The following is a 57,671-nucleotide window of genomic DNA, read 5'->3' on the forward strand; positions in this document are numbered from 1 at the left end:
AGCGTCGTCACCCTGGTCACCCCGAACCAGCGCCGCGACATGACCCGCCTCATGGCCGCCGCCGGGATCACCCCGCAGACCACCCAGGTCCGCTCGGGTGAGGAGGCACTGAGCCGGATCACCGGCGCCCAGGCCCCCTCCGGCATCCCGGTCACCATCACCGCCCCGGCGGCGGAGCGGCGTGAGCGCGGCGGCCCCTCCGCGCGCAACCGGCGCCGCCCCGCCGCGGCTGCCGCCCGGCGCAGGCCGGCAGGGCGGTCCGCCGCCGACGCCGTAGCGTGAACCCCATTCTTCTTCCCCTTGTGAGGCAACATGCGCGTCGTCATCGCCAGATTCCCCTTCGACCTGACCAAGAGCGGGGTGCTGGAGTCGATGAAGGGCGTCAAGCCCGAGCCCGTCGACGGTGAGTCCGTGATCATCGGACGCCGGCACTACCCGGTCAAGCAGGTCGGCCAGGTCATCACCCGCCAGGACCGCCGCGACTTCAGCGCCGCGGAGGTCGTACGGGCGATGACCCTGCTCGGCTTCACGTGCCGCGGCCTGCCCCAGGCACCCGCCACGCCCGCGTCCACGCCCGGCCTCACCCCGTTCCAGCGGGCCTCGGCGCTGCTCGGCGAGCCCGAGCCCGTATCGGTCTCCGTCTGACCGCACAGCACCATCGGCACACCATGTGAGGGCCCGACCGGCACGTCCGGTCGGGCCCTCACGTGTTGTTCGAGGGAAGATCTCTCATCATCGAACAAAGAAAATCTATCTCCGTCACGGTAGACATCTGGTTCTGAGGTGCCTAAGGTTTTTCGCATACCGATGATCGAAGAAATGGAGGAGGCAGACGCCATCAGGATCGCCCGGGCAGCAGCACAGGGCCCGGGTACCGCACGACCCCCGAATGGCAGGTGGTCCCCGGTCAGGTATCCGCGATCCCCGCACTCCCGCCCGTCTCCCGGGCGCGACCGCGGAAACAGAGGTCGGCGCAGCGCTGAGGCCGACAGATGGTGTTGAATTCCCTTCAGGGCCTTGGTGCCGTACGGCACCAAGGCCCTTCGACGCGTTCTAAGAAGAGGTGCAGATGACAGCGGATGACTCGCTCGGCGGCCGGCTGGACGACGATGACTACCCCGCCTACACGATGGGCCGGGCCGCCGAACTCCTCGGCACGACCCCCGGCTTCCTGCGCGCCATCGGCGAGGCCCGTCTGATCACACCGTTGCGCTCCCCGGGCGGGCACCGCCGCTACTCCCGCTACCAGCTGCGGATCGCGGCCCGCGCCCGGGAGCTCGTCGACCAGGGCACCCCGGTCGAAGCGGCCTGCCGCATCGTCATCCTGGAGGACCAGCTCGAAGAAGCCCAGCGCATCAACGCCGAGTTCCGCCGCGCCGCGACCGCCGCGCCCGACGACTCCCGCTGAGCGCCGACCGCTCCTCGTCCCACCCCCCGGCACCTTTCCGGTCCGCGCCTGCGCGCAGCGGCTCTCGACACCCGCGGCCCGACCGCTCGCGCGCCGAACTGCGCCGGAGTCACAGGCGGGATATCAAGGAGCGTGAAGGCGAGCGCGAGGTCCGACGCACGCCGCCCCGCGGTGAGGAGAACGTCTCGTGGAGTTCGAGGTCAATGGCACCCGGCACGCGGTGGACGTGGACGACGACCCGGCCGCCGTGGACGTGGTGCGGGACCGGCTGGGTCTGACCGGCACCAAACTGGTCTGTGCGGGCGGGGTGTGCGGGGCCTGCACGATCCAGGTCGACGGCGAACCCCGGGTCTCCTGCCTGACCCCGGCGGTCGCGCTCGCCGGCCGGCAGGTGACGACCGTGGAGGGCCTGTCCGGCCACCCGGTCGGGCGAGCCTTCGCCGGCGAGGACGCCCTCCAGTGCGGCTACTGCACCCCGGGGTTCGTGGTCGGGGCGGCGGCGTTCTTCGAACGGTGGCGAGCCGCCCACGGCCGCACCCGGCCCGGCCGGGAACAGATCGCGGACGCGCTCGCGGGCCACCTGTGCCGGTGCGGGGCGTACGAGGGGATCTTCAGCGCGGTGGCCGCGGCCTGCGCCGGCGGCTACGACGCGGCCCCGCCCGGCGGGGAGGCGCCGTCGGTCCCGCGCGTCGAGGCTCCGCAGAAGACGGACGGATCGGCCCGGTACACCACGGACCTGCGCCCCGAAGGCCTGCTGGAAGGCGTGATCATCCGCTCGCCGCACGCGCATGCCCACGTACGCTCCCTCGAAGCCGGGGACCTGCCCCTGGTACCGCTGCTGCCCCCGGACGGCGTGGTGCGGTACGTCGGGCAGCCCGTGGCCGCGGTCGCGGCGCCGGACCGGGCCTCCGCACGGGCGGCTGCCGTGCGCGTCAGGGTGGACTACGAGGTGCTGCCGGCGGCCCTGGACGTACGCCAGGCCCGCACCGGCGAGGGCCCGCCGGTCTACGCGGACAAGGTGGCACGCAAGCGGGCACCGGGTTCCGGCGAGACCCCGCAGCTGGTGCCCGCCCGCTGGCGCGGCAACCTCCGGGGCCCGTCCGCCATGAGCAAACGCCCCGCCACGGCCGTGCGCCGTATCACCGAGGCCCGCAGCCGCAACCCCGAGCGAGTGGTGGAGGGCGTGTTCACGACCGCCGCGCAGACGCACACCCCGCTCGAACCGCACGCCTGCCTGGCCGAGTGGGTCGACGGCACCCTCCACCTGGAGGTGTCCACCCAGTCCGTGAGACGCACGGCAGAGCTCGCCGCCGAACGCTTCGGCGTGCCCGTCGAACGGGTGGTGGCCCGGGCCGTCCACGTAGGCGGCGGTTTCGGCTGCAAGATGGGACTGACCTCCGACGTCGTCGCCGCGGCCGAGCTGGCCCGGCTGCACGGCGCCCCGGTACGGGTGGTGCTCGACAGGGACGAGGAACTCACCGACGGCGGATACCGGCCCGGCACCCGGATCCGGCTGGCGATGGTCGCGGACGAGGCCGGCGAGCTGAGCGCGCTGGCCATGGACGCGGACAACGACGGCGGTGTCTCGGTCGGCGGCACCGTGGCGGCACTGGCCCGGTTCATGTACGGCAAGGCCCCCCGCCGGCTCCGCGACTTCGACACCGTCACCCACCGTCCGCCGGGCGCCCCGTTCCGCGGCCCCGGCGGACCCACCATGTGCTGGGCCCTGGAGCAGGCCGTCGACGAGATGGCCCACCGGCTCGGCCAGGACCCGATCGCCCTGCGCCGCCGCTGGGACGGCAACTCCAAGCGGCACGCCCTGTACGACCGGGCGGCCGCGCTCCCGGTCTGGTCGGGCTCCCGCGGCGGCACCGGCCGCTTCCGCCGGGGCGTCGGGGTCGCGGCCGCCAACTGGATGTACTTCCTCGATCCCGTCACCGAGGTCGAACTCACCGTCGAGGACGGGGTCGTCGTCGCCCGCTGCGCCGTGCAGGACATGGGCACGGGCTCACGCACCGTGCTGCGCCGGGCCGTCGCCGCGGGGCTCGGCCTGCCGGAGGACAGGGTGCGCGCCGAGGTCGGCCGGAGCGATGCCGTACACGGCCCCACCTCCGGCGGCAGCCGCACCACACCCTCGCTCGTGCCCGCCGCCGCGGACGCCGCCGCCCGGCTGCGCGACGCACTCGGCGGTGGCGGCGACGTCGCCGCCCGGCTTGCCATGGCGCACGGCGTACGGGTGACCGGCCGCCGCCCCCGCGACCGCCGCGGCTACGTGATCCCCTTCACCATGGGCGGTGTCGCGATCGGCCGCGGCTTCACCGGATCGGTGCAGGTCGCCGAGGTCGAGGTGGACACCCGGCTCGGCCGCGTACGCCCGCTGAGCGTGTGGAGCGGCATCACCGCAGGCCGGATCCACGAGGAGCGCCTCGCCCGCAGCCAGTGCCAGGGCGCTGTCGTCCAGGGCGTCGGCTACGCCCTGTACGAGGAGCGGCGCACCGACCCGGCCACCGGGCGGGTGCTGACCGAGAACCTGGAGGACTACCGCATCCCCGGCATCGGGGACACCCCCGAGATCACCGTCCACTTCCATCAGGAGGGCTTCGACCACGTGCCTGGTGGCGGGGTCGGCCTCGGCGAGATCGCGACCCTGCCCACCGCGGCCTGCCTGGCCAACGCGGTCCACGACGCCACCGGCTGGCGCCCGTACGACATGCCCATCCGACCCGACCGGCTCCTGGAAGGACTGCGTCCGTGAGCACCGAGACCGCCCTCACCGACCTCTCGGCCGCCGTCCAGGCCCGCGGTGGGGAGCTGCGCGCCGGTGGCACCGACACCACCGCCCGGCAGCGCAGCGGCGTCTCCCCGGGGCCGTTCACCGACCTCGGCGGCGCCGGCCGCCTGCGCGGCTGCACGCCGCTGCCCGGCGGCGGGCTGCGGATCGGCGCCCTGACCACCCTCGCCGAGCTGGCCGCCGATCCGCGCGTACGCGCCGGCTGGCCGGCCCTGGCCCTGTCGGCCGGGACCGCGGCCACACCGCAGATCCGCTCCGCCGGCACCGTGGGCGGTAATCTGCTGCAGCGCAACCGCTGTTGGTACTTCCGCAATCCTCACTTCAGCTGCCTCCAGAAGGGCGGCACCGGCTGCCCCGCGCGCGAGGGCGACCACCACTTCGGCGTGGTCAGCGGCAACGGACCGTGCGTCGCCCCGCACCCGTCCACCCTCGCGATGGCCCTGCTCACCTACGACGCCGAGGCCCACGTCCACGGCGAATCCCCGCGCCGTGTCGCCGACTTGTACGGGGACGGCGACCGGCTCTCGCACGCCGACCACCTGTTGCGGCCGGACCGTATCCTCACCGCGGTCGACCTGCCCGCGCCCCTGCCCGGCGAACGCGCCGCCTGCCACCGGGCCATCAGCCGGGCCCACGCCGAATGGCCCCTGGTCGAGGCCACCGCCCGGCTGGTGCTCGACGGCTCAACCGTCACGCACGCCGCTGTCGCGGCGGGCGGGGTGGCGCGCGTACCGCTGCGGCTCACGGAGGTGGAGGCCGCCCTGATCGGCCGCGAGGCCACCCCCGACGTCCTCGCCGCGGCCGCGGCGACGGTCCAGGGCCGCTGCCGGCCGCTGCCGCAGACCGGCTACAAGACCGAGTTGTTCGCCAACACCGTCCTGGAAGTCCTGGAACAGGCCCTCGACGGCCCGGACATGGCCAAGTAGGCCTGGAGCGCTCGGGATGCGGCAGGGCAAGATGGAGGCATGACGATCCGGCGCCCGCTCCGCCATCGGTTCCTCAGGCATCCTGCTGGTCAATTCGCCGTGGTCACCGTGCTGATGCTCATCCTCTTCGTGCTGGTCAGCCTGGGAGTGACCTTCGTCCTCGATGTCCTCTTCGGCGGCCCCTGGATGGTCTACTGACCTGAGCACCCTGGCGCTCGTCGTCATCGGCACTGCGCAGGTCCCGCTCGGACACCTCGCTCCACGTACTGGGCTTCGTGCCTTCAGCCGGTGCGGAGGATCCGGAAGCGATCAGGATCTGCCGGGTCACGATCGACGACCTGCGTCGGAGCCCAGGTCCACTGCCGAACGCCGATGCCGGGCGTGCGGGAGAACCGGATCTGCCCGCGGGTGCCTTCGACCGCCACGCGCGACCAGGGCTCGGCGGCGCCCGCCTCGTCCGCGACGTGAGCACGCAGCACCTCGGCGAGGACGAGGACCGTGTCGTAACCCTCGAAGGCGACGAAGGAGGGTGCCCGGCCCAGCCGCTCGCGGAGGGCCGTCCCGACGCGTGCACCGAGCGGGCCGAGGCGTTCCGGCAGGTAGCGCAGGAACGGGACCGCGGCGCCGTCGCCGCCCAGCAGCGCCGCCCATTCCGGGAACTCCGGTTGCCCGGCCGGAGCGCCGATCAGGGTCCCGGCGAGGCGCCGGTCACGGCGGACGGCCCGGACGATCGGCACCGCCGGGTCTGGGTGGCCGACCAGAAGGAGGAGGGCCGTCGCACGGTGACCGGCGAGCCCGTCGCACACCGCGGCGGGGTCGAGGTCGCGCACGTCGAGTTCGACGACGGCGCCGCCGCGCGGAGCGAGGTACTCCCGCAGGATGCGGACCCCGGAAGCCCAGTAGACACTCGGCTGGGTCACCACGGCGATACGGCTGTGGCCCGCGCCGAGGAGGAAGTCCGCGTAGATCTGCCAGCCGTGGGACTGTGCCGGGGCGAGGCGCGCGACCCATTCCGTCGGCCGCTCGGTGAGCGCGTCGAGAACCGCTGACGAGCAGAGGAACGGCAGGCCGAGGGCATCGGCCCGGGCGGCAGCGGCGCGGGCGACGACGCTGTGATACTCACCCGCCACGGCAGCCACGCCCAGTCGAGCCAGCTCGTCCACGGCCGCCGCGGCCCTCCTGGGATCGGCCGCGGTGTCCCGGACCACCAGCTCCAGCGGCCTTCCGCCGATCCCGCCGGCGTCGTTGACCTCACGCACGGCCAGCTCGAGGCCGGCGAGCAGGTGTTGGCCCGCCTCGACCCAGCCGGGCCGGGTCAGCGGAACGAGAGCGCCGATCCGGACGGACGATCCGTCAGTACGTTCCGCCCCAGGCAGCGATGGTGGCGTATGCATGCTTCGGCGTCTCCCGAGGGGCGGTCCGGACGCGGTGTGCCCGGACCGCGCAGTGATCGTCAGTGGCGCCGAGCGTAGCCGAGCCGGACCTGGCCGGCTCCGGCGCCCTGCGCCCCGTAGACGCCCTGGGCTCGCGGCCGGGTGGGTGCGCGGGCCATCCGGGCGGGGCACACGGTGCGTACGGCATGGCACCCGGGGCCGCGGCGTCCCGCCGCGCATGCTGAGTCACCCCGCCCCGCAGGAGAGGCCCGTGAGTGATCCCAGACCGCGAGTGACGACGAGGCCGGCCACCCCCGCGGCGGCCGATGGCAGTCCCGCTCCCGGGGTCATCGGCATCGGACTTGCCGCGGTGCTGACGTTCGCGCTCGCCCAGGGTTCCTGGCAGTGGTTCGCCACGTTCATCGGGGTGACGCTGCTCGCGGTGATGCTCGCCTTCCAGCGACGGGCGCAGTGGACCCCCGACCTCCGCTCGGCGTACATGCGGGGTCTGGTCGCGTACTCGCTGGTCGTCGGCCTGTGCGTGGCGATCGCACTGGCCCCCCTGCTGCAGCGCCGGGCCTGGCTGTTCCCGATGCCGGGCACGCGCAGCGACTGCGTGCTGGTGGGCAGGTACGCGGCCCTCCAGGCGGAGGCCGTGCTCGGGAACCTGGCCGCGGGTGACGGCCCGGCCGTGGCGTTCGCGCGGGAGGACCAGGCCCGTAAGGCCGTTGCCGAGTGCCTGGCGGCCACGACGACCCTGTGGCTGCCGGTGTACGGGGTCGGCGTGGCGGTGCTGGTGGGGGTGTGCGCATGGTTCCGCGACCGGGCCCGCGCCCGTTCGGGAAGTGTCGGCCGGACGGATGCCTCGGCCGCGAGCTGATCCCTACGGCTCATCGGGAGAGGGACGAGCCCGAGCCGGCGGACACCCCCTTCTGGCGGTCCGGCAGGGGTCGTCCGGCGGTGTCGAGGCGGCCGAATCCATTGACAGAAGTTGAACGCAGGCCGAGGCTGAGAGCGCTCTCGGCCGTCAACTCATAGGCATGGAGCGCCGCACCTCCCCCCATCGCCAGGTGCCCCCACAAGGAGGATCATCGTGTTCCGTTTATCGAAAGTGCTGGCATCAGGTCTCTCGGCCCTGGTGGTCGCCGCCGGTCTGATGGCTCTCGGTCCGCTGACATCGGCGGCAGAGGCCGTACCTGCGACCATCCCGCTCACGATCAAGAACAGCTCGGGACGCAGCGAGCCGGTCTATGTGTACAACCTGGGCACACAGCTGACGACCGGCCGGCAGGGCTGGGCCGACGCCAACGGCGGGTTCCACCCTTGGCCCGTGGGAGGCAATCCACCCACCCCCGCGCCCGACGCCTCGATCACGGGTCCGGCCGACGGGCAGACCAAGACGATCCGCATGCCCAAATTCTCCGGACGCGTCTACTTCTCCATAGGCCAGAAGATCGTCTTCAAGCTCAGCACCGGCGGCCTCGTACAGCCTGCCGTGCAGAACCCGTCCGACCCCAACCGCACCGTCCTGTTCAACTGGTCCGAGTACACGCTCAACGATGCCGGGCTGTGGATCAACAGCACCCAGGTCGACATGTTCTCGGCCCCGTACGCGGTGGGCGTGAAGGCGGCGGACGGCACAGTCACGAACACGGGCCGGCTCAAGCCGGGCGGCTACAACGCCGTCTTCGGCCAACTGCGTTCGGCCGGCTGGGGCGGACTGATCCAGACCCGCCCCGACGGCACGCCGCTGCGCGCGCTCTCGCCCGGTCACGGCATCGAGGCGGGCGGAATCCCCGCCGGCGTGATGAACGACTACATCAACCGGGTCTGGAGCAGGTACAGCTCCTCCACGCTCACCGTGACGCCCTTCGTGAACCAGCCGAACACCAAGTACTACGGCCGGGTCTCGGGCGACGTCATGAACTTCACCAACGGCTCGGGAGCGGTGGTCACCAGCTTCCAGAAGCCGGACTCCGACAGCGTCTTCGGCTGCTACAAACTCCTGGACGCCCCCAACGACCAGGTCCGCGGCCCGATCTCCCGCACCCTGTGCGCGGGCTTCAACCGGTCGACGCTGCTCACCAACCCGGCCCAGCCCGACCCGAACGCCGCCAACTTCTACCGTGACGCCGTCACCAACCACTACTCCCGCGTCATCCACGGACAGATGGCCGACGGCAAGGCGTACGGCTTCGCCTTCGACGACGTAGGCGCCCACGAGTCGCTGGTGCACGACGGCAACCCACAGGAGGCCTTCATGACGCTGGAACCGTTCAACTAGAGGGCGGTCCCGTGGGTGCTCCCTGAGCGGATGCGGGGGTGGCGCTCCGCTGCGCGGCCCGCGCGCCGATGGGGTGACCAGCAGCTCTGGCCAGTCCTTCAGCTGCCGCTCAGGGGCGATCCCCAAGCGGGATCGTGGCGCGATCTTCTCGTCAGGTGGGTGAGCAGACGCTCCGCCGTACTCCAGGCGGTGTCCTGTGGCGCTCCGGCCGAAATCAGGGCGGCGCTCAGCCTCGCCGGCGCCGACGCCGGCACGTCGGAGTCGGTGAGGAGGGGCAGGCCCAGCAGGAGGCGGACGGCCGTGTCCTCGACACCTTCGGCCGCGGGGGACGGGCTGTCGGCGATGCGGACCAGTTCATGCCAGGTCAGCCCGGTCCCCGACAGATCCCTTGTTTACTTGCCCGCGAAACTAAATTGACCGTCAGCCCCCGCTTGCGCAGGGCGAGTACGAGCGTTCGAATGGATTGTAGGTGGACCTCGCACGGGCTGAGAGCCGAAACGGCGAGGTGGCTCGGCGTTTCTTGGTACTCCTGGTACCGACCGCTCGCGGATGGGGGCAATGTCATGTTTTTCTACAACAGAAGCACTCAGGTTGCTGCTTCCGGAAAACTCGACGCAGCCGGTGATTACATCCATCTCAAGACGTTCCCCGCTGGGCAATTCAAAGGGTGGAGGCAGATCGTGCCGCTCGGCTGCGGCATGCTTTTCTTCTATGACGAAGAGACGGGGAGCGCGGCAACGGGAAGGCTCGACGCGGTCGGCCAGTACACCAATCTCAAGGATTTCCCGTCCACGCAATTCGGAAAATCATTCACGGTCATACCGGTCGACGGTGGTCGACTCTTTCTCTACAACGGGGTCACAGGCGCCGCGAAGACGGGTCGAATCGATGCGACCGGCAACTACACCAACCTGAAGGACTTCCCTGCCGGACAGTTCGGATCGTGGACGAGCGTCGTCTCCCTGGACGGCGGCTCGATGTTCTTCTACAACGCCGACTGGAACGATGAAACCGGAACCCTGGCCGCGTACGGACAGATCGATGCCGCCGGCAACTACGCCCACCTGAAGGACTTCACACCCGGGCAGTTCGGAAAATGGTCTCTCGTCACCTCCCTCGTCGGTCGCTGGCTCCTCTTCTACACCTTCGACGGGCTCTCGTTCTTCGCCGGGACCGGAAAACTCGGCGCCGACGGCAATTACACCCACGTGAAGGACGTCAACCCGGGTATGTCGTGGCAGAACATCGTTCCGGTCGACGGCCATCACCTCTTCTTCTACCGGGACGGCGCCGACAAGAAGGTGGCATCGGGCAGAATCGATGCCACCGGCGATGTGAAGCGCAGGGATCTGGGCACCTCATTCGCCAGCTGGTCCGTCATCGCGGGCTGACCATGGGGTGCTTGCCGAACGGTCAAGCACCTGAATCGGCCCCGCCGTGCACCTGCTGAGGAGACAGCACATGGGTACCTCCGGTCTGGATACCGACGGGTCGGTGCCGGTGGCCAACCGTGCCGAGACACTTGCCGGTCTTCACGCGTATGCGGAAAAGAGTGTGACCGCCGGAAGCACGGTCAACTTCCGGGTCAGCAGCACCGAACCGTACGAGCTTTCGATCGTGCGCCTGGGCTGGGACACCGACGGCCCTTCGAAGGATTGGGTGCTGCATACCTTTCCTGCCGTCCTGGACGCCGCACCCCAGGTGATACGACCGGGGTCCTGCGTGCACATCGCGGAAGGTCCCCCGTGGGAACAGGCTCTGCCTGCGCTCACTCTCGAGTGCTGGGTCCGCCCATTCCTTCGCGATGCGTGGCAGGGACTCGTCACCAAATACACCTACCCGGATCGCTGCGGTTTCGGCCTCTTCCTCGGTGACGACGGGCGGGTGAGCGTCTACTACGGCGACGGGGAGTCGTTCCGTGCAAGCTGGCTCAAGCCGGGAACCAGCGTGCTCGAATTGGAGCGATGGCACCATCTCGTAGCGGTCTTCGATCACGGCACCGCGCGACTGTGGGTCGATGGCGCGCTCGACCTCCAGGCCGAAGACCTGCCCGCGACCGTGGACGCAGGCTCGGCCCCCCTTCGCCTCGCGGCGTACGGAACCGAGCAGGAAACCGGCAGCTTCCTCGATGGCGATCTCGCCATGCCGGTGATCTACGGGCGGGCGCTGCAGGAGGACGAGATCCACGGGAGGCACGAAACGACCCCGCCGAGGCCGCCCCCCTCCGACGCATTGCTCGGCTGCTGGCCACTGACGGAAGAAGGGGGAACACGGGTCGCCGACATCGGCCCCGCAGGACGGCACGGAGTGATCGTAAACCGGGCCACGTGGATGATCGGCGGCCCTGGATTCGACGCGGACGCCGTTCCCCGCTTCACGCCCTATGAACCGGAGACAGACCCCGAACGGGGTCACGGGCTGCGGTTCTCATCGGAAGATCTCTACGACTGTGGCTGGCAGGTCACCCACCAGTACCCCGTTTCCCCCGACCTTCCACCGGGGATCTACGTCGGACGGTTCGTCCACGGGGAGGGCCATCGCTACGACGTGACGTTCGTCGTCGGACGGGCACCTGACCGGCCTCCCGCTCCGGTGCTCCTCCTGTGCAACACGAACACCTGGCTCGCCTACAACGGTGAGTTCACGTTCAGCGGGTTTCCCCGGAAATGTGCGTACACCGATGACAAGACCGGTCGGCCGGCCTTCCAGAACGGCATGGCGATGCCATGGCCCTCCGCCGCCCCCTACCTGCTGTACGCCGCCCCCGACTACAGCCATCTCGTCCGCGCCGAGCGCTTCATGCACGTGTGGCTCGAGCGGAACGGCTACGACTACGACGTATGCGCCGACAGCGATCTCGACGCGAACCCGAGCCTGCTCGGCGACCACCGCGTGCTCGTCATCGCCGGACACAGCGAATACTGGTCCGCGCCCGCCTACGAGGCGGTGCGCGCCTTCCTCTCCCAAGGCGGCAAAGTCGTCATGGCCTCCGGCAACACGATGTACTGGCGGGTGAGCCTGGACGGCGAAGTCCTCGAATGCCGCAAACTGCCGGTTTCCATAGGCGGTCGCCCGGGCACCAAGGTCGGAGAGCTCTACCACACGCACGATCACCGCCGTGGCGGGCTCATGCGGGAGGCGGGTTACCCCGCCTGGATGCTCACGGGCCTCGAATGCGTGGGCTACGACGGATCTTTCGTGCCGTTCACGGTGAAGGATCCGCAGCATCCGTTCTTCCGGAATCCGGAGCCGGTCCCCGTGAGCGCGGGAAGCCCGCTGGGCGAACCCTTCGGCATGGGCCATGAGTACGACGTCCGGCCCTCGCGGATCCCGGGGCCCTTCACCCCCGCTCCTCCGGCCGGCTTCGCGCCCTCGCTCCTGGCGGACGCGCGGATCAGCGACGGCAGATACTTCGACTACCGCGGCAATGTGATGCCGGCCCAGAATGCGGTCGTCAGTGAGATCGTGGACCACAAGGGGCCGGACGGCGGGCGGGTGTTCGCCGTCGGTTCGATCGCCGCAGCCGCCGCCCTGCACACCGATCCCCATCTCAGCACGCTGTTCCGTAACGCCCTGCACCACCTGGGTGTGGGCTTCTCCCTCGACGCGCTGGCGGTCGACGAGGCAGGAAAGCTTCTGGTCAAGCGGTTCGACGGGCAGGAATGGAACCCGTCGGCCACCGGGTGGGACGAGTTGGGCAGCGGTTTCCACGGCCCGGCCGTGGGCGTCCAGTCCGCACCGGACGAGCTCACGATCATGGCGGTCACCGAAGCGCGGACGCTGCGGTACCGGACGTGGTCGGGCTCGGCCTGGAGCGACTGGGGAGATCTCGGCGGCTCCGTCCCGGGCAGGCCGGCCCCGGTGGCATGGGGACGGAACCGGCTGGACGTCTTCGCCGCCGATGCCGGTGGCCGGCTGCAGCACAACGCGTGGACCGGGCAGGAATGGAGCGGCTGGCAGCCCGGCATCGAGGGAGTCACCAGCGATCCCGCCACGCTCGTACGGGAGGGGGAACAGCTCGGCGTCGCCGTACTGGGTGCGCACGGCAGCCTCCGGTACGCGAACTGGTCGGCAGGCAACGGATCGCTGCCCGACGGGCCGGGCTGGGTCGATCTGGGCGGTGAATTCGTCCACGCCCCGTCGATGATCCGCTGGGGCGGCAATCACCTCAGCATCTTCGCCGTCGACGCAGCCGGCCGCCTGTTCACCAAGTGGTGGGACGGCGCGGCATGGCGTCCGTCCCTCTCGGACTGGGTCGACCTGGGCGGCACCCTCGCCGGTCCCGTAGCGGTCGTCGTACGCGGCGGCACCCAGCTGAACGTCTTCGGCATCGCTCAGAACGGCCGTATGAAGACCAAGGGGTTCGACGGGCACAACTGGGGGCCGTCGCAGACCGCCTGGGCCGATCTGGGAGGCCAGTTCGCCGGCGAGCCGACGGCGGCGGCCTTCCGTGGACAGCACGTCTCCCTGATGGCTGTGGACGTCCACGGCCGCCTCCAGCACAAGCTGTGGGACGGGACGGCATGGTCGCCGCCGGCCACCGCCTGGCAGGACATGGGCGGCACCCTGCGCCCCGGCCCGGCGCTCTTCGCCTGGGTCGCCGCCCGCTAGTGCTGGGGATCACCTGGGGGATCACCGCACGGTCGTCACCGTCCGCACCCGCCCGGTCGCTCACCTCGGTCGGCCAGCGCGCCGGCGCGCAGGCGGCGTAATCTGGCTGAACCGCCATAGAACGCGCGTGTGAGTGCCGCGGTGCGCGGGCCGCGCACCCTCCCGCGCCCACGATCCAGGGAGGCGGCGCGTGACCGATCCGTTCGGCTTCCTCAGGATCCCCCGCGAGGCCGTGCCGGCCCGCCCCGTCGAGCAACGGCTCGGCGACTGGCGCGAGGTCTACGCGGGCCAGGCGCAGCTGCCGCTCGTCTCCCGGCAGGCGGACCGCTGCATGGACTGCGGCATACCGTTCTGCCACACCGGCTGCCCCCTGGGGAACCTCATCCCCGAGTGGAACGCGTACGCCGCCCACGGCGACTGGCGTGCGGCGTACGAGCGGCTCCACGCGACCAACAACTTCCCGGAGGTCACGGGCAGGCTCTGCCCGGCCCCCTGCGAGGACGCCTGTGTCCTCACGATCAACGCCGACCCGGTGACCATCAAGAACGTCGAGCAGACGATCGCGGACGAGGGGCTGCGGCTCGGCTACATGGTGCCCAGACCGCCGGAGAAGCGCAGCGGCAGGACGGTGGCCGTCATAGGCTCCGGTCCCGCCGGACTGGCCGCGGCGCAGCAGCTGACCCGGGCCGGGCACCGCGTCACGGTCCACGAGCGGGCCGACCGGATCGGCGGACTGCTGCGCTACGGCATTCCCGAGTTCAAGATGGAGAAGGCCCACCTGGACCGCCGCATCGAGCAGATGCGGGCCGAGGGCACGGTCTTCGCCACGGGGGCGGACATCGGCGGCGCGACCGGTACCGGGGCGGACGAGCTGCGGAGCCGGTACGACGCCCTCGTCGTGGCGATCGGAGCCGGCGAGCGCCGGGAGCTGCCGGTCCCCGGCCGTTCGCTGGACGGCATCCACCAGGCCATGGACTACCTGACCTGCGCCAACCGCGTGCGGGAGGGCGACTACCCGGTCTCCCCCCTCACCGCCGAGGGCCGACACGTGGTCATCGTGGGCGGCGGTGACACCGGCTCCGACTGCCTCGGGACAGCCCTGCGGCAGGGCGCTGTCTCCGCGCTCCAGCTCGACATCAATCCCGAGCCCGGCGCGGGCCGGACCGACGACGAGCCCTGGCCGGTGTACCCGAGGACGTACCGCATCTCCCACGCCCACGAAGAGGCCCGCGGGCGCGAGGGGCGGGACCCCAGGCTGTTCGCCTGCGCCACCCTGCGCTTCGAGGGGGACTCCGCGGGCCGGGTAGGGGCGCTGCACCTGACCGCCGTCGAGCCGGTGGCCCGCAGCCCGCTGGCCGGCACCGAGCAGGTCATACCGGCCGGCCTGGTCCTGCTGGCCCTCGGCTTCTCGGGCCCCGAGCGGGCCGGTGGCCTGCGCGACCAGTTGGGCCTGGACCTCGACGAGCGCGGCAACTTCGCGCGCGACGCCGGCTTCGCGGCGGTCGGCGGGCGGGCGCCCGGGGTGTTCGTCGCGGGCGACGCGGGCCGGGGGCAGTCGCTGGTGGTGTGGGCCATCGCGGAGGGCCGCGCGGCGGCCGCCGCAGTGGACCGCTACCTGACCGGCTCCACCTGCCTCCCGGCTCCGGTCGCCGCGCATGACCGGCCGATGACGGCCTTGGGCCGCATGCGGTACGGACTCTGAGGAGTCACCCGCGCGGTGGCGCCTGCGGTTCCCAGCGCCCGCTGTCAGTGCTCGCTGTCAGTGCTCACGCCCGGGCCGGCGCCTTTCGCGCGCGGACTCGCTGTCTTCGCCCGGCCGGTCCAGACGGCTGGCCTCGTCCGTGTCCGCCGCCCGTACGGCTGGTTCGCCCGTGCGGGAAGCCGTGGAGCGGGGCTCGACGTGCGGTGCCCTGCGTCGGCTCTGCTCGTCGTCGTGGTCGTGGAGCGGGGCGCCGCCAGCGCCTCCCTGGTCGTCCATGGCGGATCCTTCCTGTACGTCCCTGTACGTCGGAACCCCCCAGTCGGCGCGTGCCCGGAGGCCGGCCCCGGAAACCAGTGGATCCGGAGAAAACGGAGGAAATCGGTACCGCCGTCGACACGTGCGGAGCGGGCCGTGGCGCCACCGTAGGCTGACCGGGTCGTTTCTGCTCGTCGCTGATCGGAGCTGCCGTCATGCTGACCGCCCTGACGGGTGTTTTCGGGGATCGCGCGGACGCTGTGAGCGTCGCGGGTCGCACTGCTTCCTACGAGGAACTTCTGGGTGCGGCCGGTGCGGTGGCCGCCGACCTGGCCGCCCTCGGCCCGGTGCGCGCGTTCGCGGTGACGGCCACCGCCTCGCTCGAGACCGTCGCCGCGGTGGTCGGAGGATTGCTTGCCGGAGTGCCGTGCGTGCCGCTGCCCCCCGACGCCGGACCCGCCGAACGTGATCACATTCTGCGGGACTCCGGCGCCCGCCCCATCGAGGTGGACTTCGCCCGACGGGCAGCCGCCGCGTCGGCCGTACCCACCGTGCCGACGGCACTGAGCGAGGATCCCGCGCTGATCCTCTACACGTCCGGGACCACCGGCGCCCCCAAGGGCGTGGTCCTCGGCACTGCCGCGATCACCGCCGACCTCGATGCGCTCGCCGATGCCTGGGAGTGGACCGCGCAGGACACGCTCGTCCACGGGCTGCCCCTGTTCCACGTCCATGGGCTGGTCCTCGGTGTCCTCGGGGCGTTGCGGACGGGGAGCCGCCTGGTCCATACGGGACGGCCGACGCCGGAGGCGTACGCGGAGGCAGCGGAGGCCGGGGGGAGCCTGTACTTCGGGGTGCCGACCGTGTGGTCGCGCATCGCGGCCGCTCCGCAGGCGGCGGCCGCGCTGTCGGGGGCCCGGTTGCTGGTGTCGGGGAGCGCGGCCCTGCCCACGCCGGTCTTCCGCGATCTGGAACGGCTGACCGGGCACCGGCCGGTGGAGCGGTACGGGATGACGGAGACCCTGATCACCGTGAGCGGGCGGGCGGGCGGTGAGGTCCGCCCCGGCGCGGTGGGCACCCCGCTCACGGGAATCCGTACGCGTATCGCCGCCGAGCCGGGCGCCGAGATCGGTGAGCTCCAGTTGGTGGGGCCGACCCTGTTCTCGGGGTATCTGGGCCGGCCGGAGGCCACGGCCGCCGCCTTCACGCAGGACGGGTGGTTCCGCACGGGTGACATCGCGGCCGTCGACGGGGACGGTGTACACCGGATCGTGGGCCGCGCGTCCACGGACATGATCAAGTCGGGTGGCTACCGCATCGGGGCGGGTGAGATCGAGAACGCGCTGCTGGACCATCCGCGCGTCAGGGAGGCGGCGGTGATCGGTGTGCCGGATGCAGACCTGGGCGAGCGGATCGTCGCGTTCGTCGTCGCCGACGGGGTCACGGGCGCCGAGTTGACCGACTTCGTCGCCACGTATCTGTCGGTGCACAAGCGACCGCGCGAGGTCCGCTTCATCGCTGCGGTTCCGCGCAACGCGATGGGCAAACCGCAGAAGCGGCTCCTGCTGGAAGGGGAGTAGCGGGGCGGGAGCGGGCTCGGCGGGCGGGGCATGCGCAGCACCTCGGTGGGGCAGGTGGGAGTCATGACCGCTTCCTCTTCCGCTGCCTCACCCGCCGCCGACGACCCGGCGCACTACACAGGGCTCCACGCCGACGAGGCGGAACGCCGGGCACTGGCGCGCTGCTGGACGACGGTGCGCAGGGTCGCGCCCGGCGCGATGCTGACCATGGAACACCTCGAAGGCAGGCTGAACTTCGAGGTCGAGGACGGCCGAGTGCGCAGGGCCTGGAGCGGCTGACCCCGAGCGGGTGGCGAACGGCGCCGTGTCCGGTTTCCTGCCCCACCACGGGGAGGGGCTGTGCCGCATCGCCCCTCGCCGCCACGGTTGGTCCCCCGGATCCGCAACCGCCTTCCCCCGGGCCGGGGAAGGCGGCGCAAGATCTCCGTTGTCGTCACCGGAGGTGCTTGCCATGCCCGGCATTGCCGTGTTCTCCCGTCCGTACGGTGTTCCCTCCGCGTCCCCGTTGCACCTGCTGACGGCGGTGAACGCCCGCAAGGGCGCAGGCAGTAGCCCCACCGGAGTCGTCGGCCGACGCCTCGCGCGGTGCCTGCTCACGGCCGGTGACCGCGTCCGCGTCCTCGCCGAACCCGAGCAGGCGGCGGACCGGCCCCTGGGCACGGAGGTGGTCGAGGGCTCCGTCACCCGCCCCGCCGAACAGGCCAGGGCCTTCGCCGGGACCGACACCCTCTTCCTCGCCGACGCGGTACCCGCCACGGTCCGGGCAGTCCCGGACGGCGGCTACCGCCTGCACCTGCAGATCCCCCGACGCGCGACGAGCAGCCTGCCGGCGGCCGACGCCCCCCGGCCCCGGTCCGCAGTGACCGCCGGCCGAACAGGGACCGTCTACACGGTGGCCGGCAGGACGTGGTCGCCGGCCTTGTCGGTGCTCAGGCACAGCGAGCAGACGACCGCGTCGTGGGTGACACATGCGGTGAGGTCGGGGCGCTCGTACGGCTGGCGGCAGACATGGCAGTCGAAGGCGGCCGCGCTCGGGTTCCCGTCGGCGTCCAGCAGCGGCACGCCGATGCCGTCGTCGCTGCGGCGCAGGTAGTAGCGGCCCCTGGTGACCACGGCCATCAGCGGTGTGACGACGAAGGCGATGACGGCCGCGGCCACGGGCGAGTACGGCTGGAGGGCGTCGCCGAGGAGGCCGAAGTACATGGCGATCGACAGGCCGGAGGCGGCGACGAACGCCACGACGCCGACCGGATTGACCGCGTGGAGCATCCCCCGGCGGAACTCCGGCTGGAGCGGGGACAGCTTCAGCACGTACTTGTTGACGCCGATGTCGGTGGCCACGGTGACCACCCAGGCGATCGCGCAGTTCGAGTAGAAGCCCAGGATGCTGCCCAGGAAGCTGAACATGTCGGCTTCCATCAGGGCGAGGGCGAAGGCCAGGTTGACCAGGACGAAGACCATGCGGCCCGGGTAGTGCCGGGTGACGCGGGTGAAGGAGTTCGTCCAGGCCAGCGAGCCGGAGTACGCGTTCGTCACGTTGATCTTGATCTGGCTGATGACCACCAGGACCACGGCCAGCGGGACCACCGACCAGGCCGGCATCATCGCGTCGAAGGCGCTGCGGAACTGCTGGATGGGCTCGGGCGCGGCCGCCGGTCCGACCTCGGCGAGGATGTAGACGGCGAGGAAGACACCGATGGCCTGCTTCAGCGCGCCGAGCACCACCCATCCGGGGCCGGCCATGACCACGGCGGTCCACCAGGAGCGCTTGTTCGCCTCGGTCTTGGGCGGCATGAAGCGCAGGTAGTCGATCTGCTCGCCGATCTGCGCGATCAAGGACAGGCACACCCCCGCTCCGAGCATGACGGAGGCGGTGTTGACGGCGCCGCCGCCGTCCGTGCCGGGGTAGGCCAGGAAGCGGTCCACCGTGCCGGGGTCGTCGGCGATCAGATAGACCAGCGGACCGACCATGAGCAGCAGCCAGATCGGGGTGGTCCACACCTGGAGCTTGCTGAGCGCCTTCATGCCGTAGACGACCAGCGGGATCACCATGAGGGTGGAGACGGCGTACCCCAGCCACAGCGGCAGTCCCAGGCCGAGTTCGAGGCCCTGGGCCATGATCGAGCCTTCGAGGGCGAAGAAGATGAAGGTGAAGCTGGCGAAGATGATGCTGGTGAGGACCGAGCCGTAGTAGCCGAAGCCGGAGCCGCGCGTGATCAGGTCGAGGTCGATGTTGTAGCGCGCGCCGTAGTAGGCCAGCGGGAAGCCGGTGAGGAAGATGACGGCGGCGGCCACGGTGATGGCCACGAGCGCGTTGCCGGTGCCGTGGGCCAGGCCGATGCCGGCGCCGATGGAGAAGTCGGCCATGTAGGCGATGCCGCCGAGGGCCGTGGTGGCCACGACCATGGGGGTCCAGCGGCGGTAACTACGGGGTGCGAATCGGAGGGTGTAGTCCTCCAGCGTCTCCTTGACCGCCTGGTCGGCAGCGGTCTTCGGCACGTGTGCCGTGGTCTGTCGCGACTCGGTGGTGCTCATGCCACGCCTCCCGGTGGGGCTGGGTGCAGGTGAAGGTGCGGCGCCGCCGGCAGGACGGGAAGCGATGGACCGTCATGAGTGTTCTCCGGCAACGCCGTTCATGCCTGGGGTCCCACGTCGGTCACGCTAGAAAGCGGTTGTTACCCCGGGTGCGCGATGTGGTGAACACCATGTTGCTGCGGGCGCGGCGCCGCCGCGTACGCACGCCACACGCGCGCGGGCCCCGCCACGGCCGGGACGGGTGGGGCCCGCGCTCCTGCGCGTGCGGCGCGGGACCCTCAGGCGCTGAGGGTCTCCAGCAGGGCTGCGATGACCGCGCGTTGGCCCGACGGGGTGAGGTGGAGGCCGTCGGCCTCATGGTGGCCGCGCGCCGCCGGGCGCGTGTCGACCACCGGCTCCGGGCGGCCCAGCAGGAAGTCGGCCACGGCGTCCAGGTCCGCGTCCGACCAGCTCAACCCGGCCCGCCGGAAGTGCTCGTACCGTTCCACGCGGCCGGGGTCCGTGCGCGTCGGGGTGAGCCAGACCCACCGGGCCCCCGTCCGGGCCACCGCCAGGTCGTGCAGGGCGACCAGGTTGCGGCGGATCTCGGCGAAACCCACGAGCGGGGTGCGGTCGATGCGCTGTACGTCGTTCGCGCCGAGCATGCACAACACCCAGTCGGGCCGCAGGAAACCCAGCGCCGGCAACTGCTGTGCCAGAGCCTGGGTGGTGGTGCTCCCCGACACGGCCAGGTTGGTGCACCGTACGCCGTCGGGGAGCAGGTGCCGCAGGATCTCGAACCAGGAGAGCCGGTCGGCGGTGGTGCTCTCGCCCAGGGCCACGACGTGCTCACCCGGCCGGAACGGCAGTGCGGCGATCCGAGCGGTCGCGCCCGGTCCGGCCGACAGGGCGGCCGCCGCTTCCCGGTTGCGGTCCCCGAACTGCTCGAGCCGGCCCCGGTAGTCCCCGGCGTCGGTCCCGAAGAGGGCGGCCAGCACCGGCTCGTCGAGCGGGCCCAGATGGCGCAGGAGCTTCTCGGGCTGGTGGAACCTCAGCAGGCGCTGCGTCTGGGCGGTGTTCGGGTCAGTGGTGGTCATGTCAGCCCTCCTCGGAGGCGCGGACGCGGATACGGGCACGGTTGCGCGGCAGCAGGAAGCCCGCCGCGATCAGCCAGGCCAGCCCGGTGAAGCGGGCGACCGGCAGGAGCAGGGCGGCGTCCTCGGTCAGCAGGACGAGGGTGGCCAGCTCGGCCACGGCGGCCACGACGAGCCCCGCGACGGCCAGTGCCCGCGGCAGGAGCCCGGCCAGCAGCCCGGGTACGGCGATGCCCGCGACGAGCAGGCCCAGCAGGACCACGTGTCCGGGGCCGCCCAGGCCGAACGCCAGGTACTGCAGGGCCCGTACGAGCTCGGGCCGTTGCGTCACCTCGGCGTGGGACAGGACCCAGGTGACCAGGCCGGAGCAGGCCAGGAACGCGGCGGCGAGCACACCGCCCGCGAGGGCGATGGTGGCGCCGGGCGCCCGCACCCCCAGCCGGTTCAGGCGGGCGGAGACGGTCGCGGCGTAGATGGCCAGGGGGACGGAAGCGGCGAACTGCAGGGCCCCCGACACCCGGACCGCGTCCCCGTGGTCGTGGAAGTACGCGGTGATCGCGTCCGGGTCGCCGAACGGCGACGGGAACGGATCGCCGCCGGCGAGCACGGTGCTGAGGGCGAGGCCGCCGATGAACAGGGCGGTGAAGACCACGGCGAGGACACCGGGCGGCGGCCCGGACTGCGGGGCGGTGGTGCGGGTGTCGTGCGGGACACGGCTCTCGATCGTTTCCACGGCACAATCCGTTCTAGAGGAGAACGATTCACTGCGGTGAATCATTTCGTGTCGCGTACGATAGCCGCGTGAACACCGCCCGGCAACCAGATCCCTCCGCGGGCCCGGCCCCGGCCCCGGCCCCGGCCCGAGCGCAGGCCCGAGCGCAGGCCCAGGCTCCGCGCGGAGCGGCCTTCCTCCTCGCTCAGATCGGTGCTCACGCCGCGGGTCGGTTCGCGGCACGCGTCGCCACCCTGGGGCTCACCCCCGCCGACGTCGGCCTGCTGCGGATGGTGGCCGGGCAGCCCGGCCGCAGCCAGCGCGCGCTCGCGGAGGACCTGGGAGTCGTACCCAGTCGCGTCGTCGCCCTGATCGACGTCCTGGAGGAGAAGCGGCTGGTCGAGCGGCGGCGCAGCGCCGAGGACCGCCGGAATTACGAACTGCACCTCACCCCCGAGGGGCGGCGGGCCCTCGGCGCGGTCTCCCGGGCGGCGGCCGCCCACGAGGACGACCTGTTGGCCGCCCTCGACCCCGACGGGCGGGCGCGGCTGCTGGAACTCCTCGAACGCGTCGCGGAGCAGCAGGAACTGACGCCGGGTGTGCACCCCGGCTATCGAACACTCGCGAAGCCGGCGGCGAAACGGAAGGACTGAGGGCCGACGGGGGCCGCGTCACGGCCCGGGCCGCGGCTGTGCGGCCATCCCGGACGGCGTCGTCCGGTTCGTGGGCGGAGAGCCGCGCCGGAACGTGGTCGGCTGCGGGCCTCGGCCACCGCCCCGGCGGGGTCAGGCGCGGCCGGCCGCGGCCTCCTCCAGCAGGCGGGTCGCCATCTCACGCATCTCGATCTTGCGGATCTTCCCGGTGACGGTCATCGGGAACTCCTCCACGACGTGGACGTAGCGGGGGATCTTGAAGTGGGCGAGCCGCCCCGCGCAGTACGCGCGCACGGCCTGCGCGGTCAGCGGCTCGGCCCCCTCACGCATCCGCACCCACGCCATCAGCTCCTCCCCGTACTTCTGGTCGGGCACCCCGATGACCTGTACGTCCATCACGTCGGGGTGGGCGTGGAGGAATTCCTCGATCTCGCGGGGGTACAGGTTCTCGCCTCCCCGGATCACCATGTCCTTGATGCGGCCGGTGATGCTCAGATAGCCGTCACCGTCCATGACCGCCAGGTCGCCGGTGTGCATCCACCCCTCCGGATCGACGGCCTCGGCGGTCTTCTCCGGCTCGCCCCAGTAGCCGAGCATCACCGAGTAGCCCCGGGTGCACAGTTCACCCGGGGTGCCGCGCGGGACGGTGCGGCCGGACTGCGGATCGACCACCTTGACCTCCAGGTGCGGGCCGACCCGGCCCACCGTGGAGACCCGGCGTTCGACCGAGTCGTCCACACGGGTCTGCGTGGACACGGGAGAGGTCTCCGTCATGCCGTAACAGATGGAGACCTCGGTCATCCCCATCCGCTCGATGACCTCGGTCATGACCTCCACCGGGCAGGGCGAGCCCGCCATGATCCCGGTGCGCAGGCTCGACAGGTCGTACCCGCCGAACCCGGGGTCGGCCAGTTCGGCGATGAACATGGTGGGGACCCCGTACAGGGAGGTGCAGGACTCCGCCTCCACCGCCGCCAGCGTCGCCGCCGGGTCGAAGGCGGGCGCGGGGATCACCATCGCCGCACCGTGGCTGGTGCAGGCCAGGGCGCCCATCACCATCCCGAAACAGTGGTAGAAGGGGACCGGGACGCACACCCGGTCGCGCTCGTCGTACCCGCACAGCTCGCCCACGAAGAAGCCGTTGTTGAGGATGTTGTGGTGCGAGAGGGTGGCTCCCTTGGGGAAGCCCGTGGTGCCCGACGTGTACTGGATGTTGATCGGGTCGTCCGGGCCCAGCGCGGCCTGCGCCCGCGCCAGCGCGGCCGGATCGGCCCCGCGCCCGCGCTCCAGCAGCTCGTCCCAGCGCGGCCCGTCGAACAGAACGGTGAACTCCAGGGCCGGGCAGCGCGGCCGGACCTCCTCGATCATCGCCGCGTAGTCGGAGGTCTTGAAGCGCTCCGCCGCGACCAGCAGCCTGATGCCGGACTGCCCGAGCACGTACTCCAGCTCGTGGGAGCGGTACGCCGGGTTCACGGTGACCAGGATCGCCCCGATCTTCGCGGTGGCGTACTGCACCAGCGTCCACTCGGCGCGGTTGGGCGCCCACATACCGACCCGGTCGCCCCGGACGATCCCGAGGTCCAGCAGCCCCAGGGCGAGGGCGTCCACGTCGGCGGCCAGCTCCGCGTACGTCCACCGCCGGCCGGCGGCCACGTCCACGAGGGCGTCCCGGCCGGGGAAGCGCCGTACGGTCCGGTCGAGGTTGTCCCCGATCGTCTCGCGGAACAGGGGGACTTCGGAACTCCCGGACGCACGACTCGACGCTACGGACACACGTACCTCCTGCACTCGCTGCGGCGATGACGGCCAACGCGCACCGCCCATGATCCCCTCCGGGCGGGCCGCGGCACCAGAGGTACGGGGGAGTGGCCCGGCGGCGACCGCCGGCGCAACTGAGAATTGGCTGTGAGTCGGGCCGACGGTATTCACGACCCTTGCGTGAAAAGCGAACAACAGCAAAAGTGAGCGTGAACAAGGTATCCATCGTTGCCGCTGAGCGCGCCGCTCCTGCCCGGGACGCTCGGTCGGCCGGCTGCAGCGCACCGGCACCCCACACCGAGGTCGTACATGCAGGGTGTCCATCGCCTTCTGGTACCCGCCGGGCTGCGCAGACTCGCCCGGACGCTGCGCCGACCCGGTGGCGTTCCGCCGCAGCCCGGTCCCGCAGGGCGGGAGCGCATCGGCGGCAGGACCCCTCCGGCCAGCGGGCTCACCTCCCGTGAGGAGGAGCTGCTGGCGACCGTGCCGGGGCTGAGCCGGCACCGCGGCCGACTGGTGACCGTACGCGACGACCTCCTCCCCGCCGACGCCCGTGCCGCGAGTCTCCGGTCGGTCGCCGGGGCCCTGGAGGCTGCGGCCGTCCCCTACGGGCTGGTCCCGGACGGGGGGCTCAACCACCGGGTGGCCATCGTGCCCGGCGACCGGGCCGCGGCTCTGAAAGCGTGCGCCGCCGCCTTCACGGGGCTCCCCGTCTACGCGCGCCTGCTGACCGCCGACGGTGAAGCCGGGGACGTACTCGCCGAGGACCTCCCGGCGGCGGTCGAGTCCGTCGAGAGCGGGAAGGACGGCAGGGACGGAAAGGAGCCGGCGCACACCGCCCGCGTGCGGGCCGTACGCGTCCACCGGCCGGTCATCACCTCCGGCCGGACCCTGAGGTACGGGCCCGAGACCGGCTGCGACCTGGAGTTCTGGGAGGTCCCCGAGTCCGGCGAGGGCGCCCTCGCCGTGCTGCGCGAGACCCCGTACGGCTGGTGGGTCCCCTCCCTGGCCGCCTCCACCACCCGCCGCATCGACGACCGGGAGTACCCCGTCGTCGACTGCTTCTCGAGCCGGTTCCCCGACGACATCGACTTCCCGATCGACGCGGTGATCACCTGGGTGGACGCCGCCGACCCCGCCTGGCGCCGGCGCCGGGACCGGGCCGCCGAGGCGGAGGCAGGATCGGGCCACCCCTCCGGGAGCGGCGGGAGCGACGGGACCGGCGGGACCGGCGGGATCGACCTCGCCGAGAACCGCTACCGCGACCGCGGCGAGCTCCGCTACTGCCTGCGCTCCATCGCCGCCTACGCACCCTGGGTCCGGCGCGTCTTCCTCGTCACCGACGACCAGGCCCCCGCCTGGCTCGCGGCCGGCCATCCCCGCATCACGGTCATCGACCATCGCGAGCTGTCCACGGAACCGTCGGCTCCCGCGGTGTTCAACTCCCACGCCATCGAGAGCCGACTGCACCGCATCCCCGGCCTCGCCGAGCACTTCCTCTACTTCAACGACGACATCTTCCTCGGCAGGCCCCAGCGCCCGCAGAACTACTTCCTGCCCTCCGGGCTGCCCAAGGTCTTCCACGACCGGCGCGCGGTGGACCCGGGGAGCCGGGTCGGCGACGACGTGTTCACCTCGTCCCAGAAGGTCACCCGGCAGGCCGTCGAGGAGGCGGTCGGCCGCACCTATCCCCACATCCTGGCGCACACGCCGTACCCCCTGACCCGGTCCGCCTTCGCCCGTGTCGAGGAGCTGCTGCCCGGTCGGCTCGCCGCCACCGCCCGTTCCGTCTTCCGCAGCGCCGACGATGTCGCCCCTGTCACCCTCGCCGCCCACCTGGCGCTCGCCGAGGGGCACGCCGTCGAAGGCGACCTCGCGCACACGTACGTCAGCACCGCGCGCCGCTCCGAGATCGAGCGGCTGCCGGATCTGGCGGCCGAGCGCGGCCACGACGCCTTCTGCCTCGCCGACGACGAGGAGCCGGGGCGACCCGGCGAGGGCGGAGCCGGGGGCGGTCTGTCGGCGACGCAGCAGCACAACGTCGTCACGGCCTTCCTGGAGGCCTACTTCCCGGTGCCCTCCCCGTTCGAGCAACAGCGGCCGGCCCCGTCCGGGACCGAACCCTCCCGGCCCATCGGCTGACCGCCACGCCTCGGGGTGACCCTTCGTGCACACGTGCCCGTGGGGGCCGGGGCGATCACCGACCTATAGTGACGCGCTGCCGCCCCCGGTCAGCGGTGGGCGGCAGTGCACCACGGTTCGGTTCGGCGTCGAGGGAGGCCACTCGTGGCCAACGCGTTTCAGGAGCGCAAGCTCAGGGGGATGTTCGACGTGGACGGCGACGGCTACCTGCGCGACGACCCCGCGGACCCGGGCAACCTGCTCTGCGGCCGGATCCCCGGCCCCCGCTGAGGAGCCCCCGCGCCCCCCACCTGCTGTTCTGCAGCCCCCGGGCCCGTCGGCTCCCCCTTGCGCATATCCACGGCGGGCCCGGGCAGACGGTGGCGACCGATCGGTGAACAGGAAGACGAGGAGAGGGGCGATCGCATGCGAAGCGTCGGCGTGGAGGAAGAGCTGCTGCTGGCCGACGCGGACAGCGGGGAGCCGCTGGCCGTGTCAGGAGCGGTGCTCGCCGCTGCCGACCGCGCCGCGACCGCCGGCGCGGCGGACGGGAAGGACTCCGGCCACACCTTCGAGGCGGAGCTCCAGGAGGAGCAGGTCGAGTTCGGCACCAGACCGGTGACGGAGATGGGCGAGCTGCGGGAGGAGATCCTCCGGTGGCGCGCCGAGGCCGCCCGGCACGCCGCGGCGGCCGGTGCCGTCGTGGCGGCGATCGGCACCTCACCGCTGGCCGTCCGCCCCTCGATGTCCCCCGGACACCGCTACGAGTGGGTGTCGCGGCAGTTCGGCATGACCGCGCAGGAGCAGCTGACCTGCGGCTGCCACGTCCACGTGTCGGTGGAGTCGGACGAGGAGGGCGTGGCCGTGCTGGACCGCATCCGGCTCTGGCTGCCCGTGCTGACCGCGATGAGCGCGAATTCCCCGTTCTGGCAGGGCGAGGACACCGGGTACGGGAGCTATCGCAGCCGGGTGTGGAACCGGCTGCCCGCGGCCGGGCCGGTGGACGTCTTCGGCTCTGCGGACCGCTACCACGCGGAGGTGCGGGCCATGGTCGAGTCGGGCGTGCTGCGCGACAAGGGGATGATCTGGTTCGACGCGCGGCTGTCCGCCTCCTACCCGACGGTCGAGGTCAGGGTGGCGGACGTGTGCCTCGACGCGTCGACCCCCGTCCTGCTGGCCGCCCTCGTACGCGCCCTGGTGGAGACCGCGGCCCGGGAGTGGCGAGCCGGCGAACCCCCGGCCAGGGTCAGCACCGGGCTGCTGCGGCTCGCGTCGTGGCAGGCGGGCCGCTCGGGACTCGACGGCCCGCTGCTGCACCCCGAGACGCTGCGGGAGACCGCGCCCGAGGCCGCGGTCGACGCGCTGTACCGGCACGTCGGCGACGCGCTGGCCGACTCCGGCGACGAGGAACTCGTACGGGCCGGCATCGCGGGCCTCCTGGAGCACGGCAACGGCGCGCGCGTCCAGCGGAGCCTGCTGCGTGCGGAGGGGGACCTGGGCTCGGTCGTCCGGCACTGCGCGCGCCGGACCACGGCCGGGGGCGCCGACCGGGCGGGTGGCGACACGCGGGGCTGACGAGGAGCCGTCGGGGCGTCATAGCGGACGGAACAGGTGCTTCCGCGGGAGCGTGATCATGGGTGCGTCTTTTCGGTCAGAATGGAACCCGTTACTCAGGGTAAGAGGAGCCGCTGGGCGCCTCCTTGTGCTCCCTGTCCTCCCTTGCCCCACCTGTCCCGCATTGCATGCACACCGGCAGGAATTCACGCGGCCGTACCCCGTGTGGCGCGAAGGATTTCCTGATCGATGTCCGCAACAGCGCAAAACAAGTCCGAAAGTGACAGGTTTACTTTGACTGTTGAGCGATGGATCGGTGAATGTCGTTCACATGTCCGACACATCCCGAGCCACTGCTGGTGGCCCTCTGCGCTTGCGCGACTTCCGACTGTTACTCGCGGGAGCTGCCACCGGACAGCTCGGTGCACAGGTGACACTGGTGGCGCTGCCCCTCGTGGCCGTCCTCGAACTCGACGCCCCCGCCTTCCAGGTGGGCCTCCTGACCGCCGCCGAGACCGCGGCCTTCCTGCTCGTCGGACTGCCCGCCGGGGCGCTCACCGACCGCATGCGCAAGCGGCCCCTGATGATCCGCGCGGACCTGGTGCGCGCCGTGGCCATGGCCAGCATCCCCGCCGCCGCGCTCGCCGGCGTCCTGACCATGGCCCAGCTCTACGTCGTCGCCCTCGTGACCGGGGTGGCGACCGTGTTCTTCGACGTCGCCCATCAGAGCTACCTGCCGCAGATCCTGCCCCGTGAGCAACTCGTGGCCGGCAACGGCGCCCTGGAGACCGTCCGTTCCACCGCCCAGGTGACCGGCCCCGGTATCGGCGGCGGACTGGTCCAGCTCGTCGGGGCGCAGTTCGCGGTCATCGTCGACGCCATCGGCTACGTGCTCTCCGCCTTCTTCCTCCTGCGCGTCGAGCGGACCGAGGAAGCGCCCGGACCCGCCGCCGCCGGAGGCTCCCTGCGCAAGGAGATCGGAGAGGGTGTCCGCTTCGTCTTCGGCCACCCGCTGCTCCGGGTCATCGCCCTCACGACCGGCCTCGCCAACTTCTCCACGGCCGTCCTGATGGCGACGCAGACCGTACATCTCGTCCGTGTCGTCGGCCTGGAGGCCGGCGGGCTCGGACTGGTGCTGTCCGCGTCGGCCGTGGGAGGTCTCCTGGGCGCGCTGTGCGCCGGGCGCCTCGCCGCCGGGCTGGGGCAGGCCCGGGTCATGCTCCTGTCCGTCCTCGTGACCGGCCCGTTCGCGCTGCTGTGGCCCCTGTCCGGGCACGGTGTCCCCGGAGCGGTCCTCTTCGCCGCCGGATCGGCGGTCGTCTCCTTCGGCGCCGTCGTCTACAACGTCGCCCAGGTCAGCTTCCGCCAGGGCATGTGCCCACCGCGGCTGCTCGGCCGGATGAACGCCACCCTGCGCTTCCTCATGTGGGGCACCCTGCCACTGGGCGCGCTCCTCGGCGGAGCCCTCGCCCAGTCCTACGGTTCGCGTACGGCACTCGCCTGGTGCGCCGTCGGCATCCTCGCCGTACCGCTGCCGCTCGTGCTCTCCCCGCTGCGCCGGATGCGGGACCTGCCCGGTCCGCAGGACGACGGCGGCGCCGGTGGCACGGGCGCCGACCACGAGGCACCCCGGGACACGTCCCCCGCCGGCGGCGACGAACGGCCGGCCCCCGCACCCACCGTCTGACCTTCGACCGACCACCGTACGGCGACCGGGGACGCCCCCGGCGCGGGCACCGCCCGCCGCGCCACCCGTTCCGCGCGACCGCGGCCACGACGAAGAGGACCACGTGCCCAGCATCACGACTCAGTACCTGGCCCGCTACCGGCGTCTCACCGACGACCGGTCCGACACCCTGCTGCCGGTCACCGGAGCACAGCGCCGCTTCCTGCTGGTGCGTTCCCTGGACCCGTCGGGACGCCCCGACGTGGTGCCGATGTTCTTCGCGTTCCCGCACGGGAGCATCGACCCCGAACGCCTGCGGGCAGCGGCATCCCGGCTCGCCGCACGGCACACCGCCCTGCGCTCACGGCCCGGAGTCATCCGCGGCACACCCGTCCTGCGCATCGCCGGTCCGGACGTCACTCTGACCCGGCCGGACCCCGTACCGGGGGAGACGCCCGCCGACGCGCTCCGCCGCGCGCTGGACTCCTGGGATGCGCAGGGTCCCCCGTTGCGCCTCTTCCTCGTCCACGACGCGGAGCGGGCGCAGGACATTCTGGCCGTCGCCCTGGACCACGCCGTCTGCGACGGACGTTCGCTGGCGCGGATCGTCGACGAACTCGGCGCCGCCTACAGCGAGGAGCCCGACGCATCCCGTGCGGCACCGGGGGAGACGGCAGCCGAACTCGCCGCCTACCAGGACGCGGTCCTGCGCCAGCTCGCCGCCGAGGAACGGGCGGAGACGCCCGAAGCGGCCGCGTACTGGGCGGACCGGCTGCGCGCGCTGCATGCCCACGCTCCGGCGCCCCGTCCGGCCCGCGTGCCGGAGGGCGCACGGCCCAGCGGCGCCGCTCAGGCCCGGCTGCCCGCGCACGACGGCGGGGTGTCCTTCCCCGGACTGCTCGACGCCTGCCGCTCCGCGGTCCGCGAGCTGTACGGCCCCGGCCGCGCCGTCCCGCTCGGCTACCCGTGGGGCGGCCGGCCCCCGGGAGCGGAGCCGGTCGTCGGATGCTTCCTCAACACCCTCGTCTTCCCGGCCGACACCGGCACCGGACCCGGCCACGGGCCCGGCCCGGAGGCGACGGCCGACGCGTGGTGGGACGACCTCGACCGGGCCGACGTACCGTTCGACGCGGTCGTGGCCGCGGTGCGGGCCTCCGGCTCGGGCTGGACCGGAGGCCTCGACGGCCTGCTCACCGTGGACGACGACAGCCGTCGCCCGCCCCTGGTGCTCGCCGGCGCCGAGGGACGGGAGGTCCACGTCGACGGCCGACCGGTACGCGGACCCTTCGCCGTCTCCGTCACCCAGGGCGCGGAGATCCGCCTGCGGATGGTCTGGGACCGGGCGGTACTCGACGACGAGACCGCGCACCGGGCCTTCGACGCGCTCACCCACGCGCTGCGCCCCTCGGAGCACACCGTGCAGTGACCCCGCCCCCGCGCCCAGGACGCGGCCGCAGGTCCGCCGGCCACGGCATCACCACCCGCATCCCCCGGGAACGACGCGGACGCGTCCGCTCCCGCAGCGCACCCCGAGCTTCCCCCACGGCATCCCCCCCACGAAGTCAGCGGCACCGCGCGACCCGCGTAGCCGCCCGCACGACCACCGGACACGACCGTGGCCGGCACCGGAGACCGACCCGACAACCTCAGGGATCGCCCATGCTTCCCCTCTCCTCCTCGCAGGAGATCGTCTGGCTGCACGAGCAGATGCAGCCCGGCAGTCGCGCCTACAACTTCACCGCCTCACTGGACCTGTGGGGCACGCTCGACACCGAGGCGCTGCGCCGCGGACTCGCCGCCACCTTGGCACGCCACCCCGGCCTGCGGCTCGAACTCCTCGCCTCCACCGGCTCCGTACCGGCCCAGCGGGTCGCGTCGCAGTGTGCGCCGAGGCTGCACACGGTCGACCTCGCCGCCGACGAGGACCCCGAGGCGGCCTTCGCCCGCCTCCTGCGCACCGAGGCCGAGACACCGCTCGACACCTTCGAGGCACCGCTCATCCGCTGGACGCTCGTGCGACTGGCCGAGCGCCACCACCGGCTGATCCACGTCGAGCACCACCTGATCCACGACGGGCACTCCTTCGCGATCCTGCTCGACGACGTCTTCCGCGTCTACCGCGCGCACGTCCTCGGCGAGACCCTGGAGCTCCCGACCGCCTCCTCGTACGCGGACCACGTCCGGGAGCGGGCCGAGGCCGCGTACGCCCCCGAATCGCTCGACTTCTGGCGGGCCGAACTCCGCGACCAGCAGCACGACCTGCCGCTGCCGGGCCTGACCCGCCCCGGTGCCCGCCGCAAGCACCACGGCGGACAGCTGCGCCAGACGATCGGTGCCGATCTCACCGAACGCCTGCGCGCGCACGCCCGTACCCGCGGTCTCACCCCCTTCTCCACGCTCCTCGGCCTGTTCGCCGAACTCCTGCGCCGGCACAGCGGCCGCTCCCGGATGGTCATCGGCACCGCCGTCGGCAACCGCCCCCTCGGCTACGAGGACGCCGTCGGCATGTTCGTCAACACCATCCCGCTGCCGCTCGCCCTGGACGGCGCCGCCCCCGCCCAGGACGTCATGGACGAGGTCACCGACACCCTCATCCGGGCTCTGCCGCACCAGGACGTACCGGTCCAGGAGCTGACCCGGGCGCTCGGCATGCACACCTCCGGCGCCGACAACCCGCTCTTCTCCGTCATGTTCAGCGCCCACGACGCACCGCTGCCCGAGATCGACGTGCCCGGCCTCGACATCACCCTCTTCGAGGGCTTCAACACCGGCACCACCCGCTTCGACCTCGACGTGGTCCTGCTCCCGGACGACCGGCGCGGCGTCACCCCGCGCCACGGCTCGCCCGGCATGACGCTGGTCTGGGACTACGACATGGACCTCTTCGGCGAAGACGTCGCCCGGCTGCTCTCCGGCCGTTTCCTGGACCTGCTGCGCGCCTATCTCGACAGCCCCGAGACCCCGCTGGCCGACCTGGTGCCGACCGCCGTGGAGCCGGCCGCCGAGCCCGTGCCCGTCCCGGCCGACCGCGATCCGCTGGATCCCGTCGCCGCGCACCACCCGTCGCAGCCGGCCCTGCTGTGCGGCGCCCGCCGTCTCACCTACGGCGAACTCGACGAACGCGTCGGATCGCTCGCCGAGCGACTGCGCGCCGCCGGGGTGACGCCCGGCCGGCCGGTGGCCGTGGTCCTGCCCAGGGGGACCGACTCGGTCGTCGCCCTCCTCGCCTGCCTGCGGACCGGCGCCGTCTACTGCCCGCTGTCCCCCTCCGATCCGCCCGCCCGGCTCGGTCTGCTGCTGGAGCGCCTCGCCCCGGCGCTGGTCCTCACCGGTGACGGCACCCCGGCCCTGCCGGAAGCACTGCCGACCGCCCGGATCGACGCCCAGGTCCTGCCTCCCGCGCGTGGCACCGCCGCACTTCCCGGCACCGCGTACGTCATCCACACCTCCGGCTCGACCGGGCTGCCGAAGCCGGTCGCCGTCGGCCCCGCGGCGCTCGTGCACCATCTGACCGCGGCCGCCGACCGGTTCGGCCTCACCACCTCGGACCGCGTCCTGATGTTCGCCCAGCCGTCCTTCGACGTGGCGCTCGAAGAGGTCCTGCCGACCCTGCACGCCGGCGCTTGCCTGGTCCTGCCCGAGCACGAGGTGCCCACGGGTGCGGAGCTCGCCGAACTGCTGGGATCCGCCCGGGTCACCGTCGCCAACCTGCCCACCAGCTACTTCCTCGCCACCCGGGAGGACCTGCGTCCCGCACTGCGTGACGGGAGCTGGGCGCCCAGGCTCCTGGTCCTCGGCGGCGAGCGCCTTCCCGTGGAGGCCCTGCGCGGCGTCCTCGCCGACACCGACGCCACCGTGCTCAACGTGTACGGCGTCACGGAGGCCGCCGTCAGCTCGACCGTCCACGAAGTCTCCCGCGACGCCCTCGCCGAGGGATCCGAGATCCCCCTGGGCACGGAGCTCCCGGGCGAGCGGGTCCACGTCCTGGACGCCCACCACCGCCCGCTGCCGTCCGGCGCGGTCGGTGAACTCGCCGTCGCCGGACCCGGTCTCGCCGAGGGCTACGCGGGCAACGAGGAGGCGACGGCCGCCCGGTTCGTGACCGTCGACGCACTCGGCGGACAGCGCGTCTACCTCACCGGCGACCTCGGCTACCGCGGCCCGGACGGCCTGCTGTACTTCCTCGGGCGGCGCGACAACCAGATCAAGCTGCGCGGTCACCGCATCGAGCTGGAGGAGATCGAGGCGGCCGCGTCCGCGGTACTGGGCGGCCGGTTCTGCGCCGTCGTACTGGACCGGGAGAACCCCGGCGGGCCCCGGCTCGTCGGTTTCCTCGAGGACGGGGCCGACGGCGCGTCCTTCGACGAGAAGGCGCTGCACGCCGAGCTGAGCCGCCGCCTGCCCGGCCCCCTCGTGCCCGCCCGCTGGGCACGGCTGGAGATCATGCCGACCCTCGCCGGCGGCAAGCCCGACCGTACGGCACTGTCCCGCCGGGCGGCGGAGCTCGACCCCGACGACGCCGCGACGCCCGAGCCCGGAACCGGCTCTGCGCCCGAGCCCGCGGCCACCGCCGTGTCCGCCGTGTCCGCCGTGTCCGACGATCCGATGACGGCTCTGCTCACGGAAGGCTGGCGCAAGGTCCTCGGCCACAGCCGTTTCGACGACCGCTCCCACTTCTTCCACAGCGGGGGCCATTCCCTGCTGGCCGCCGAGCTGGCCGCCTGGCTGGAGCCCCGGCTGGGCACGCGCCCGCCGCTGAAGGTGCTCTTCCGCAACCCCGTGCTCGCCGACCAGGCCGCAGCCCTCGCCACCACCGCCCTTTCCACGGAGTCGTGATGATCCAGTCCCCGACCTCGCCCGCCGCTACCGCCACGTCCCTCGACACGGGGTCCACGCCGAGCGTCGCCCATGGCCCCGCCGCCGAACCGACCCGTGTGCTCGCCCGCTTCGAGGACTGGGCCCGGCGTACCCCGCAGGCCCCGGCAGTGATCGACCGTACGGAGACCTGGACCTACCAGGACCTCGACGCGGCGGCCGCGCTGGTCGCCGCCGATCTGGCCGGCCGCGTCCGGCCCGGCGACCTGGTCGGCGTCTGCCTCGACCGGTCCACCGCCCTGGTGGTGACCGCCGTCGCGCTCGCCCGGCTCGGCGCCGTCTACCTGCCGCTCGGCCCGCGCCCCGGCGAGCGCCGCATCCAGGCCGTCACCGAGGACCTCGACGTCGCCTGCCTCATCGGCGACCCCGCCGTCCTGCCCGCGGAACACCGCGGCGGGGAGCACGCCCTGCTGCCGCTGCCCACCGGCGGTGTCAACGCCCCCGCCACCGCGGTGGCCGCCTTCACCGACTCCGTCCGTGGCACCCGGCGCGCCCCCGACGGCGCCCTGTACGCCGTCCTCACCTCCGGTTCCACCGGCCGCCCCAAGGCGGTCGCCGTGGCCGAGTCCTCGCTCTCCGTCGCCCTCGACTGGTACCGGGCCGAGACCGGCCTCGCGCCGGGCGACCGCCAGTCCCTGCTCATCGGTGTCGCGTTCGACCCGCACCTGCTGGAACTGTGGGCCGCCCTGACCTCGGGTGCCGCCCTCGTCCCGGCCCCGGACGACACCCGCTGGGACTCGCACGTACTCACCGACTGGTGGCGTGACACCGCCCTCACCCACGCCGTGGCGGCCACTCCCACCGTCGAACCGCTCCTGGACCGGCCCTGGCCGCAGGACCTGAAGCTGCGTCACCTCGTCGTCGGCGGCGACCGCATGCGCCGCCGCCCCGGCACCGACGTCACCGCGACCGTCCACAACGCGTACGGCCCCGCGGAAGCCACCGTCGTCACCACCACCCACACCATGCGCGGCACCGACCCGGAGGCCGGCGACCCGACCCCGCCGCCCATCGGCACCGCGCTGCCGGGCGTCAGCCTCGTCGTCACGGACGACGAGGGCCGCCCCGTCGCCCGCGGGCAGGAGGGCGAACTGCGCGTCGGCGGCCACTGCCTGGCGCTCGGCTACCTCGACTCCGAACTCACCGCACGCCGGTTCACCGCGCCTCCGGCGGACCTGGAGCTGCCCGCGATCCACCGCCTCTACCGCACCGGCGACCGGGTACGGATGAACGCCGACGGCAGCCTGGACTTCCTCGGCCGCCTCGACGACCAGGTGAAGATCAGCGGGGTGCGGATCGAACCGGTCGAGGTGGAAGCCGCCTTCGAGCAGGACCCCCGGGTGCGCACCGCCGTCGTCACCGTGCTGCGCGACAGCTCCGGCCACGGCCGCCTCGTCGCACACGTCAGGCCCGCCGACGGCGCCGAACCCGCGCCTGGCGACCTCCTCGACGCGGTCCGGTCCTGGCTCCCCGAGCAAGCCGTCCCCACCGCCGTACGGATCGTCGACGGCTTCCCGCTCGATGCCAACGGCAAGGTGGACCGGCCCGCCCTGGCAGCCCAGGCCCAGGCCCAGGCCTCGGCCTCGGCCCCCGTGCCGCCCCGCACCACCGCCACGGACGACCTCGCCGACGCCACCGCCACCGTCACCGCCTCCGAGCGGCTCGTGCTGGCGACCGTACGCGACCTCCTCGGCCGGCCCGGCATCGGTCTCGGTGACAACTTCACCGATGCCGGCGGCACCTCCGTCGTCGCCGCACGGCTGCTGGCAACCGTCGAGCGCGAGGCAGGAGTACGCCTGCGCGCCCCCGAGCTGCTGCGCAGCACCGACCTGCGGGCCTTCGCCGCCCTCCTCGACCAGCGCCGGACCCCGCGCCCGGAAGGAGCCTGACATGACCGCCACCACCTCGCAGCCCACCGCCGCGCAGCCCATCGCCCCGCAGTCCGCCGACCCGGCGACCGCCCTGCCGGCGCTCGTCGCGCGGCACGCCGAACTCACCCCCGACGCCCTCGCCGTCGTGGACGGCGACACCACCCTCACGTACAGCCGTCTCCTCCAGGCCGGCCACGCCCTCGCGGCCCACCTGCGGGCACACGAGGTGGCGCGCGGCGACCGCGTGGCGCTGCTGACGGCGCGGTCGTCCCGCACGGTCGTCGCGCAGCTCGGGCTGTGGCTGGCGGGAGCCGTGTGCGTGCCGCTCGATCCCGCCCAGCCCCGCCCGCGCACCGAGGCGATGATCGCCGACGCGGAGGTGAAGCTCACCGTCGGCGACGCGAAGCTGCTGGACGCGGCCGTCCTCCCCGGCCCCGTCCTCGCCCTGCCCGAGCAGCCGCTCCCGACCGGTCGGCCGGTCGACGAGTCCGACCCGGACAGCCCGGCGTTCATCATGTTCACCTCCGGTTCCACCGGCCGCCCCAAGGGCGTCCTCGTGCCGCACGGGGCCATCGCCGAGCTGGTCACCGCACCCGACTACGTCACCCTCACCGGCCGCGACCGCGTCCTGTTCCACTCGCCCATGACCTTCGACGCCTCGACGTTCGAAGTCTGGGCCGCGCTCGCCAACGGCGCCGCGGTCGTCGTCTGCACCGAGCAGCGGCCCTCCCTGGAGGACCTGGCCCGGCACGTCGAGCGGCACGGCGTGACGGTGGCGTTCTTCACCACGGCCCTCTTCCACCAGCTCGCCGCACGCCGCTCCCGCGTCTTCGCCCAGCTCCGCTCGGTCGTCGTGGGCGGCGAGGCGATGGCCGCCGCACAGGCCCGTGAGGTGCTCACCGCCTTCCCCTGGCTGGAGCTCGTCAACGGCTACGGGCCGACCGAGACGACCACCTTCGCCACCGCCCACCGGGTCACCGAGCAGGACTGCGAGGGGCGGATACCGATCGGCAGGCCCATCTCCGGCGCCACGGCACACGTCCTGGACGCCGCCGGCCACCCGGCGGCCGACGGCGACCGGGGCGAACTGTGGATCGGCGGCAGCAGGCTCGCCCACGGATACACGGGCCTGCCCGCACTCACCGCCGAACGGTTCGTCGATCATCCCGCAGCCGGCGGGCGGCTCTACCGCACGGGCGACATCGTCTCGCTGCGGCCCGACGGCATCCTCCAGTTCCACGGCCGCAACGACGACCAGGTGAAGGTCCGCGGCTTCCGCATCGAACCCGCCGAGGTCGAACACGCCCTCCGCGAGCAGCCGGACGTCGACGACGCCGCCGTCACGGTCGACGGCCCCGGCACCCCCGAGGCACGCCTCGTCGCGTTCGTCGTCGCCGCGCCCGGCCCCGTACCGCATGGCGCGGCACTGCGCGAGCGGCTCACCGCGGTCCTGCCCGCCCACCTGGTGCCCGACACCGTCACTGTGCTGGAGCGGCTGCCCCTCACCCCGGCCGGCAAGGTCGACCGGCGCGCACTCACCGCACGCGCGCACGCTGCCGAGGATCGGCCCGCCGGCGAGCCGGCGGCGCGGATGACACCGCTGGAACAGGCCGTCGCCGAGGTGTGGAGCCAGGCACTGGGAAACGAGGTCACCCGCGCCGACGACGAGTTCCTCCTCCTCGGCGGCCATTCCCTCCTCGCCCTCGCCGTCACCGACGACCTGCGCGAGGAACTCGGCGTAGAACTGTCCCTCGCCGAGTTCTTCGCCGCCCCGACCGTCGCCGCGCAGGCCGCGCTGGTCGAACGCGCCCTCCTGGCCGCCCACGCGGACCTCCACCCCGAGACCCCGGAGCACAGCGATGTCCACTGACACCGACTCCGCGGCCCGCGACCGCAAGCGGCAACTCCAGCAGGAGCTGCTGCGCCGGGCCCGCGCCGGAACCGCCCGGCGCGCGACGGCCGAGCCCGCCCCCGGGGCGAGCGCCGGTCAGGACGGCCACGCACCACCGGACACCACCCCCTCCGGTACGGCCACCACCGCCCCGCAGGCCGCAGGCGTCCCCCTGTCCCGCGCTCAGCGCCGCATGTGGCTGATGGAGCGGCTCGGCGGCGCGGGCGACTCCTACCACGTACCGTTCGCCACCCGTGTGCGCGGACCGTTCGATGTCGCCGCGTTCTCCACCGCCCTCACCCAGCTGGTGGCCCGGCACGCCATCCTGCGCACCCGCTACACGGAGCACGACGGCGAGCCCTGCCAGGAGGTGCTCCCGACGCCCCGGACGGTCCCCGTCCACGTCGTCGACACCGCGCCGGCGGACGCCGCGGAGCTGCTGCGGCGCGAGACGGGCCGGCCGTTCGACCTCGCGGCCGGCGACGCGGTACGGGCGCTCGTCGTGCGTCACGGCCCGCAGGACCACACCGTGCTGCTGACGTTCCACCACATCGCGGTGGACGGCGCCTCACTGGAGACCGTGGCCACCGAACTCGCCGTCCTCTACACGGCGGCCACCGGCGGAACGAGGCAGACTCTCGCCGCACCGCCCCGGTACGCCGACCACGCGCGCCGCGAGCACGACGCCCTGCCCGGCCTCGAAGCAGAACTGAACGGCTGGAGCGACCTGCTGGCCGACGCCGCCCCGCCGCGCCTGCCCAAGCCGGCGGCGGCCGCCCCGCACACGGCCGCACGCCCCGGGGCCGCGCACACCGTGCCCCTGGCGCCGACCGTGCCCGACGCCCTGCGGGCGCTCGGTGCACAGCGGCAGGCCACGCTCTTCGCCGTGTCACTCACCGCTGCCTTCGCCGCACTGCACCGCCTCACCGGCGACGACGACCTCGTCATCGGCGTGGCCGGCACCCACCGCAGCGGAACCGCCATGCGCGGTCTGGTCGGCCTCTGCGTCAACACCCTGCCCGTACGGGTGGACGTCTCGGGCGACCCGTCCTTCGCCCAACTGCTGGGCCGCGTGAGCGACGCGCTCCTCGAAGCACAGCGCCACCGGCACATCCCCTTCGACCTGGTCCTCGAACGCCTCGGCGCCGGCGCGCGCGGCGCCGACGGCACCGCACTGGTCCGCGTCACCTCCGACGTCCTCGGCGAGCCGACCGTGCTCCGGCTCCCGGGTACGTCGGCCGAGTACGTCGACATCCCCTCCGACAGTGCCAAGTTCACGCTGTCCTACGGCCTCCTGCCGGGCGGCACCGCACAGCCCCGGGCGCTCGTCCAGTACGACCCGAACGCGCTCGACGACACCGTCGCGGAGGCGACCGTACGGGACTACGCGGCCCTGCTCCACGCGGTCACCGCCGACCCGGAACTCGCCCTGAGCAAGCTGCCCCTCCCCGGCCCGGGCGACACCTCGGGATCCCGGGACGGCGCAGACCCGGGCGACGGCGCAGACCCGGGCGACCGACACCCGGCCGCCCAGGCCCTGCGCGCCCACCCGAGCGTCGCCGACGCCACGGTGGTCCGGCCCGAGCAAGGGCCGCCCGTGGCCTATGCCGTCCTGCACGACAGCGTCGGCCCGTCCGGTCACGAACTGCTGGGCCTGCTGCGCCGGTCGCTCGCGCCCGAGGCCGTGCCCGCCACGGTCACGCTGCTCGACGCGCTGCCGCGCTCGGCCGCCGGGCCGCTCGACCACGCCCGGCTGCCCGGGGCGTCCTCGCCGAACGCCCCGTCCGGCCCCCGGGCCGCAGCGGTCAAGGAGACCTTCACCGCCGTGCTCGGCGTCTCCCCGTCACCGGACGACGACTTCTTCGCCCTCGGCGGCCACTCCCTGAAAGCCGTACAGCTCGCCGAACGCCTGCGTGCGGACCTCGGACTGCCGCTCACGGGCCTCGACGTGCTCCAGGCCCGTACGCCCCGGGCGCTGACCGCGCTCCTCGACGAACGGGCGGCGCAGCAGAGCGCCGCGAAGACCGCGAGCAGGCCGGCCCCCCGCTCCCGGGACATCCGCCCCGGCACGGTGCTGGTCACCGGCGCCACGGGCGGCGTGGGCGCGTTCGTCGTGCGTGAACTCGCCGCGCGGGGCCGCCCCGTGCTGGCGCTGGCCCGGCCCGAGTCCGCCCATCTCATCGCCCCCGAGGGCGTCGACGTCATCGAAGGCGACCTCTCCGACCTGGCCGGGCTGCGGGACGCCGTCGCGCAGGCCGACGCGGTCGTCCACGCCGCCTGTACCTTCACCCGGCACGACGTGGACCTGGCGGCGATGGAGGCGATGGTCGACGCCTGGCGGCGCGGACCGTTCGTCTTCGTCAGCAGCGTCGACGCCTACGGGCACCCCGGGACCGACCGGGTCGCCGAGGAGGCGCCGCCCCACGAGCCCGTCAGCCCGTACGGGCGGGCCAAGCTCGACTGCGAGGCCATGCTGCTGCGCGCCGCGGGGACCGAGGGACGCGGGGGCGCGAGCGCGGTGCGGTCACCGCTCGTCTGGGGCGCGCACGACCGGCTGCGCGAACAGCTGCGCTGGGGCGCCATCGGCACGCTCTACCAGTCCGCCCGCGAAGGCCGGCCGATCGACCTGCCCCGCCCCGGTACCGGCGGACACGGCTGGTACGGAGCCGCCTGGGTGCACGCAGCCGCCCTGGCCCGCGCGGTGGCCGAGAGCCTGGACCGGCCCGTGCACGGAGTCGCGAACGCGTGCAGCGGCCACGTGTCCTGGCACGACCTGGCACAGGACCTCACGGAACTGCTCGGTACCCGCGCGGACTTCCGCACGACCGAGGCAGTTCCCCGGGACCTCGATCACCGCTGGCACTACGACAGCGCACGCCTGGCCCGTCCCCTCCGCGCACGCCCGGGAGAGGACCGGCGGACCGTCCTGGCAGAGATGATCGGCGCCACGCCACCCGACATCGGCTGACCCGCGGCCTGCGCCCGGAGCACCCCGAGCGGACTCCGGGCGCACCGCGCCCTACGCGTGAGCCGACCCTGCCGAGGCAGTATCGACCACACCCCCGGCATGCCGGCCCCACGCCGCCGCCCCCACGCTCACCGCTGCTCCCAGTCGTAGGGGAGTTCGTCCAGCAGCTCTCTCCGCGGCGGCCGCCGGTACTGCTCCGGAACGTCGAGCCGGTCGATCCACGGGTGCGCCCCGTACGTGGCGAGGACGGCCTCGGCGAGCCAGATCCGCTGCGCCGGCGCGAGGTACGGAAGGACTGCGGCGAGATCGGCCTCGTCCCTGGGGCGGGGCTCCTTGGCCTTGTAGTAGAGCTGCACTTCGGGGGTCAGGTAGGGGATGCCGCCCGCACCGATCGCTCCGAGTTCTGTCACGGGACGGTGCACGGCGATGTCACGGCGGGACACCCACAGGCCGTCCTGCGCTTCGTCCAGCATGATCTGGATGCGCCACGGCGCTGCGGGCCCGGGGCGGCACCAGATGTCGTGGACACCCGGATACAGGTACTCACCGGGCTGCCAGGGGCGCAAGCTGCCGGGCGGGTCGGCAGCCCACCACTCCCATCCGGCGAGCACGCGCTGTACGGCGAGCTGGTCATCGCGCAGGACCAGGACGTCGATGTCGTCGTGTTCGCGGACGGGGTGGCCGACGGCGAGTTCGATGGCGTGTCCGCCCGCGATCCACCAGGGCGCTCCGGCCCGGCGGAACATGCCGGCGACCTCGTGCAGGGGCGCGGGCTCCCACGCTGGTCCGGTGGTCATTGCGGGAGCGTAGCGGGCCCTGAGCTCCTTTACCGCCCAGGCCAACTGTTGCGGCGGCGTGGGTCAAAGAGAGCCCTGGAGGTACACGCGACGGTGGACGACCTCGGACGTGGCGGCCGAGAAGGTCATGGAGCGGTTGTCGCTGATCACCGAGACGTGCTGCCGACCGGCGCCGGTCGCGATGACCCGTACGGTGCGGTCGCGCCGGTCCGGATGCTCCGCAGCGATGCCCGTGAGGCGCAGCTCGTCCACACCGGTGAACGTGACGAAGAAGCGCAGCGTGTTGTACTCCGTCTCCTCCCACTCCGGCTCGGGATGGTCCGGTAGTTGTGGGGTCTCGAAGCCGAGGGTGACCGAGGTGTCCCGCTCGTCCACGTGCACGTAGTACAGCGGGCAGGAGGAGAGGTCAGGCGGGGTCTCGTAGAGCGCCGCCAGCTCGGTCCAGAGGCCAAGGTCCACATCAGAGGTGCTCATAGAAGGTGTTCACATGGGTCTCGGGGACGGTGGGGGAGGGCTTGCGTTGCACGACGGTCGTGAAGGGGTGGTCGTCACCGGCGGCCGCCTCCCCGTCCTCTCGAAGTCCGACGTCCGATGCCCGAACCAGCGGCCCAGCTGGCACGACCCCTCAAGGTAGTGGATCGGGCGGTCGGGCGACCAAGACCGCGCTCCCCCTTCCGAACGAACGCATACCTGCACCGCGTGCGGAACCTCGTCCCCCAGGGACGAGGGCTCCGCCCGCGTGATGCTCGTCCGGGCTGGTCTCAACCCGGCTGGCACTGATCTTGTAAGGCCTGCCGCCTGCTAGGGGCCGGGCGAAGTGAGCTAAGAATCCTCTCCCTTCAGGGAGGGGAGGTTTCAACGTTGGTACTGCAGAGCGTCGGCACCCGCAGCGATGACTTCGGCGAGCCGGTTGGCGAAGTCCGCGTTGCATCCACCGAGCCGGACGAAACCGTGGCTGGCCACCGGCCCGTCGTTGCACAGGGAGGGAAGGGTCATGCCGGCGAGCGCGAGTGCCGCCTGCAGCTTGGTGACTGCGTCTTCGCCGTCCTGGTAGGCGGCGTCCTGACGCCGCTTGTACTGCATCCGCTCGGCGTGGGTCAGTTCGTACACCATGGTTCTTGCCTTTCGTGTCAGGTGTGGCACGTGTGGGAGGTGAGGCGCCGGAGCGCGTCGTGAATTCGTCGGGTCTGTTCGGCAGGTTAGGCAGTTTCGGTCGTCGAGGTGCGCTCCCCGGCCCGGCCCACCGCCGCTGGGCACACGGCTGCCACGGGCGCCGCGGCATTGATCGCACGGCAGGCCAGGGGTGCGAGCCACAGCCTGGGCCGCAGCCCGGTGATCAGGGTCCGGACCTGGGCACGGACCGTCGGGTTGAGTCTGCGCACGGCCCGTTACTATCGGTTTCGATCTTCGTTTCAAAGGTGCAGGCGAGGACCCTTCTGACGCGTGGGGAGGACCGGGATGTCCAGGAAGTCGGCGGCTGTCAGCCGCCCCCGCTCATCGCGGTCGCCGCGCACGGGGCGTACGGCACTCTTATGTCGTGGCCCGGCAGCGCCGTTCCCGCCGGCCCGCTTGCGCGGGAACCTCACGGCCGGTTCCCCGTATGCGGCATCAGCACCTCGGTTCGTCGGCACCGGGACTGCCGGCCGGTCGGACTCCACCGCCGGTGCGAAGGTGAGCGCCCGGGCCTCCTGCGGGAGCGCGCCGTCCGTTGCCGACCGGGGAGCCGGAGATCGCCGCGGTTGCCCCCGAGACGCCGGCACGACACCGGTCGTCCCTCCGAGGCCCGAGCCGAGAGCCGTAGCCGCGGCCTGCGTACGAGGCACCGCCACACACGTACGACCGTCATGCGCCGTACCCGAATCTGCGCCCGCTGGACGGAGAGCGGCCCGTCCTTCTGTCGGCGGCGGAGTAGCCGGTACGGACATCGTCCGGGCGGCTGCGAGCCGTGGCCGGCTGCCCGGAACCCAGCACGGAGGCCGACCGGTTCCGGTGTCGTGGAGCGGCCTGGCGGGGCGGCCGCGTGAGCGTGATCTGGCGGACCAGCTGCTGGAAGCAGGCCAGCGCGGCGATGGCGGGAAGCGCGGACGACGTCTCGGCGGCGAGTGTTCTGGGTGCCTGGGCCACGCACAGGAGCGTCGCCAAGGTGGAGAACAGCAGAACGATCGCCCAGGAATGAAGCGCGCGGCGCTGGTGCAACGCGGACCTGAGGATGGACAGGGAGGCGACCGTCCACGGCCCGTAGATCAGCAGGGGCCACCAGCTCACCACATCGCGGGCCGTGTGGAGTCCGGCGCTGTGACGCAGGGCGTCGCAGATGGCCATGCCGCTGAGGACGCTCACCACGGCGGCGATGACGGCGACCAGTACGGCGGTGAACAGGCTGCCCGTTTGCAGCAGGGTCGCCACCGGCGTCCTCGGTGCGTTCCGGCGGTGCCCGCTGGAAGCTCGTTTCGTCGGCCGCTCGGCGGGGGTGTGGGCCTGCCTCAGCCCGGCGACGAGGCCGAATGCGCTGACCGTGTCACCGGTGTCGTCGTAGCCGACGCGGGTGAAGGACTCCGGCTGTCCCGGTGCCGGGCTCTCCTGGAGCAGGCTCGCGAGCTCTTCCACCGGATCCCACGACAGATGCGTCTCACCGGACCCGCCCAGCGCTTCCCCATGTCCTGGGTGTTCCGGCCGATGCCAGGACCCGGTGGTGGCCGACTGGGGGTGGAGGCCATGGACGTCCGCGTATCCGTACGGCTCATGCACGGGAACTGCCGCCCGGGCGCTCGTCGACAGTCGTGGACGATGCGGTGCTCCCCGACCTCCGGTCGAACTCGACCTGGATCATGCTCATCGTACGGAGGAAGTCCTCGAGGACCGAGGACGAGTAACGCAGATCGATTTCGAGGCCCCCGTCTTGCAGCCTTGCGTTCCTGATCTCGCTGGATCCGGCTGATCCTGGAGTGAAAGTCCACTTTCCGATCCGGGTAGTCCCGGTGTGAAAACCACCTCCCCCTTCTTCTTCTAGAGGCCTGCGGAAGAAGAAGGGGGGCTTTGCTGTTGTCATATTCCATAAACGCTGCCGATGTTGGTCAGGGTATGCGCCATCCGGGTGATGGTGGCGGATGAGCAAGTGTTGACCCTGCCCCTTGTCGATTCCGGTAACACGGCAGGAGCTCACCAGTCACGTCCTTCCGCGCGGCCAATCCGCAGCTCAGGGTAGACGATGAGGGCCGGTCGAAGCGGTCCTACGGCGGCTGCTGCGCACAGCGCGCCCGCCCGACGGTGCCGCCATGTATGACCAAATGCGTTTCCACCGTGTTGCCGACTCGCCATATTTTCATCCCTCCATGCTGATGCGTCGGCCCCGGACGCCGCCGCCGCACCTGAGCACGCCGATCCGCGACCTAAGCCCCGACGCGCCGACTGATCATCGGTAAAAGGGCTGAGATGCCAGGGGCGGCGGATTGCTGCGCATGGCTGCATCAGAGGGTCGGGCCGCAACTCTGCATATGCCTCTGCGTTATGCCGGACGATCGACGGGGCTCAGATCGTGTGCCCCCTTGAGCTTCAGCCTTCGAAAGGACCAGCTGTGGGACACCTCCTCCTGTGGATCGTGCTGCTCTCTGCCGCACTGGGCACGGGTTGCACCGCGTTCACCTCGTCGGGGACCGGCCGTCTGTGGCGCGTGGACGCCCTTGAGCTGAGGCGGCAACAACGCTTCAAGCACGTCCTGTCCTGTCATGTGGACGCCATCCGGCTGTCTCGCCGGCAAGCCGCCGTAGAGGTGGAGCAGCCTGCGGGCGTCTGGGCCTGCCCGAGTGCGGAGCCGCTCCAAGCCGCCCAGGAGCTGTGCTGGCCCCTGGGTACCACGGTGGGTCGGGGCGATGCCGACCCTCGGTGACGAGGGACCCGGCTCGCGGTAGGCCTTCGATGCTACTGACATATGACGATGCGCCGATGATCTCGGACGGAATACTGCGTAATTCCTCCCACCGGCGGGCCGTCCGTCCGACCGAAAGGGCGGTCGATGGCGTCGAATCCCTTGAAAACCCCGGCAATATGCCATCGCCGACTGGGTAAAAACCCCGGCAATCCGCGCATTGCCGGTTACGCAAAAACCCCGGCAATTCGTACATTGCCGGATCTCGGAGTCATGGCATCAGTCCCGAATCCGGCGATTGTCTGTGCAATTCTCGTTCGACGCGCCTCCGTGCTAATTGTTGGCGGTAGGGGTGGGATATATTCAAAACAAAAAAAGTATCATCCGTTTATTCGTATTCCGTGCGACCAAGGAGTGGCTGATCTCGTGAAGGAGCATGAGCGTGAGGCCTGTGGGGACTTACGTGAGGCCTGTGGGGACTTATCGGATCGCGACTCATCGCCGGCCGTGCCCCGCTTTTTCCGGTGGGCGGCGGCATGGACGGCGAGTGCGGTCCGGGCTGCACTGATGCGCTTGACGCGCCGCCTCGCCGGAACGGGCATGACCGGCACGATCACCCCGCCCGGACCGAAAAGAAGAGCGACACAAGTACTCCATGACGAATACCGGGCGGGCTTCCCCCTGCCCTTGCCTCACCAAGCGAGCGCCACGAGCGACCCCCACGGATGCCCGTGGTGCCTCTCCCTGGGAAACCCCGCCCCTCCCGCCCGGCCCGACCCCGAGCACTGAACGCAGTACGTCGCGACTCCCACCCCCACCGCGATGAGCCACACCTGCAGGTGGTCGCTCGTATCTACGTTTCGGGACAAGAGGCCGTGCGGAATCGGACACACCGCCCAGGGGGCGGGGTGAGCATGCCGGCAGGGATGACTCCCTGCTGGTATGCGAATTCCTGTTCGGATCAAGGTGGTTGCGGCAGTCACGTTCTCCCCCGCGACACTCGCGGTCGGCGGTGCGGCGCAGGCCGCCGCCCCCGCCCCCGCGCCCTCGGCCGGGGCCCTCCCGGCCATCACGGTCGAGCAGTCCAAGTCCAGGCCGGGAGGGGCGACCGCGTTCGTCGGGCCGGCCGCGGCCGGCCTCGTCTCGCTGACCGGCATCGCCCCGTCACCGCCGCCTGTCGTTGAACACCGGCAGGCTCCCACCGACACTCCTGGAGCCATGTCGCCCGAGGAACTGGCGGACGCCTTCCGGAACGGGGAACGCGGCGAGCCCGGCGGACCCCTGCGGATCGGGCCGGACGGAACGATCCTTCCCTGACGAACGAGCGTCCTGGGCCGACGCGATCGGCTCGCAGCCGACGGACATGCTCAAGCGGTCTTTGCCGGTCGGCTACCGAGCCTCACCGGCTTCGCACCGCAGGATTCCTTCCGCATACGGTCTGCGCATGGTTGATCCGAAACCTCCCATGCCCTCTTCGATACGAGACTTCGCTACGTGGGAGCCCGTACTGCGGCTCCTTCGGGCCGGCGACAGGGAGAGGCATACCGGCCGGACCGTCCGTGGAGCGGGACGTGTGGGCCAGGACAGCTGGAGCCTGCCCCTGAGGGGACGCCTGTCGCCGGCCTGCCGACGCGCCGTGGATCAGGTGCGCGGGACACTCGCGCGTGCGGGAGCCGGCGAGATCGCCTTCACGGCGGAGATCCGGTCGACCGGGAGGACCACGCTCCGGCTGACCGAGCGTGGCCCTGCCGTGGAAGCTGCCTTCGGCAGAGCGGACCTGGGGGTGCTCGTCCTGGTCGAGGGCGCGCTGCCCGAGCCCTGGCGCCGCCTGCCCGCTCCGAGCCCCGATGCGGGGCCAGCCCCCTCGGCGGACCCGGCGGTGCTGGAACGCACGCTTCGCGAGCGATTGGCCGACGCCACCGGGGCGACGGAGGACCAGATCACCGCCGCGGAAGCGCGCCTCGGAGTCACGCTTCCCGAAGAGCTCAAGGTCCTCTACCGGGTGACACCGGCGCACGGGGAGGAAGGGTGGGATGCCTTCGGGGCGGTCGGCTGTGAGCTACTTCCTCTGGACGGTCTCTGCGTGGTCGACGGGGCGAGCCGTCATCCGCGCTGGGAGTTCGCGGCGAGGGAGACGGTCGTCACCCGGCCCGACGCCGCGGTGCAGGGCCTGGCCGGTTCACCCGGCTGGATCGTTTTCGGGGACAACGGCGGGGGAGACCGGCTGGCGGTGGACCTGACACCCGGCCCGCGCGGACACACAGGGCAGGTCATCCTGCTCGATCATGAGAAGAGCATCGGTGCCGAGATCATGGCCGACTCCCTCACCGGCCTGGCCCTGGGACAGTTGAGGGAGGACACCCCCGACCGGTCCGGGGAACGGCTGCCGGTCCTGGCCGCGGTGGGAAGCGGCGGCCTGCGGACCATCCAGGCCGCCGCTCACCCAGCCCTGGAAGTCCTGTCCATCGGCGGGTGCGACGGCGCGCGGTTCAGCCTCGCCCCGCTCGCCGGGCTGCCCCGGTTGCGCACCCTCACGGCCCGTCCCGGCACGCTCGCCGACCCACTGGAGATCACCGCGCTCACCGGACTGGAGTTCCTGGAACTCGGCCCGCAGGAATGGCTCCTCCTCCTGGATGCCGGTGCCGTCCCCCGGTCCTTGTCGGCCGCCGCCATCACACCCCACGGCGATGAAGACCTGGTGCCCCTCGCCAACCGACTCCTCGCCCTCTGGGACCGGCCACAGATCATTCAGGCCATCCTCGAAGGAGACCTCGGTCCCGTGGCCTAGCGGTGGGGTACTCGGCGGGCCGGACATGAGCAGCCTGAGGGCTGTCCCACACTGTCCTGGAGGCCTGCGTCAGAGGCTCGAAAAGATGTGATGCCGTGCGAGCAGTGCGTGTACGGTGCCGGCGTGATCGACTTTGATGGCGCTTGGCGATGTCGTTCATGGCGGTTGGCATTCGGCCCTGGGGGCGCGTCCCACCTCCGACGAGGAGGCTTTGGAGGTGGCCCGGGCGGTACTCGCACGAGCGCCACGACTCCTTCCCGTCTACGCGCACCGCTTCATACCCGCAGGTCGCGAGACTCCTGGACATCCGGTCCTGTCGGTGTGGGGAACCGACATCATCTGCTACGGACAGGATCTGGCCGACTACGTCGACCGCGAGTTCGGCGCGGTGGACGAGGACGCGCCCTGGGCTCCGCAGGCGTCCGTGCCGTTCTGGAAGGACTTCCTCGGCTGAGATTGCTCCCCGGCCGGTGCCGGGCGTAAACGATCTCTGTCGTGCCTGGTGCGATGGCCCCCGCCCCGGTTCAACCGGGTGGTGCGTGCGCTGCGGCGCGAAGGCCGGCCGTGGGGCGGGAACGCACCGGCCGGTGTCGGCGGCGGCTGTTACGGTCCGGCCATGACACGCCCCGACCACGTACTCACCGTCCTGCGCCGGCATCCTGATCTGGCGAGGCTGGCTGCGGGGACCTTCGATTTCGATCTCGACCGGGCCGAGCACGTGGAAGAGGTCTGCCTGGCGAGCGGAGCGCCGCTGAGGGCCGTAGCGGGCGACGTCACCGGCGGAGCCTATTTCCTCTGCGCCGACGGGGCCGTCCTGTACGCGAGCTCCGAAGGCGAAGCGGGCCTCATCGGCAGCAGCATGGACGAGGCTCTCGAGATCCTCGTCGGTCTGCCGGGCTGGCACGACTGCACCGACCTCGACCTCTCGGCCGATGACGAGGTACTGGAGGAGGCGTTCGACCGGACCGAAGACGAGATCCGGAGCTCCTACGGTCCCGGGCTGGACGCCGATCGCAGCACGCTGCTCAGCGGGCTGGGCCTGCGCCGGTTCCCCCGGCGGGAACTGCTGCGGAGGCTCCCGGAGTCCCTGCTGCGGACCGAGCCGGAGTTCCTCCTGGTGAACGCGGACGAAGGCTGCGCGTACGAGTTGCTGGACGGTCTTCGGCGACCGCCGCTCCGGCAGGCGGTCCTGGCTCCCGGCCGGGCCGATCTGGTCCGGATGGGGACCGACCGCAGCTGCTGGGACGCGATTGCGGACGATCCGGTACGGCGGGCCACGGTCCTGCGCGCAGCCCAGTACGACCGGCAGCCGGGGGACCTGCCGCTTCTGCGCGTACTCCTCCGGCAGGAGGCCCGGAGCGGCCCCAGCGAGGAGCTCCGCCTCGCCGCGGTCCTGGTCGCCCTGCACGGCAGGACGGAGGACCACGCTCTGCTGCAGTCCTTGCGGGAGGCCGAGCCCGATGTCCGTTTCCTGCTGGGCGGTTTCCCCGATTCCGCAGGAGCGCTCACCCAGTGGGCGGCCGACTTCGACGCATCGATCTACGGCCAGGATCCCCACGACGAGCACGACCTCACCTGGACCGCCCTGGCCCGCCGCCAGGGGCAGACCGAACTGGCCCGAGCCGCGCTCATACGCATCCTCGACGACGCGGGTCCACGGGACGAGGCCCTTCTCGGGTCGCTGGCCGGCGAGCTCGTAGCCCTCGGAGACCTAGGCAGGCGATCCGGGCACGCCGCCTGCACGTGTCCCTGCAGGACGACACCGGCAGGCGCGGCTCGGCCCTGGTCGACCTCGCCTCTCTGCAACGCCGGCACGGGGAGGCGGAGGCAGCCTGAGCGTGCCCCGAGCCCGCCCAGCGCCTCGCGTGAGTGCGCGTACTTGTCGAGGAGGCTCAGGGCCCGTCGGTGTGTACGGGATGGTCCCCCCGGCTGCCGATGCCGTGACGGGGTGCGGACGCACACTCCCCATCACGGGGGTCCAAGCGGGGCGCCGACGAGGAACGCGGCCTCGACACCGGCTGATGCTGCGCCGCAATCCGGCGGCCGGGCGTTGGAGCCGTTCCGCGGGCTGACGACGGTCAGCCGGTAGACGCCTTCGGTGCAAGCAGAGGTTTGTCAAGTCCCGAAAGGTCGCGGCATGACCTGGTGCGGGGCAGAGGGCTTACTCAAGAGATGGACGCACGCGGAGTGGGCGGTTCCCGCCCGGGCGTTTCCAGATGTCCAGAGTTCCAAATGTCCAGGTTCCACCTCCGGGATGTGGAGGCCCGGACCGTTCGGAAGGAGTGAGCGCATGCGAGTCACCATGGTCCACCCGCTGCCCTGTGTCGGGGGGCGAGCGTCGTGAATTCCCTGCCTCCTTCCTCCGAGCGTCCCACCGGCCCGCCGCCCGGCCCGTTGTCGGGTGGGGGCGCGCATGCAGAGCCACCGCCCCCGCCTCCTCCGCCGGGTCCGCCGCCTCCCTCGGGGCCCCCGTCGGGGCCTCTGCCGGTCTCGTCCGGAGGGTCTTCGCAGCCGCCGGCGGGTGGCGTCGGCCGGGTTCGCAGGTGGCGATCGCGCAGGGCCGTGCTGAGCGTGGGTACGGCGGTGGCCGTGGTGTCGGCGGTGGTCCTCAGTTTCACCGTGCTGGGGGGAAATTCCACGGCGGGCGGTGAGGTCTTCCTCCAGGCCGCTCCGGAGCCCGGGCCCGACCCGTTCACTCCTTCGACGGCCGCACAGGCCGAGAGCGTCGCCAAGACCATGCCCATGCCCGCGGGCGCGAAGGCGAAGGACGGTGCGGGCGCTGCGAGCGCCACGAGCGGCGCGCGCACGCTCGAGGTCGACGGCGGGTATCCGGGGCTGTACGGCGGAACGCGGAACGTCGCGAGCTGTGACGTCGAGAAACAGATCCGGTTCCTCACCGAGCACCCGGACAAGGGCAGGGCGTTTGCCGTCTCGCTGGGTATCCGGCAGTCCGGGATTCCCTCGTACCTGCGGTCGCTGACTCCCGTCCGGCTGGGTTGGGACACCAGGGTCACCAATCACGGATACCGGAATGGCGCGCCCACCAGTTACCAGGCGGTTCTGCAGGCCGGCACTCCCGTGCTGGTCGACGGCCAAGGCGTGCCCCGGGTCCGCTGCGCCTGTGGCAACCCCTTGAATCCGCCCGTCGCGGTCAGAGGCGGGCAGACGTACAGCGGCGCGAAGTGGTCCTCGTTCCGGTCCTCCGGCCTCGTCGCGGTCAAGCCCGCCGCGAAGCCGGTGAAGACCGTCACGGTCTTCGACCAGGACCGGAGGGGATGGTACGAGCGCCCCAGCGGAGCGGCGGAGGCCAAGCACGACCGCGAGGTCCCGCCCCCGCAGGGCCAGACCCCCGGCTCTGCCTACCCGGTCCTGCCGGCGGCCCGGCCGGGGTCGGTCCAGCCGCCCTCTGAGGCGACCCGGAACCAGCCCCCGGAGCCCACTCCCGTCCAGGCGCCGGGCCAGAACCGGGGGACCGCGCCCGATCGGAGCCCGGGCAATGCCCCGGACCAGGCCCCGGACCAGGCCCCTGGAAAGGCACCGGACGTACCCCCGGGCCAGAAGCCGGACGAGGGCTCGGAGAAGGCACCAGGTCAGGAGCCCGGTACCGACCCGGGCGAGGCCCCCGAGAAGGGCCCGGGCAAGGACCCGGGGAAGGAGTCGGGTGAGAACCCGGGGAAGGAGTCGGGCCAGGAGCCCGGTAAGGCCCCCGGACCGGACGCAGGCAAGGAGCGCGGCCAGGACCCGGACAAGGCCCCGGACAAGGAGCCGGACAAGGCCCCGGGAAAGGAGCCGGACAAGGAGCCTGGTGAGGCCACGGCGAAGGCCCCGGCCAAGGATCCGGGTAAGGAGTCCGGCCAGGAGCCGGGCGAACAGCCGGCCAAGGAGCCCGGCCAGGACCCGGGTGAGAAGTCCGGCAAGGCTCCCGGGAAGGCGCCGGGCAAGGACGCGGAGAAGGACCCGGGCAAGGAGTCCGGCGAGAACCCTGGGAAGACGCCGGGCAAGGAGGCGAACGAGAACCGGGGCGAGAGCTCGGACAAGGTGCCGGGCGAGGAAGCAGGCAACGCGCCCGGTCAGGATCCGGCGAAGGCGCCGGGTCAGGAGTCGGGCCGGAAGCCCGGCAACGAGTCGGGACAGAACCCGGGCAAGGAGTCCGGCCAGGACCCGGACAAGGCCCCTGGGAAGGACTCGGGGACGGTTCCGGGCCAGGAGTCAGGCCAGGATCCTGCGAAGGTGCCTGGTCAGCAGCCGGACGACGGCCCGGGGAAGGGGTCGGGGAAGGCGCCCGGCAAGGACCCCGGCAGGGGCGCGGGCCAGGCACCGGACGCGGCTCCTGGGAAGGTTCCGGAGTCCGGCCACGAGTCCGGGAAGGCCCCCGGTCACGACACGCGCAAGGGCAGCGGTCAGGAGTCCGGGAGCTCGCCGGGCCATGAGCCCGGCAAGGTCCCCGGGAAGGTGCCGGAGTCCGGCGAGGAGCCCGGCAAGGCTCCGGACAGGAGCTCCGGCAACGATCCCGGAACGGCGCGCGGGAACGAGCCGGGCCAGGGCCAGGATCCGGGGAAGTCACCGGGCCGGGACTCGGGCGTCGACCCCGGCAACGGCCACGGGAAGGCACCGGGCCAGGGTCAAGGCCAAGGCCAAGGGCAGGGCCAGGGCCAGGGTCAAGGCCAGGGCCGGGGCCAGGATTCCGGCGTCGGCCTCGGCAACGGCCCGGGGAAGCCGGCGGGCCAAGTGAGAGGGGAGGAGCGGGGCGGGAGCACGGTCCGGAAGCCCGGCAACGAGCCGGGGCGGCAGCAAGGCGGGGATCCCGGCGGTGCCCCGGGGAGGGGCAGTCGCGGTGATCCGGTGGTTCGCATACCGGGGCGATGATGTTCCGGCTGAGCCACCGCCGGCCGATGCCTGCGTCTGCGGCCGCAGGCTCACGAACACCGTCGAAAACGCTTGAAGACCCGCCCGCACCGGAAGGCCGTCAGGCACCAGGAAGGCCCCAGCAGACCCCGGGGCCTTTCCTGCGGTCCGGCTCTCGTCGCCGGCCTTACGGCCTGCCCTACGGATCAGGAAGCGGGGCTGCGGCGGGCGCGGAGCCGGCGGACACCCTTCACCACGTAGACGGCGGCCATGAGCGCGAAGCCGGTGAGAGCGAGCCAGAACCAGGACTTCGCCCCCGTGAGACTCAGCAGCAGGCCGCTGATGATCAGCAGGGCGGCGAGGGCATCCAGCAGTTCGAGACGTGCCGCTGAGCGCACCACGGAGTCAGGACCGCGCAACCGGCGGACGATGGGAATGAGGCCAAGGGCTTGCAGGACGGCCAGACCGAGAGCGATCCAGACGTACCAGTCGGGTATGTCCACGGCGCGCACTGTATCGCCTGCCCGGGGCCGCGACGAAGATCCGGAAGGAGCACCCCGAAGGAGTCCGTGAGTGACAGGCTGACCACCTCGCCGTCACCCACCATCGCGACCGGATGCCCATGCCGAGGGTCGGCCTCGATGGCATCGGCTGCTGTTCTCCCGGCCCGTCAGGCAGCCGGACCCGAGCCCGGACCTGCCACAGGAAGTGCCGGGCCACGTTCACCCGGGCGGTTCGCACCGCTGGGGGAGCGTCACGGTTCCGGGCCGGTGCTCGAAGGTGTCCATGACCAGCCACTCGTCCAGCTCGGGGTCGTAGAGGTTCTGGACACCGAACTGCAGGACCTGCCAGAACGTGCCTCGGTTGTGCTCGTCGACGTAGATGTCGCCCAGCGCGAGCGGTAGACGCGGGTAATTCCCGGGAGGCAGGTCCGGGAAGACCACGCCCACCCTCCAGTGGTTCACGCGCCGTTGCGGGGTGCGCCGCAGGGTCTCCGGCCCGACGAACCGGGCGTTCTCGAACCCCTGGTTCAGCGCCTCCAGGTTGAAGCCTGGGATGCGTGAGCAGGGATGCTCGTCCAGGCCAGGCCATTTGTACGTCAGCGTGTAGAGCGTGTCGTGGTAGATCAGGTTGGTGAACCAGATCGGGTACTGCGGGCCCCCTGCGGTCATCTGGCTGTCGCCGTCCCTGCCCTCCCAGGTGAACGGCACGGTGATGTCCAGGTCGCGCACGATCCATTTGCCCTTGCCGCGGAAGTCGCGGGGGAGCCGGGGCGGAGGCGGCGTCGGGGAGGCGTTCCGCTGCGCGGCCGCGGTCCCGAACGACGGCGCGGTCCCGGTCCGGGGTTCGGCGCCGACCGAAGGTGGAGCTGCCAGGACGAGGGTGACCACTCCGGCAAGGGCGGCCGACGTGGCCGTCCGACGTCGGGCCTTCTTCCAACCCATGGTCTCCCTCGGCTGTCACGTCGGGCGCCGTCATGGCGCGGGACAATCACGGCGATGCTGGGACACCGTCCCCGGAATCGAAGGTTCCGAAACCGACGGTCACTCAGCTTGCCGCGTGTCCCGAGACACCGGTGGCGGCCGCTGGATCGCGCGTCGGCATCAGCCGCACGGGCCTCGGCGAGAATGGCGAGATGGACCATCATTTTGTCGGTATTCCGGAGCTGACGGACGTTCCGCGTGTTGCGGTCGTCGTCGACGTGATGCGGGCTTTCACCGTGGCTGCCTGGGCGTTCTCGCGTGGCCGAGAGGATCGTCCTGGCCTCGTCGGAGGATGAGGCGCCGGCCTGGAAGGAGAGCCGTCCGGGCTGGCTGGCTCTGAAGGACGGCGCTCCGGCGGCGGGCTTCGACGCGGTGAACTCACCCGGTCTGATCAGGTCCCTCGATCTGACCGGCCGCACGGTGGTGCAGAAGACGACGGCGGGAAGCGTCGGTGCCCTGGCCGTCGCGAGCTCGCCGCTGGTCCTGTGCGCGAGTTTCGTGGTGGCCGGCGCGACAGCGCGGTTCCTGAGGTCCGAGGGGTCCGGGCCGGTGACGTTCGTCGTCACCGGCGACGCAGGCCAGGCCGCCGAGGACCTGGCCTGCGCTGAATACATCGGCGGGCATCTCGCCGGAGGCGATGCCGAGGCGGCCCCGTACCTGCACCGCGCGAGGACCTCCCGGGCTGCCGCCGACCTTGCCGACGGAGTGCGACGCGGATATCAGGGCGCTCATCCCGACGATGTCGACCTCTGTCTGGAGGTCGACACCTTCTCCTTCGCGATGGTCGCTCGTCAGGAAGACGCACTGACCGTACTGCGTCCCGCCGAGGTGCCCGACGGAACGGCCGACGCCGGCCGACCTGCTGCCACTCTTGGGGCAGCCCTCTTCCGATCCGGCCACTAGAGGAAGCACCCCGAGCGAGTCGGTGACGACCTCGGGAAGTACGACGAGAGCCCGGCCGATTGATCGGCCGGGCTGGTGTCGGGTTCCGTCGGCGGGTCGGCGGGTCGGCGGGTCGGCGGGTCGGCAGGTCGGCGGGTCAGCGGGTCAGCGGGTCGGGCAGACGTCCTGGGTGACCTTGCCGGCCTTACCGCCGTTCGTCGCCGGATCCAGGGTCAGGCACTTGCCGGTCCACCGGTTGATGAAGTAAGTGGCGCGCCGCCCGCCGTACTGCTCCGCCGGCATGATCTCCCAGAGCTGGTTGTCCGAGGCCCACCGGCTCTCGCACGGCCACCAGAACAGCTGCATGCCGTTGCCGGGCGGTACGCCGAGGTTCCACGGGACGGTCAGGCAGTTGCCGTTGCCCGCCTTGATCCAGTAGTAGTTCTGGCTGTCGTAGGGCGGCAGGGTGCCCGTCCACTGCTGGCTGCTGGGCGCCGGGCTCGCGCAGGCCCGCTGCGTGACCACGCCGCCCGTGCCGTCGGGGAAGTCCTCACCGCGCACCATGCAGCGGTTCGGTGCGGTGGTCTCGTAGGTCTGCCCGATGAACTGCTTGTTCGGGGTGACGGTCCACAGCGCCGGGTGCGGCGGGAAAACGTGGGCGTTGCGGTTGAGTTCGTTGACCACGGACATCGGGGTGACGCCGCCCGTGTCGCTCTGCTCGTAGAAGTTCACCGCGACGTAGTTCGGGTTACGGCCCGCGGCGGGACGGCAGTCCTTGTCGATGCGCTTCTTCAGGGCCGAGCCGTTGTCGCCCGGCGCCTTGGCCTCGGGGTTCCACACGCTCGAGTCGAACTGGTTCATGGTGAACAGCGGTGTCAGGGCCGTGCCCGGCATGGGGTTCTGCCCCACCGGGTTGCTGTTGCGCGAGGCACAGCCGCTCGGCCGGTCGCCGTGGTAGTCGTAGAGCGTCTCCACCGTGCGCGCCCAGGTGTGCATGAGGCGCCCGTACTCCTTGCTCCCGTCGCTGGACTTGACCGGGACGTCATCTCCCCACGTGCCCTGGAACACCACCAGGCGGCGGTTGTCGGAGACCATGTCGCGCAGCCGCGGCCAGTTCCGCTTGTCGATGTCGTACTGGTTGGGCGAGAACAGCAGGTTCTTCGCGTTCTCGACCTCCAGTACCTCGGAGATCACCTCCGTGAGGGGCGCGCGGGGGGCGTAGTTCTCCAGGAAGATCGTGACCACTTCCTCCGGGTGGGCCTTGAGGAAGTCCACCACCCTGTGGAGCCCGCCGCGCAAGCTCTCGAAGCAGGCGATCTTGGTGTGGCACATCATCAGGTCGACGTTGCCCTCCGGGTCGTAGGAGAGGTAGTAGGTGTCGAGCATCAGCCCGCGCACGCCGTCGTCGAGCTGCCGGGAGATGTCGCGCGACTGGTTCCTCGGCGGGATCGCCCCCGAGTCCGCGTAGGAGTTGTGGGTGGTCAGCGACGACCACTGGTCGAGGCGGGCGTCTCCGTACTTGCTTCCGGACGCCGCCACCGCGGCCGTCGGGGTGGGCAGCATCGTGGCCAGGAAGAGCAGCGAAAGAATGGGTAGGGACAGCCTTCGCAGCACGCGGAAGCCTCTTGCAAACATGTCGTTCCCCAGGGTCAATACGGTCGTTGGAACCGGAGCGGGCGTGCGGCACCGGTTGCCGGACGGCGGTGTGGGCGGGCGGCCCGGAGCACCGCGACGCCCGCGGCACCGTGACGCCCGGAGCACCGTGACGCCCGCGGCACCGTGATGCCCGGGGCGCCGTGATGCCCGGCGGACCGGCCGCCGACCGTCCGTGCCACGTCGGGCCGACACGGCCGACACCGGGCCGGACCATGCGGTTGCGCCGGCAGAGGTCGAACGGCTCCGGCCCGGCCCGCCGGTGCCCAGCCAAGCCGCCCGGACGGGGTACGGACCACGAAGTTCCACCGGCAGAAGTAGATGTAACGTCTTGACATACTTCTGCCGGTAGCACCCGCCGACCCGGGGGGACCACGCCGACCAGGGGATTCGAGTCATGAGTGACGAGGGGTTCGCCGCGCGCCTGCATGCGCTGCGAACGGGTGCAGGGCTCAGCCAGGAGGAACTGGCGCAGTCCGCCGGGTTGAGCGTCCGAGCCCTTTCGGACCTGGAACGCGGACGTTCCCGGGGGCCGCAGCGCCGCACCGTCCAAGCCCTGGCCACCGCCCTGGACCTGGACGACGCGGCCGCCGCCGAACTGGAACACACCGCCGGCCTCGGCCGCCCCCGCCCCCGCGCCCGCGGTCGCTCCGGAGCCGGGCCCGGCACCCGGTCACAGGCGCGGCCCGTCCCGCACCACACCCTCCAACTGCCGCGCGACATCGCCGACTTCACAGCACGCGGCCTTGC

General features: G+C 72.0%; 41 protein-coding genes and 3 pseudogenes (1 of these 44 running past the window's edge). 31 read left to right on the plus strand and 13 right to left on the minus strand.

All coding sequences use genetic code 11. The features are described from left to right. From ACZ573_RS30220 to ACZ573_RS30245, 6 genes and pseudogenes are all read left to right on the plus strand, one after another. Positions 1-282 (plus strand): annotated as a pseudogene (locus ACZ573_RS30220) (DEAD/DEAH box helicase); the annotation flags it as partial. Positions 283-312: 30 nt separating this feature from the next. After that, entirely contained in the window at positions 313-645 is a 333-nt protein-coding gene (locus ACZ573_RS30225) for an SCO5918 family protein (protein WP_471310160.1), read from the plus strand. 424 nt (positions 646-1,069) lie between these two features. Then, the gene (locus ACZ573_RS30230) at positions 1,070-1,408 is read left to right on the plus strand and encodes a MerR family transcriptional regulator (RefSeq protein ID WP_202204195.1); all 339 of its coding nucleotides are present in this window, start codon (positions 1,070-1,072) and stop codon (positions 1,406-1,408) included. A 187-nt stretch (positions 1,409-1,595) separates the two neighbouring features. Next, positions 1,596-4,163: a molybdopterin-dependent oxidoreductase gene (locus ACZ573_RS30235; RefSeq protein ID WP_471310163.1), complete on the plus strand. Its 2,568-nt coding sequence runs from the start codon at positions 1,596-1,598 to the stop codon at positions 4,161-4,163. Then, positions 4,160-5,125, plus strand: coding sequence for an FAD binding domain-containing protein (locus tag ACZ573_RS30240; protein WP_471310166.1), 966 nt, complete (start codon positions 4,160-4,162; stop codon positions 5,123-5,125). Before ACZ573_RS30235 ends, ACZ573_RS30240 begins: the two co-directional genes overlap by 4 nt. Positions 5,126-5,164: 39 nt before the next feature. Continuing rightward, on the plus strand, positions 5,165-5,323 hold the full coding sequence (locus ACZ573_RS30245) for a hypothetical protein (protein ID WP_471310168.1): 159 nt from the start codon (positions 5,165-5,167) through the stop codon (positions 5,321-5,323). Positions 5,324-5,406: 83 nt separating this feature from the next. Here the strand turns inward: ACZ573_RS30245 and ACZ573_RS30250 are convergent, their stop codons facing one another. Then, positions 5,407-6,519 carry an ABC transporter substrate-binding protein gene (locus ACZ573_RS30250; protein ID WP_471310172.1) on the minus strand — a complete coding sequence of 371 codons (1,113 nt, stop codon included), beginning with the start codon at positions 6,517-6,519 and terminating at the stop codon, positions 5,407-5,409. A 250-nt stretch (positions 6,520-6,769) separates the two neighbouring features. Between ACZ573_RS30250 and ACZ573_RS30255 the strand changes: the two genes are divergently transcribed. The 5 genes from ACZ573_RS30255 to ACZ573_RS30275 all read left to right on the plus strand — a co-directional run bounded on the left by ACZ573_RS30255 (position 6,770) and on the right by ACZ573_RS30275 (position 15,095). Continuing rightward, positions 6,770-7,378 (plus strand): hypothetical protein, encoded by a 609-nt coding sequence (locus ACZ573_RS30255; RefSeq protein WP_471310174.1) that lies wholly within the window; start codon positions 6,770-6,772, stop codon positions 7,376-7,378. A gap of 276 nt (positions 7,379-7,654) precedes the next feature. Next, a complete protein-coding gene (locus ACZ573_RS30260) occupies positions 7,655-8,782 on the plus strand; it encodes a glycoside hydrolase family 64 protein (protein ID WP_471310442.1) in 1,128 nt (375 codons plus the stop codon). 563 nt (positions 8,783-9,345) lie between these two features. Continuing rightward, the gene (locus ACZ573_RS30265; RefSeq protein WP_471310177.1) at positions 9,346-10,173 is read left to right on the plus strand and encodes a hypothetical protein; all 828 of its coding nucleotides are present in this window, start codon (positions 9,346-9,348) and stop codon (positions 10,171-10,173) included. 70 nt (positions 10,174-10,243) lie between these two features. Beyond that, complete coding sequence (locus ACZ573_RS30270) at positions 10,244-13,393, plus strand: N,N-dimethylformamidase beta subunit family domain-containing protein (protein WP_471310181.1); 3,150 nt, start codon at positions 10,244-10,246, stop codon at positions 13,391-13,393. A 190-nt stretch (positions 13,394-13,583) separates the two neighbouring features. Beyond that, a complete protein-coding gene (locus ACZ573_RS30275) occupies positions 13,584-15,095 on the plus strand; it encodes a glutamate synthase subunit beta (RefSeq protein WP_471310184.1) in 1,512 nt (503 codons plus the stop codon). Between the two features lie 57 nt (positions 15,096-15,152). Here ACZ573_RS30275 and ACZ573_RS30280 read toward each other — a convergent pair whose 3' ends face one another. Continuing rightward, positions 15,153-15,371, minus strand: coding sequence for a hypothetical protein (locus ACZ573_RS30280; RefSeq protein WP_471310186.1), 219 nt, complete (start codon positions 15,369-15,371; stop codon positions 15,153-15,155). 194 nt (positions 15,372-15,565) lie between these two features. On the opposite strand from ACZ573_RS30280, the gene ACZ573_RS30285 reads away from it, so the two are divergent. The 3 genes and pseudogenes from ACZ573_RS30285 to ACZ573_RS30295 all read left to right on the plus strand — a co-directional run. After that, a complete protein-coding gene (locus ACZ573_RS30285) occupies positions 15,566-16,930 on the plus strand; it encodes an AMP-binding protein (RefSeq protein WP_471310189.1) in 1,365 nt (454 codons plus the stop codon). Positions 16,931-16,993: 63 nt separating this feature from the next. Then, positions 16,994-17,209: an I78 family peptidase inhibitor gene (locus ACZ573_RS30290; protein ID WP_471310193.1), complete on the plus strand. Its 216-nt coding sequence runs from the start codon at positions 16,994-16,996 to the stop codon at positions 17,207-17,209. A 172-nt stretch (positions 17,210-17,381) separates the two neighbouring features. Continuing rightward, a pseudogene (locus ACZ573_RS30295) lies at positions 17,382-17,663 on the plus strand (NAD(P)H-binding protein); the annotation flags it as partial. A gap of 152 nt (positions 17,664-17,815) precedes the next feature. On the opposite strand, the gene ACZ573_RS30300 reads toward ACZ573_RS30295, so the two are convergent. The 3 genes from ACZ573_RS30300 to ACZ573_RS30310 form a co-directional block, all read right to left on the minus strand. Continuing rightward, positions 17,816-19,465, minus strand: coding sequence for a purine-cytosine permease family protein (locus tag ACZ573_RS30300; RefSeq protein ID WP_471310196.1), 1,650 nt, complete (start codon positions 19,463-19,465; stop codon positions 17,816-17,818). A 278-nt stretch (positions 19,466-19,743) separates the two neighbouring features. Continuing rightward, entirely contained in the window at positions 19,744-20,541 is a 798-nt protein-coding gene (locus ACZ573_RS30305; RefSeq protein WP_471310198.1) for an SGNH/GDSL hydrolase family protein, read from the minus strand. Position 20,542: 1 nt separating this feature from the next. After that, the gene (locus ACZ573_RS30310) at positions 20,543-21,271 is read right to left on the minus strand and encodes a hypothetical protein (protein ID WP_471310200.1); all 729 of its coding nucleotides are present in this window, start codon (positions 21,269-21,271) and stop codon (positions 20,543-20,545) included. A 68-nt stretch (positions 21,272-21,339) separates the two neighbouring features. Between ACZ573_RS30310 and ACZ573_RS30315 the strand changes: the two genes are divergently transcribed. Beyond that, positions 21,340-21,903 carry a MarR family winged helix-turn-helix transcriptional regulator gene (locus tag ACZ573_RS30315; protein ID WP_471310203.1) on the plus strand — a complete coding sequence of 188 codons (564 nt, stop codon included), beginning with the start codon at positions 21,340-21,342 and terminating at the stop codon, positions 21,901-21,903. Between the two features lie 132 nt (positions 21,904-22,035). Here ACZ573_RS30315 and ACZ573_RS30320 read toward each other — a convergent pair whose 3' ends face one another. Next, positions 22,036-23,727 (minus strand): AMP-binding protein, encoded by a 1,692-nt coding sequence (locus ACZ573_RS30320; RefSeq protein ID WP_471310204.1) that lies wholly within the window; start codon positions 23,725-23,727, stop codon positions 22,036-22,038. A 243-nt stretch (positions 23,728-23,970) separates the two neighbouring features. Between ACZ573_RS30320 and ACZ573_RS30325 the strand changes: the two genes are divergently transcribed. The 9 genes from ACZ573_RS30325 (at position 23,971) to ACZ573_RS30365 (ending at position 40,607) form a co-directional block, all read left to right on the plus strand. Further along, positions 23,971-25,803 carry a Stealth CR1 domain-containing protein gene (locus tag ACZ573_RS30325; RefSeq protein WP_471310207.1) on the plus strand — a complete coding sequence of 611 codons (1,833 nt, stop codon included), beginning with the start codon at positions 23,971-23,973 and terminating at the stop codon, positions 25,801-25,803. A 144-nt stretch (positions 25,804-25,947) separates the two neighbouring features. Further along, complete coding sequence (locus ACZ573_RS30330; RefSeq protein ID WP_471310210.1) at positions 25,948-26,073, plus strand: hypothetical protein; 126 nt, start codon at positions 25,948-25,950, stop codon at positions 26,071-26,073. Positions 26,074-26,208: 135 nt separating this feature from the next. Beyond that, positions 26,209-27,357, plus strand: coding sequence for a glutamate--cysteine ligase (locus ACZ573_RS30335; protein ID WP_471310211.1), 1,149 nt, complete (start codon positions 26,209-26,211; stop codon positions 27,355-27,357). Positions 27,358-27,667: 310 nt separating this feature from the next. Continuing rightward, the gene (locus tag ACZ573_RS30340; protein ID WP_471310213.1) at positions 27,668-29,023 is read left to right on the plus strand and encodes an MFS transporter; all 1,356 of its coding nucleotides are present in this window, start codon (positions 27,668-27,670) and stop codon (positions 29,021-29,023) included. Positions 29,024-29,126: 103 nt separating this feature from the next. Continuing rightward, on the plus strand, positions 29,127-30,428 hold the full coding sequence (locus ACZ573_RS30345) for a condensation domain-containing protein (RefSeq protein ID WP_471310216.1): 1,302 nt from the start codon (positions 29,127-29,129) through the stop codon (positions 30,426-30,428). Positions 30,429-30,661: 233 nt separating this feature from the next. Continuing rightward, complete coding sequence (locus tag ACZ573_RS30350) at positions 30,662-33,838, plus strand: non-ribosomal peptide synthetase (protein ID WP_471310219.1); 3,177 nt, start codon at positions 30,662-30,664, stop codon at positions 33,836-33,838. After that, positions 33,838-35,766, plus strand: coding sequence for a non-ribosomal peptide synthetase (locus ACZ573_RS30355; RefSeq protein WP_471310221.1), 1,929 nt, complete (start codon positions 33,838-33,840; stop codon positions 35,764-35,766). Before ACZ573_RS30350 ends, ACZ573_RS30355 begins: the two co-directional genes overlap by 1 nt. 1 nt (position 35,767) lies before the next feature. Then, positions 35,768-37,618, plus strand: coding sequence for an amino acid adenylation domain-containing protein (locus ACZ573_RS30360; protein ID WP_471310223.1), 1,851 nt, complete (start codon positions 35,768-35,770; stop codon positions 37,616-37,618). Beyond that, entirely contained in the window at positions 37,608-40,607 is a 3,000-nt protein-coding gene (locus ACZ573_RS30365) for a condensation domain-containing protein (protein ID WP_471310225.1), read from the plus strand. Before ACZ573_RS30360 ends, ACZ573_RS30365 begins: the two co-directional genes overlap by 11 nt. Before the next feature lie 128 nt (positions 40,608-40,735). On the opposite strand, the gene ACZ573_RS30370 is transcribed toward ACZ573_RS30365, so the two are convergent. The 4 genes from ACZ573_RS30370 to ACZ573_RS30385 all read right to left on the minus strand — a co-directional run bounded on the left by ACZ573_RS30370 (position 40,736) and on the right by ACZ573_RS30385 (position 44,011). Next, the gene (locus ACZ573_RS30370) at positions 40,736-41,404 is read right to left on the minus strand and encodes a nucleotidyltransferase domain-containing protein (RefSeq protein WP_471310227.1); all 669 of its coding nucleotides are present in this window, start codon (positions 41,402-41,404) and stop codon (positions 40,736-40,738) included. 63 nt (positions 41,405-41,467) lie between these two features. Continuing rightward, positions 41,468-41,878 carry an Imm50 family immunity protein gene (locus ACZ573_RS30375; RefSeq protein ID WP_471310230.1) on the minus strand — a complete coding sequence of 137 codons (411 nt, stop codon included), beginning with the start codon at positions 41,876-41,878 and terminating at the stop codon, positions 41,468-41,470. Positions 41,879-42,259: 381 nt separating this feature from the next. After that, positions 42,260-42,517, minus strand: coding sequence for a hypothetical protein (locus tag ACZ573_RS30380; RefSeq protein WP_471310232.1), 258 nt, complete (start codon positions 42,515-42,517; stop codon positions 42,260-42,262). Between the two features lie 729 nt (positions 42,518-43,246). Then, a complete protein-coding gene (locus ACZ573_RS30385; RefSeq protein WP_471310234.1) occupies positions 43,247-44,011 on the minus strand; it encodes a hypothetical protein in 765 nt (254 codons plus the stop codon). Between the two features lie 2,200 nt (positions 44,012-46,211). On the opposite strand from ACZ573_RS30385, the gene ACZ573_RS30390 reads away from it, so the two are divergent. The 5 genes from ACZ573_RS30390 to ACZ573_RS30410 all read left to right on the plus strand — a co-directional run bounded on the left by ACZ573_RS30390 (position 46,212) and on the right by ACZ573_RS30410 (position 52,923). Continuing rightward, positions 46,212-46,586, plus strand: a complete 375-nt coding sequence (locus ACZ573_RS30390) for a hypothetical protein (protein ID WP_471310237.1) — start codon at positions 46,212-46,214, stop codon at positions 46,584-46,586. 127 nt (positions 46,587-46,713) lie between these two features. Beyond that, a complete protein-coding gene (locus tag ACZ573_RS30395; RefSeq protein ID WP_471310238.1) occupies positions 46,714-48,057 on the plus strand; it encodes an SMI1/KNR4 family protein in 1,344 nt (447 codons plus the stop codon). Positions 48,058-48,376: 319 nt separating this feature from the next. Then, complete coding sequence (locus ACZ573_RS30400; protein ID WP_471310241.1) at positions 48,377-48,511, plus strand: hypothetical protein; 135 nt, start codon at positions 48,377-48,379, stop codon at positions 48,509-48,511. A gap of 162 nt (positions 48,512-48,673) precedes the next feature. Further along, on the plus strand, positions 48,674-50,146 hold the full coding sequence (locus ACZ573_RS30405; protein ID WP_471310244.1) for a hypothetical protein: 1,473 nt from the start codon (positions 48,674-48,676) through the stop codon (positions 50,144-50,146). Between the two features lie 482 nt (positions 50,147-50,628). After that, positions 50,629-52,923, plus strand: coding sequence for a DUF6777 domain-containing protein (locus tag ACZ573_RS30410; protein ID WP_471310246.1), 2,295 nt, complete (start codon positions 50,629-50,631; stop codon positions 52,921-52,923). Between the two features lie 185 nt (positions 52,924-53,108). Here the strand turns inward: ACZ573_RS30410 and ACZ573_RS30415 are convergent, their stop codons facing one another. Together ACZ573_RS30415 and ACZ573_RS30420 are read right to left on the minus strand one after the other, a co-directional pair. Then, on the minus strand, positions 53,109-53,405 hold the full coding sequence (locus ACZ573_RS30415) for a hypothetical protein (RefSeq protein ID WP_471310249.1): 297 nt from the start codon (positions 53,403-53,405) through the stop codon (positions 53,109-53,111). Between the two features lie 219 nt (positions 53,406-53,624). Then, on the minus strand, positions 53,625-54,347 hold the full coding sequence (locus ACZ573_RS30420; RefSeq protein WP_471310252.1) for a hypothetical protein: 723 nt from the start codon (positions 54,345-54,347) through the stop codon (positions 53,625-53,627). Between the two features lie 191 nt (positions 54,348-54,538). Between ACZ573_RS30420 and ACZ573_RS30425 the strand changes: the two are divergent. Then, positions 54,539-55,289, plus strand: a pseudogene (locus tag ACZ573_RS30425) (2-phosphosulfolactate phosphatase). A 144-nt stretch (positions 55,290-55,433) separates the two neighbouring features. Here ACZ573_RS30425 and ACZ573_RS30430 read toward each other — a convergent pair. Next, positions 55,434-56,882, minus strand: a complete 1,449-nt coding sequence (locus tag ACZ573_RS30430) for a hypothetical protein (RefSeq protein ID WP_471310254.1) — start codon at positions 56,880-56,882, stop codon at positions 55,434-55,436. 436 nt (positions 56,883-57,318) lie between these two features. On the opposite strand from ACZ573_RS30430, the gene ACZ573_RS30435 reads away from it, so the two are divergent. Then, positions 57,319-57,671: the beginning of a helix-turn-helix domain-containing protein gene (locus ACZ573_RS30435; protein WP_471310257.1), read on the plus strand. Its footprint extends 1,996 nt past the window's final position; the window shows 353 of its 2,349 coding nt (coding positions 1-353); it begins with the start codon at positions 57,319-57,321; its stop codon lies beyond the right edge, outside the window.

The organism is Streptomyces sp. NPDC040545, assembly GCF_055595065.1.

Bases quoted from the DNA above. Each gene is read 5' to 3' on its own strand.
- ACZ573_RS30225 (WP_471310160.1), top strand. From the start codon at position 313: ATGCGCGTCGTCATCGCCAGATTCCCCTTCGACCTGACCAAGAGCGGG.
- ACZ573_RS30230 (WP_202204195.1), top strand. From the start codon at position 1,070: ATGACAGCGGATGACTCGCTCGGCGGCCGGCTGGACGACGATGACTAC.
- ACZ573_RS30245 (WP_471310168.1), top strand. From the start codon at position 5,165: ATGACGATCCGGCGCCCGCTCCGCCATCGGTTCCTCAGGCATCCTGCT.
- ACZ573_RS30250 (WP_471310172.1), bottom strand. From the start codon at position 6,519: ATGCATACGCCACCATCGCTGCCTGGGGCGGAACGTACTGACGGATCG.
- ACZ573_RS30260 (WP_471310442.1), top strand. From the start codon at position 7,655: ATGGCTCTCGGTCCGCTGACATCGGCGGCAGAGGCCGTACCTGCGACC.
- ACZ573_RS30265 (WP_471310177.1), top strand. From the start codon at position 9,346: ATGTTTTTCTACAACAGAAGCACTCAGGTTGCTGCTTCCGGAAAACTC.
- ACZ573_RS30270 (WP_471310181.1), top strand. From the start codon at position 10,244: ATGGGTACCTCCGGTCTGGATACCGACGGGTCGGTGCCGGTGGCCAAC.
- ACZ573_RS30280 (WP_471310186.1), bottom strand. From the start codon at position 15,371: ATGGACGACCAGGGAGGCGCTGGCGGCGCCCCGCTCCACGACCACGAC.
- ACZ573_RS30285 (WP_471310189.1), top strand. From the start codon at position 15,566: ATGCTGACCGCCCTGACGGGTGTTTTCGGGGATCGCGCGGACGCTGTG.
- ACZ573_RS30290 (WP_471310193.1), top strand. From the start codon at position 16,994: ATGACCGCTTCCTCTTCCGCTGCCTCACCCGCCGCCGACGACCCGGCG.
- ACZ573_RS30300 (WP_471310196.1), bottom strand. From the start codon at position 19,465: ATGAGCACCACCGAGTCGCGACAGACCACGGCACACGTGCCGAAGACC.
- ACZ573_RS30305 (WP_471310198.1), bottom strand. From the start codon at position 20,541: ATGACCACCACTGACCCGAACACCGCCCAGACGCAGCGCCTGCTGAGG.
- ACZ573_RS30320 (WP_471310204.1), bottom strand. From the start codon at position 23,727: ATGGGCGGTGCGCGTTGGCCGTCATCGCCGCAGCGAGTGCAGGAGGTA.
- ACZ573_RS30325 (WP_471310207.1), top strand. From the start codon at position 23,971: ATGCAGGGTGTCCATCGCCTTCTGGTACCCGCCGGGCTGCGCAGACTC.
- ACZ573_RS30335 (WP_471310211.1), top strand. From the start codon at position 26,209: ATGCGAAGCGTCGGCGTGGAGGAAGAGCTGCTGCTGGCCGACGCGGAC.
- ACZ573_RS30340 (WP_471310213.1), top strand. From the start codon at position 27,668: ATGTCCGACACATCCCGAGCCACTGCTGGTGGCCCTCTGCGCTTGCGC.
- ACZ573_RS30350 (WP_471310219.1), top strand. From the start codon at position 30,662: ATGCTTCCCCTCTCCTCCTCGCAGGAGATCGTCTGGCTGCACGAGCAG.
- ACZ573_RS30355 (WP_471310221.1), top strand. From the start codon at position 33,838: ATGATCCAGTCCCCGACCTCGCCCGCCGCTACCGCCACGTCCCTCGAC.
- ACZ573_RS30360 (WP_471310223.1), top strand. From the start codon at position 35,768: ATGACCGCCACCACCTCGCAGCCCACCGCCGCGCAGCCCATCGCCCCG.
- ACZ573_RS30365 (WP_471310225.1), top strand. From the start codon at position 37,608: ATGTCCACTGACACCGACTCCGCGGCCCGCGACCGCAAGCGGCAACTC.
- ACZ573_RS30370 (WP_471310227.1), bottom strand. From the start codon at position 41,404: ATGACCACCGGACCAGCGTGGGAGCCCGCGCCCCTGCACGAGGTCGCC.
- ACZ573_RS30375 (WP_471310230.1), bottom strand. From the start codon at position 41,878: ATGAGCACCTCTGATGTGGACCTTGGCCTCTGGACCGAGCTGGCGGCG.
- ACZ573_RS30380 (WP_471310232.1), bottom strand. From the start codon at position 42,517: ATGGTGTACGAACTGACCCACGCCGAGCGGATGCAGTACAAGCGGCGT.
- ACZ573_RS30390 (WP_471310237.1), top strand. From the start codon at position 46,212: ATGCGAATTCCTGTTCGGATCAAGGTGGTTGCGGCAGTCACGTTCTCC.
- ACZ573_RS30395 (WP_471310238.1), top strand. From the start codon at position 46,714: ATGGTTGATCCGAAACCTCCCATGCCCTCTTCGATACGAGACTTCGCT.
- ACZ573_RS30405 (WP_471310244.1), top strand. From the start codon at position 48,674: ATGACACGCCCCGACCACGTACTCACCGTCCTGCGCCGGCATCCTGAT.
- ACZ573_RS30420 (WP_471310252.1), bottom strand. From the start codon at position 54,347: ATGGGTTGGAAGAAGGCCCGACGTCGGACGGCCACGTCGGCCGCCCTT.